The sequence below is a fragment of the Streptomyces rapamycinicus NRRL 5491 genome, assembly GCF_024298965.1.
Taxonomy (GTDB): Bacteria; Actinomycetota; Actinomycetes; order Streptomycetales; family Streptomycetaceae; genus Streptomyces; species Streptomyces rapamycinicus.
Window position 1 is genome coordinate 7,143,925 of sequence record NZ_CP085193.1, and the last position, 57,671, is coordinate 7,201,595.

41 protein-coding genes (2 of these 41 only partly in view) are annotated in these 57,671 nt (G+C 72.1%); 19 read left to right on the forward strand and 22 right to left on the reverse strand.

What is annotated here, in order from left to right; genetic code table 11:
- The 4 genes from LIV37_RS30030 to LIV37_RS30045 form a co-directional block, all read left to right on the forward strand.
- Nucleotides 1-517, forward strand: partial view of an LpqB family beta-propeller domain-containing protein gene (locus LIV37_RS30030; protein ID WP_185058003.1) — the 3' portion only. Its footprint begins 1,361 nt before the window's first position; 517 of the gene's 1,878 nt are visible here — the last part of the coding sequence; its start codon lies off the left edge, out of view; the stop codon is at nucleotides 515-517.
- A gap of 148 nt (nucleotides 518-665) precedes the next feature.
- Nucleotides 666-1,601, forward strand: coding sequence for a ComF family protein (locus LIV37_RS52665; RefSeq protein ID WP_185058087.1), 936 nt, complete (start codon nucleotides 666-668; stop codon nucleotides 1,599-1,601).
- 315 nt (nucleotides 1,602-1,916) lie between these two features.
- Nucleotides 1,917-2,606 (forward strand): ribosome hibernation-promoting factor, HPF/YfiA family, encoded by a 690-nt coding sequence (hpf, locus tag LIV37_RS30040; RefSeq protein WP_020870848.1) that lies wholly within the window; start codon nucleotides 1,917-1,919, stop codon nucleotides 2,604-2,606.
- Between the two features lie 222 nt (nucleotides 2,607-2,828).
- Entirely contained in the window at nucleotides 2,829-3,578 is a 750-nt protein-coding gene (locus LIV37_RS30045) for a response regulator (protein WP_014061176.1), read from the forward strand.
- Nucleotides 3,579-3,672: 94 nt separating this feature from the next.
- Here the strand turns inward: LIV37_RS30045 and LIV37_RS30050 are convergent, their stop codons facing one another.
- Nucleotides 3,673-4,866: a winged helix-turn-helix domain-containing protein gene (locus tag LIV37_RS30050; protein ID WP_020870849.1), complete on the reverse strand. Its 1,194-nt coding sequence runs from the start codon at nucleotides 4,864-4,866 to the stop codon at nucleotides 3,673-3,675.
- 89 nt (nucleotides 4,867-4,955) lie between these two features.
- Nucleotides 4,956-5,627 carry a GNAT family N-acetyltransferase gene (locus tag LIV37_RS30055; protein WP_243146141.1) on the reverse strand — a complete coding sequence of 224 codons (672 nt, stop codon included), beginning with the start codon at nucleotides 5,625-5,627 and terminating at the stop codon, nucleotides 4,956-4,958.
- 242 nt (nucleotides 5,628-5,869) lie between these two features.
- Between LIV37_RS30055 and secA the strand changes: the two genes are divergently transcribed.
- Nucleotides 5,870-8,713, forward strand: a complete 2,844-nt coding sequence (gene secA, locus LIV37_RS30060) for a preprotein translocase subunit SecA (RefSeq protein ID WP_020870851.1) — start codon at nucleotides 5,870-5,872, stop codon at nucleotides 8,711-8,713.
- Between the two features lie 434 nt (nucleotides 8,714-9,147).
- Here the strand turns inward: secA and LIV37_RS30065 are convergent, their stop codons facing one another.
- Nucleotides 9,148-9,972, reverse strand: coding sequence for an Rv3235 family protein (locus tag LIV37_RS30065; RefSeq protein WP_243146140.1), 825 nt, complete (start codon nucleotides 9,970-9,972; stop codon nucleotides 9,148-9,150).
- A 319-nt stretch (nucleotides 9,973-10,291) separates the two neighbouring features.
- Here LIV37_RS30065 and LIV37_RS30070 point away from each other — a divergent pair, with 319 nt between their 5' ends.
- On the forward strand, nucleotides 10,292-10,798 hold the full coding sequence (locus LIV37_RS30070; protein ID WP_020870853.1) for a DUF6912 family protein: 507 nt from the start codon (nucleotides 10,292-10,294) through the stop codon (nucleotides 10,796-10,798).
- 35 nt (nucleotides 10,799-10,833) lie between these two features.
- Complete coding sequence (locus LIV37_RS30075) at nucleotides 10,834-11,502, forward strand: HAD family hydrolase (RefSeq protein ID WP_020870854.1); 669 nt, start codon at nucleotides 10,834-10,836, stop codon at nucleotides 11,500-11,502.
- 163 nt (nucleotides 11,503-11,665) lie between these two features.
- Here the strand turns inward: LIV37_RS30075 and LIV37_RS30080 are convergent, their stop codons facing one another.
- Entirely contained in the window at nucleotides 11,666-12,232 is a 567-nt protein-coding gene (locus tag LIV37_RS30080) for a DJ-1/PfpI family protein (protein ID WP_044581853.1), read from the reverse strand.
- A gap of 454 nt (nucleotides 12,233-12,686) precedes the next feature.
- Between LIV37_RS30080 and LIV37_RS30085 the strand changes: the two genes are divergently transcribed.
- From LIV37_RS30085 to LIV37_RS30095, 3 genes are all read left to right on the forward strand, one after another.
- A complete protein-coding gene (locus LIV37_RS30085) occupies nucleotides 12,687-17,663 on the forward strand; it encodes an NAD-glutamate dehydrogenase (protein ID WP_020870856.1) in 4,977 nt (1,658 codons plus the stop codon).
- Between the two features lie 177 nt (nucleotides 17,664-17,840).
- On the forward strand, nucleotides 17,841-20,090 hold the full coding sequence (locus LIV37_RS30090; RefSeq protein WP_020870857.1) for a bifunctional glycosyltransferase/CDP-glycerol:glycerophosphate glycerophosphotransferase: 2,250 nt from the start codon (nucleotides 17,841-17,843) through the stop codon (nucleotides 20,088-20,090).
- A gap of 198 nt (nucleotides 20,091-20,288) precedes the next feature.
- Nucleotides 20,289-22,298 carry a glycosyltransferase family 2 protein gene (locus LIV37_RS30095; RefSeq protein WP_020870858.1) on the forward strand — a complete coding sequence of 670 codons (2,010 nt, stop codon included), beginning with the start codon at nucleotides 20,289-20,291 and terminating at the stop codon, nucleotides 22,296-22,298.
- Nucleotides 22,299-22,487: 189 nt separating this feature from the next.
- Here LIV37_RS30095 and LIV37_RS30100 read toward each other — a convergent pair whose 3' ends face one another.
- Nucleotides 22,488-24,497, reverse strand: a complete 2,010-nt coding sequence (locus tag LIV37_RS30100) for a glycosyltransferase (RefSeq protein WP_121824338.1) — start codon at nucleotides 24,495-24,497, stop codon at nucleotides 22,488-22,490.
- Nucleotides 24,498-24,757: 260 nt separating this feature from the next.
- Entirely contained in the window at nucleotides 24,758-26,953 is a 2,196-nt protein-coding gene (locus tag LIV37_RS30105) for a hypothetical protein (RefSeq protein ID WP_020870860.1), read from the reverse strand.
- Nucleotides 26,954-27,108: 155 nt separating this feature from the next.
- Between LIV37_RS30105 and LIV37_RS30110 the strand changes: the two genes are divergently transcribed.
- Together LIV37_RS30110 and LIV37_RS30115 are read left to right on the forward strand one after the other, a co-directional pair.
- Nucleotides 27,109-28,794, forward strand: coding sequence for a glycosyltransferase family 39 protein (locus LIV37_RS30110; protein ID WP_243146278.1), 1,686 nt, complete (start codon nucleotides 27,109-27,111; stop codon nucleotides 28,792-28,794).
- Nucleotides 28,795-28,810: 16 nt separating this feature from the next.
- A complete protein-coding gene (locus LIV37_RS30115) occupies nucleotides 28,811-29,164 on the forward strand; it encodes a VOC family protein (RefSeq protein WP_020870861.1) in 354 nt (117 codons plus the stop codon).
- A 137-nt stretch (nucleotides 29,165-29,301) separates the two neighbouring features.
- Here LIV37_RS30115 and LIV37_RS30120 read toward each other — a convergent pair whose 3' ends face one another.
- From LIV37_RS30120 to LIV37_RS30130, 3 genes are all read right to left on the reverse strand, one after another.
- Nucleotides 29,302-30,402: an FkbM family methyltransferase gene (locus LIV37_RS30120; protein ID WP_020870862.1), complete on the reverse strand. Its 1,101-nt coding sequence runs from the start codon at nucleotides 30,400-30,402 to the stop codon at nucleotides 29,302-29,304.
- A complete protein-coding gene (locus LIV37_RS30125) occupies nucleotides 30,375-32,219 on the reverse strand; it encodes a stealth family protein (RefSeq protein WP_167525785.1) in 1,845 nt (614 codons plus the stop codon). The genes LIV37_RS30120 and LIV37_RS30125 overlap by 28 nt, the downstream gene beginning before the upstream one ends.
- Before the next feature lie 65 nt (nucleotides 32,220-32,284).
- Nucleotides 32,285-34,669, reverse strand: a complete 2,385-nt coding sequence (locus LIV37_RS30130; RefSeq protein WP_121825178.1) for a bifunctional glycosyltransferase/CDP-glycerol:glycerophosphate glycerophosphotransferase — start codon at nucleotides 34,667-34,669, stop codon at nucleotides 32,285-32,287.
- Between the two features lie 243 nt (nucleotides 34,670-34,912).
- Between LIV37_RS30130 and LIV37_RS30135 the strand changes: the two genes are divergently transcribed.
- A complete protein-coding gene (locus LIV37_RS30135; protein WP_020870865.1) occupies nucleotides 34,913-35,437 on the forward strand; it encodes a hypothetical protein in 525 nt (174 codons plus the stop codon).
- Complete coding sequence (locus LIV37_RS30140; protein WP_020870866.1) at nucleotides 35,424-35,741, forward strand: winged helix-turn-helix domain-containing protein; 318 nt, start codon at nucleotides 35,424-35,426, stop codon at nucleotides 35,739-35,741. Before LIV37_RS30135 ends, LIV37_RS30140 begins: the two co-directional genes overlap by 14 nt.
- Nucleotides 35,742-35,760: 19 nt before the next feature.
- Here the strand turns inward: LIV37_RS30140 and LIV37_RS30145 are convergent, their stop codons facing one another.
- From LIV37_RS30145 to LIV37_RS30160, 4 genes are all read right to left on the reverse strand, one after another.
- Nucleotides 35,761-36,090, reverse strand: coding sequence for a hypothetical protein (locus LIV37_RS30145; protein ID WP_020870867.1), 330 nt, complete (start codon nucleotides 36,088-36,090; stop codon nucleotides 35,761-35,763).
- A gap of 911 nt (nucleotides 36,091-37,001) precedes the next feature.
- The gene (locus tag LIV37_RS30150) at nucleotides 37,002-37,544 is read right to left on the reverse strand and encodes a DUF4232 domain-containing protein (RefSeq protein ID WP_020870868.1); all 543 of its coding nucleotides are present in this window, start codon (nucleotides 37,542-37,544) and stop codon (nucleotides 37,002-37,004) included.
- Between the two features lie 117 nt (nucleotides 37,545-37,661).
- Entirely contained in the window at nucleotides 37,662-37,784 is a 123-nt protein-coding gene (locus LIV37_RS30155; RefSeq protein WP_243146139.1) for a DUF397 domain-containing protein, read from the reverse strand.
- Nucleotides 37,747-38,661 (reverse strand): helix-turn-helix domain-containing protein, encoded by a 915-nt coding sequence (locus tag LIV37_RS30160; protein WP_020870869.1) that lies wholly within the window; start codon nucleotides 38,659-38,661, stop codon nucleotides 37,747-37,749. The genes LIV37_RS30155 and LIV37_RS30160 overlap by 38 nt, the downstream gene beginning before the upstream one ends.
- A 168-nt stretch (nucleotides 38,662-38,829) precedes the next feature.
- Here LIV37_RS30160 and LIV37_RS30165 point away from each other — a divergent pair, with 168 nt between their 5' ends.
- Nucleotides 38,830-39,285, forward strand: coding sequence for an ATP-binding protein (locus LIV37_RS30165; RefSeq protein ID WP_020870870.1), 456 nt, complete (start codon nucleotides 38,830-38,832; stop codon nucleotides 39,283-39,285).
- 31 nt (nucleotides 39,286-39,316) lie between these two features.
- Here the strand turns inward: LIV37_RS30165 and LIV37_RS30170 are convergent, their stop codons facing one another.
- The 8 genes from LIV37_RS30170 to LIV37_RS30205 form a co-directional block, all read right to left on the reverse strand.
- On the reverse strand, nucleotides 39,317-39,730 hold the full coding sequence (locus LIV37_RS30170; protein WP_020870871.1) for a Dabb family protein: 414 nt from the start codon (nucleotides 39,728-39,730) through the stop codon (nucleotides 39,317-39,319).
- 36 nt (nucleotides 39,731-39,766) lie between these two features.
- Nucleotides 39,767-40,378, reverse strand: a complete 612-nt coding sequence (locus tag LIV37_RS30175) for a hypothetical protein (RefSeq protein ID WP_020870872.1) — start codon at nucleotides 40,376-40,378, stop codon at nucleotides 39,767-39,769.
- Nucleotides 40,379-40,518: 140 nt separating this feature from the next.
- Nucleotides 40,519-41,562, reverse strand: a complete 1,044-nt coding sequence (locus LIV37_RS30180) for a medium chain dehydrogenase/reductase family protein (RefSeq protein ID WP_020870873.1) — start codon at nucleotides 41,560-41,562, stop codon at nucleotides 40,519-40,521.
- Nucleotides 41,563-41,772: 210 nt separating this feature from the next.
- Nucleotides 41,773-42,432 carry a TetR/AcrR family transcriptional regulator gene (locus LIV37_RS30185; RefSeq protein ID WP_020870874.1) on the reverse strand — a complete coding sequence of 220 codons (660 nt, stop codon included), beginning with the start codon at nucleotides 42,430-42,432 and terminating at the stop codon, nucleotides 41,773-41,775.
- Between the two features lie 98 nt (nucleotides 42,433-42,530).
- Nucleotides 42,531-43,412, reverse strand: a complete 882-nt coding sequence (locus tag LIV37_RS30190) for a carbohydrate ABC transporter permease (protein WP_020870875.1) — start codon at nucleotides 43,410-43,412, stop codon at nucleotides 42,531-42,533.
- On the reverse strand, nucleotides 43,409-44,782 hold the full coding sequence (locus LIV37_RS30195) for a carbohydrate ABC transporter permease (RefSeq protein ID WP_121824336.1): 1,374 nt from the start codon (nucleotides 44,780-44,782) through the stop codon (nucleotides 43,409-43,411). Before LIV37_RS30195 ends, LIV37_RS30190 begins: the two co-directional genes overlap by 4 nt.
- Before the next feature lie 24 nt (nucleotides 44,783-44,806).
- Complete coding sequence (locus tag LIV37_RS30200) at nucleotides 44,807-46,165, reverse strand: ABC transporter substrate-binding protein (protein WP_121824335.1); 1,359 nt, start codon at nucleotides 46,163-46,165, stop codon at nucleotides 44,807-44,809.
- A 281-nt stretch (nucleotides 46,166-46,446) separates the two neighbouring features.
- Entirely contained in the window at nucleotides 46,447-51,372 is a 4,926-nt protein-coding gene (locus LIV37_RS30205; protein WP_243146138.1) for an FHA domain-containing protein, read from the reverse strand.
- A 624-nt stretch (nucleotides 51,373-51,996) separates the two neighbouring features.
- Between LIV37_RS30205 and LIV37_RS30210 the strand changes: the two genes are divergently transcribed.
- From LIV37_RS30210 to LIV37_RS30225, 4 genes are all read left to right on the forward strand, one after another.
- Nucleotides 51,997-53,727 (forward strand): serine/threonine-protein kinase, encoded by a 1,731-nt coding sequence (locus LIV37_RS30210; RefSeq protein ID WP_020870879.1) that lies wholly within the window; start codon nucleotides 51,997-51,999, stop codon nucleotides 53,725-53,727.
- A gap of 197 nt (nucleotides 53,728-53,924) precedes the next feature.
- Nucleotides 53,925-55,265: a serine/threonine-protein kinase gene (locus LIV37_RS30215; RefSeq protein ID WP_020870880.1), complete on the forward strand. Its 1,341-nt coding sequence runs from the start codon at nucleotides 53,925-53,927 to the stop codon at nucleotides 55,263-55,265.
- A 40-nt stretch (nucleotides 55,266-55,305) separates the two neighbouring features.
- Nucleotides 55,306-56,418, forward strand: a complete 1,113-nt coding sequence (prfB, locus tag LIV37_RS30220) for a peptide chain release factor 2 (protein WP_020870881.1) — start codon at nucleotides 55,306-55,308, stop codon at nucleotides 56,416-56,418.
- Between the two features lie 293 nt (nucleotides 56,419-56,711).
- Entirely contained in the window at nucleotides 56,712-57,377 is a 666-nt protein-coding gene (locus tag LIV37_RS30225; RefSeq protein WP_020870882.1) for a PT domain-containing protein, read from the forward strand.
- A gap of 123 nt (nucleotides 57,378-57,500) precedes the next feature.
- Here LIV37_RS30225 and LIV37_RS30230 read toward each other — a convergent pair whose 3' ends face one another.
- A protein-coding gene (locus LIV37_RS30230; protein WP_020870883.1) for a hypothetical protein crosses the window boundary here: on the reverse strand, nucleotides 57,501-57,671 show its 3' portion. The gene runs 24 nt beyond the window's last position; the window shows 171 of its 195 coding nt (coding positions 25-195); its start codon lies off the right edge, out of view — the gene reads right to left on this strand; the stop codon is at nucleotides 57,501-57,503.

Below are 57,671 nucleotides of genomic sequence, written 5' to 3' on the forward strand. Positions count from 1 at the left end.
GCCGAGGCTGCTGCGGCTGCGGGGCGGCACCGGACCGGCGGACGAGGTGCGGCTGCCCGAGCTGGACGGTGGCCGGATCACGGCGCTGCGGGTGTCCGCGGACGGCTCCAGGATCGCGATGCTGGTCAAGCGGTCCGGCCACACCACGCTGCGGCTCGGCCGGATCGAGCGGCGGGGCACCGCGGACGCCCCGAAGCTGTCGGTGGGGGCGCTGCGGGCGGTCGCGCCGAAGCTGGAGGACGTGGACACCTTCTCCTGGGCGGGAGACAGCCGGCTGGTGGTCGCCGGCCGGGAGTCGGACGGGGTGCAGCAGCTGCAATACGTGGAGACGGACGGCTCCCCGTCGAACGTCCCGGAGGTGCCGGGGCCGAACGGGGTGCAGTCGATCGGGGCCTCGGAGGACCAGACCCGGCCGCTGATCGCCGAGACCAGGGAGAACGGCATCGTGCGGCTGCTGCCGAACACCGACTGGAAGACCGTGGACCAGGACGGCTCGGCTCCGGTCTACCCCGGCTAGGTCCGCTCGGTCAGCTCCAGGTCCGCCCTCGTCGGGTCCGCCCCGGCTCTTGGGCCAGGACACCGAACGGGGGTGGCCGGTTGTCCACATGTGCGCGGTTGTCCACAAGGGGTGGCGCGGTGGCCTGACCACCGGGACAGTGGTGTTCATGCGGGGCTGGTGGCAGGAGATCTCTGATCTGGTGCTCCCGGCCGACTGCGCCGGATGCGGTCGGCCGGGAGGCACGCTGTGTGGCCGTTGTCGTGGAGCGCTGCGCGGGTCCGGGGCGCGCCGGGTGGAGCCGAGCCCGGCGCCGCCGGGGCTGCCGGTGGTCCATGCGGCGGTGGATTACGTGGACGAGGCGCGGGCGGTGCTGCTCGCGCACAAGGAGCGGGGAGCGCTCCGGCTGGCGCGGCCGCTGGGCGAGGCGCTGGCGAGAGCCGTGCGGGCGGCCTGTCCTGGCGGCGGGCCCGGTGCGGGGGCCGCCCCAGCCGTGCCTCCGCCCGCGAGCACGCCCCGAGGGTGGGCGGCCGTGGGATCGGGCGCGGTATGCGGGGCGAGACCGGGGACTGGATCCGGGATGAGACCAGGGACCGGATCGGGTACGAGGTCTGGTGCCGGATCGGGCATGAGACCCGGTGCCGGACCGAGCATGGGACAGGAGGCCGGACCGGGTGCGAGACCCGGTGCCGGACCGGTGAGACCTCGCGGAGCGCCGCTGCTGCTGGTGCCGGTGCCGTCGGCCCGGCGTTCGGTGGGCGCCCGGGGGCATGACCCGGCCCGGCGGATCGCGCTCGCCGCGGCGAGCGTGCTGCGCGCCGACGGGCGCCCGGCGAGGGTCCCGGCCGTGCTGTGCCAGCGGCGCCGGGTGACCGACCAGTCGGGGCTGGACGCGCGGCAGCGGCGGGCGAATGTGACCGGTGCGCTGGGGGCGGTCCCCGGCGGCGGACGGCTGCTGGTGGCGGGCCCGGTAGTGGTGGTGGACGATCTGATGACCACAGGAACCTCGCTCGCGGAGGCGGCGCGGGCGGTGACGGCGGCCGGTGGGCTGGTCATCGGCGCTGCCGTGGTCGCGGCATCTCTGACGGCCGCCAACCGGAACTGATTACGAAGCCGCGTCGTTGCAGGTGGTAAGCACGGCAAAGCACCTGATCGGAGGTACGGGCCGGTAGGGGGTGCCGACTTCCGACCGGTCGAGCTATGTTCGGTTGTGAGGAATGGCGGGTGCTATGACTCACTCATCCGCTTGGCGTGTTTTGCCTGCATTCTGGTGAGGCTTGGAACAAACGGGATTGAGATCCTCCCGGTGGGAAGGAGGAGCTGAAAGCGCCAAGCCGGTGGCTCCGGAAGACGCCGGAGCCAAGTGCACAAGGGATGACGCTCCGATACTGACCGGAGCTACCCGGGAACGGAGTTCTGCGTGGACATCGTCGTCAAGGGCCGTAAAACTGAGGTGCCCGAGCGGTTCCGGAAGCACGTGGCCGAGAAGCTGAAGCTGGATAAGATCCAGAAGCTCGACGGCAAGGTGATCAGCCTCGACGTCGAGGTGTCCAAGGAGCACAACCCGCGGCAGTCCGACCGCGCCGACCGAGTGGAGATCACGCTTCGCTCGCGCGGCCCGGTGATCCGGGCGGAGGCCGCCGCGGCCGATCCGTACGCAGCGCTGGACCTGGCGGCCAGCAAGCTGGAGGCACGGATGCGCAAGCAGCACGACAAGCGCCATACGCGCCGTGGCAACGGTCGCATTCCGGCCAGCGACGTGGCCATCACCGTGCCCAACGCGGCGCGCATCAACGGGCATGGCGATATCGCCCCCCAGCGCACGACGGAGACCGTCCCCACCACCCGGATGGGCCCCCTGGAAGTCCAGGGCGAGGGCCCCCTGGTGGTCCGGGAGAAGACTCACGCCGCGGCTCCCATGTCGCTCGACCAGGCTCTCTACGAGATGGAGCTGGTCGGGCACGACTTCTATCTGTTCGTCGACTCCGACACCAATCGACCCAGCGTCGTCTACCGGCGGCATGGCTATGACTACGGGGTGATTCATCTTCAGCCGGAAGCGTTCGTCGGAGAGGCAGCCGGCGGCGCCGGCGGCGCACTCGGTGGCTGACCGAGAAATTCAGCCGAATCCAGCCTGACACGTAAGTGGTGCCCCGGAGCGCGTTCGCGCCCCCCGGGGCACCTCCGTGCGACCACGGCGGGACCATTCCGCCGTCCGGGCATGAAATCATGGCCCGGCGGCCAACCGGTGTACCTAGAGCACCGGTTGACGCCAGACCGAGTGCACCCAGGGCGCGGACCGCAAGGGCCATGGCCTTCAGGGGGAGGAACGATGGCGGACAGCTTCGGGCCCGTGTCCGACGCCGGCGAAGACCATGGCGTCGGTCCGGACGGGGGCGAGCCGCGCGGCGAACCGCGCAAGGAGCCGATTCGGGTCCTCGTCGTGGACGACCACGCGCTCTTCCGGCGTGGATTGGAGATCGTCCTGGCCCAGGAGGAGGACATCCAGGTCGTCGGCGAGGCGGGGGACGGGGCCGAGGCCGTGGACAAGGCGGCGGATCTGCTGCCGGACATCGTCCTGATGGATGTGCGGATGCCCAAGCGCGGGGGGATCGAGGCCTGCACCGCCATCAAGGAGGTGGCACCCAGCGCCAAGATCATCATGCTGACGATCAGCGATGAGGAAGCCGATCTCTACGACGCGATCAAGGCAGGGGCCACGGGCTATCTGCTGAAGGAGATCTCGACCGACGAGGTCTCGACCGCGATCCGGGCGGTGGCGGACGGCCAGTCGCAGATCAGCCCGTCGATGGCGGCCAAGCTGCTGACCGAGTTCAAGTCGATGATCCAGCGCACCGACGAGCGGCGGCTGGTGCCCGCGCCCCGGCTCACCGACCGGGAGCTGGAGGTGCTCAAGCTGGTGGCGACCGGAATGAACAACCGGGATATCGCCAAGGAGCTGTTCATCAGCGAGAACACCGTGAAGAACCACGTGCGCAACATCCTGGAGAAATTGCAGCTGCACTCCAGGATGGAGGCCGTGGTGTACGCGATGCGGGAGAAGATCCTCGAGATCAGGTGAGGGTTTCGCCCCGCCCGGAGCCCGCCCGGAGCCCGGAGCCCGAAGACCGGGCCTCGGGCCCCGGGGCCGAAGCCCCGGGGGAGCCGAGATCGGTTCAGGCCGCCGCCGAGACCGCCGCCGTGAGCGGTGCGGCCAGCTCCGGGCGGTCCACGCGCTCGACCCGTACGGCGTCACAGCCCACCCATTCGGCCGCCTCCCGCAGCGCCCGCGCCATGGGGGCCACGGCCTTCGGCGACTCCAGGGACACCTGCCGCGCCACCAGGGTCGTCCCCTCCCGGGCCGGATCGACCCGGCCCAGCAGCCGCCCACCCGCCAGCAGTGGCATGGCGAAGTAGCCGTAGACCCGCTTGGGCCTGGGCACATAGGCCTCCAGCCGATGGCTGAAGCCGAAGATCCGCTCGGTGCGCGCCCGGTCCCATATCAGCGAGTCGAAGGGCGACAGCAGGGTGGTGCGATGCCGCCCGCGCGGCGGGGTGGCCAGCGCCTCGGGGTCCGCCCAGGCCGGTTTGTCCCAGCCCTCGACCGCCACCGGCACCAGCCCCGAGTCCGCGATCACCGCCGCCACCTGCTCGCCCTTGAGCCGGTGGTAGTCGGCGATGTCCGCCCGCGTGCCCACGCCCAGGGACTGCCCGGCCAGCCGGACCAGTCGGCGCAGACACTCCCGGTCGTCCAGGTCGTCATGGAGCAGGGCGTCCGGCACGGCGCGCTCCGCCAGGTCGTACACCCGCTTCCAGCCGCGCCGCTCGACGCACACCACCTCGCCGAACATCAGCGCCCGCTCGACCGCGATCTTCGCGGCCGACCAGTCCCACCACGGTCCGCCGTTCTTCGCCCCGCCCAGCTCCGTCGCGGTCAGCGGGCCCTCCGCGCGCAGCTGCTTCACCACCGTCTCGTACACCCCGTCCGGCAGCTCGTGGTGCCAGTGCGGACGGACGCGGTAGGCGCGGCGCCGGAAGGCGAAGTGCGGCCACTCCTCGATGGGCAGTACGCAGGCGGCATGCGACCAGTACTCAAAGGCGTGGGTGCCGGTCCAGTACGCCGCCTCGACCTTCTTACGGCCGACCGCGCCCAGCCGTGCGTACGGAATCAGCTCATGGGAGCGGGCCAGCACCGAGATCGTGTCCAGCTGCACCGCGCCCAGGTGGCGCAGTACGCCGCGCACCCCGCCACGCCGGTCCGGGGCGCCCAGCAGCCCCTGGGCGCGCAGCGCGATCCGGCGCGCCTCGTCGGCGGAGAGGGTGGCCTCGGGCGTGCGGTCCACGGCGGATCCGGTGGCGGCGTTCGTCATGCGCGCCACCGTAGTAGCACCCACTGACAACGCCGCCGACGCCGCCCTCGGACCGCCGACGCCTCCCTATGCGCCCGCCGACGCCGCCCTCAGACGACCGACGGCGCCGTGGATGCCCGGCCGGATGCCCGGCCGGGCGCCTCCCGCTCCTCCTGGGGCGCGTTGGCCGCCACGGACGCCTTGGCGGGCAGATACGGCGTCGTCGACGGCAGCCCCCAGTCGGAGGGCAGCAGCGCGCCCCGCCAGGCGTCCCGCCGGGTCCCCTGGTGGACGATCCGGGCGCGGTCCGTCCCCTCCATCCGGAAGCCCACCCCGAGGGCGACCGCCCGCGAGCCCTCGTTCCCGGCCTCGCTGCGCCACTCCAGTCGCTCCACCCCGAGCCGGGTGAACGCCCACTCGATCACGGCCCGCGCCGCCTCGCCCGTGTAGCCGTGCCGCCGCCGCTCGCGCGCCGTCCAGTAGCCCAGCTCGGCCTGGTGCTCGGGGGAGCGCAGATGGGCCAGCCGGACCAGGCCCATGGCACCGACGAGGGCGCCGTCACTCTTGGTGACCACCGCGAAGTCGTAGGTCACGTCGTCCCGCCAGTTCTCGGGGCAGATCCGGCCGGTGAAGTCCTCCGCGTGCGCGCGTTCGTAAGGGGACGGCACGCTGGTCCATCGCTGGATGTCCGGGTCCTGGCAAGCGGTGAAGACCGCGTCCGTGTCGGAGGGGCGGAAGGGGCGCAGGACCAGGCGCTCGGTGGTGAGGGTGACAGGCTCCATGCGACCCGAGTCTGCGCCGTCGTCGTCACGCAGCGCGAGCGGTTTCGGCGAATTGGAGGGCACCTGCGGGGCCTCTCGGGCGTTGACACGGTGAGGTGACATCCGGTCCTCGTGGTGACGGACCTCCCGGCGTGCCGGGGTCTGTCTTACGATGGCCGTTGCGGCGGGGCCTGCGCCCCTTGACAATGCCGCGCCAGCGCACCCCGACCGTGCCAGGCCCGACCGGCAAGGAGCCAGCCTACGTGTCCGTCCTCAACAAGCTCATGCGTGCAGGCGAAGGAAAGATCCTGCGCAAGCTGCACCGCATCGCGGACCAGGTCAATTCCATCGAAGAGGACTTCCTGTCCCTCTCCGACGCCGAGCTGCGCGCCCTCACCGACGAGTACAAGCAGCGGTACGACGACGGTGAGACCCTCGACGACCTGATGCCCGAAGCGTTCGCCACGGTGCGCGAGGCGGCCAAGCGGGTGCTCGGACAGCGTCACTACGACGTCCAGCTGATGGGCGGCGCGGCGCTGCATCTCGGGTATGTCGCCGAGATGAAGACCGGTGAGGGCAAGACCCTGGTCGGCACCCTCCCGGCGTATCTGAACGCGCTGTCGGGCAAGGGCGTCCACCTCATCACGGTCAACGACTACCTGGCGGAGCGCGACTCCGAGTGGATGGGCCGGGTGCACCGGTTCCTCGGCCTGGAGGTCGGCTGCATCCTCGCCAACATGACCCCGGCGCAGCGCCGGGAGCAGTACGCGTGCGACATCACCTACGGCACCAACAACGAATTCGGCTTCGACTACCTGCGCGACAACATGGCGTGGGCGAAGGACGAGCTGGTCCAGCGCGGCCACAACTACGCGATCGTCGACGAGGTCGACTCGATCCTGGTGGACGAGGCCCGTACGCCGCTGATCATCTCCGGCCCGGCCGACCAGGCCACCAAGTGGTACGGCGACTTCGCCAAGCTGGTCACCCGGCTCAGCCGGGGCCAGGCCGCCGAGCCGCAGAAGGGCCAGGAGGAGACCGGGGACTACGAGGTCGACGAGAAGAAGCGCACCGTCGGCATCCATGAGTCCGGGGTCACCAAGGTCGAGGACTGGCTGGGGATCGACAACCTCTACGAGTCGGTCAACACCCCGCTGGTCGGCTACCTCAACAACGCGATCAAGGCCAAGGAGCTCTTCAAGAACGACAAGGACTACGTCGTCATGGACGGCGAAGTCATGATCGTCGACGAGCACACCGGCCGTATCCTCGCGGGCCGCCGCTACAACGAGGGCATGCACCAGGCCATCGAGGCGAAGGAAGGGGTGGAGATCAAGGACGAGAACCAGACGCTCGCCACGATCACCCTCCAGAACTTCTTCCGCCTCTACGACAAGCTCTCCGGCATGACCGGTACGGCGATGACCGAGGCCGCCGAGTTCCACCAGATCTACAAGCTCGGCGTGGTCCCGATCCCGACCCACCGTCCCCTCGCCCGGCTCGACCAGTCCGACCTGATCTACCGCACCGAGGTCGCGAAGTTCGACGCGGTGGTCGAGGACATCGTCGAGAAGCACACCAAGGGCCAGCCGGTCCTGGTCGGCACCACCTCCGTGGAGAAGTCCGAGTACCTCTCCCAGCAGCTCGCCAAGCGCGGGGTGCCGCATGAGGTGCTCAACGCCAAGCAGCACGACCGGGAGGCGACGATCGTCGCCCAGGCCGGCCGTAAGGGCGCCGTGACCGTCGCGACCAACATGGCGGGCCGCGGCACCGACATCAAGCTCGGCGGCAACCCCGACGACCTCGCCGAGGCCGAGCTGCGCCAGCGCGGTCTGGACCCGGTGGAGCACTCCGAGGAGTGGGCCGCCGCGCTGCCCACCGCCCTGGAGAAGGCGGAGGCCGCGGTCAAGGCCGAGTTCGAGGAGGTCAAGGAGCTCGGCGGGCTGTATGTGCTGGGCACCGAGCGCCATGAGTCGCGCCGGATCGACAACCAGCTGCGCGGCCGCTCCGGCCGTCAGGGCGACCCCGGCGAGTCCCGCTTCTACCTCTCCCTCGGCGACGACCTGATGCGGCTGTTCAAGGCGCAGATGGTCGAGCGCGTGATGGCGATGGCGAACGTCCCGGACGACGTCCCGATCGAGAACAAGATGGTCACGCGGGCCATCGCCTCCGCCCAGTCGCAGGTCGAGCAGCAGAACTTCGAGACCCGTAAGAACGTCCTGAAGTACGACGAGGTCCTCAACCGCCAGCGCGAGGTCATCTACGGCGAGCGCCGCCGCGTCCTGGAGGGCGAGAACCTCCAGGACCAGGTCGGCCACTTCATGAACGACACCATCGAGGCCTATGTGCGGGCGGAGACGGTCGAGGGCTTCGCCGAGGAGTGGGACCTGGACCGGCTGTGGAACGCCTTCAAGCAGCTCTACCCGGTCAGCGTGGCCATCGAGGAGCTGGAGGAGGAGGCCGGCGACCGCGCCGGGATCACCGCCGAGTTCATCGAGGAGTCCATCAAGGACGACATCCACCAGCAGTACGAGGCGCGCGAGGAGCAGCTGGGCTCCGAGATCATGCGTGAGCTGGAGCGCCGGGTCGTGCTCTCCGTCCTGGACCGCAAGTGGCGCGAGCACCTCTACGAGATGGACTACCTCCAGGAGGGCATCGGGCTGCGCGCGATGGCCCAGAAGGACCCGCTGGTCGAGTACCAGCGCGAGGGCTTCGACATGTTCCAGGCCATGATGGAGGGCATCAAGGAGGAGTCCGTCGGCTATCTGTTCAACCTGGAGGTCCAGGTCGAGCAGCAGGTCGAGGAGGTCCCGGTCGAGGCGGCGGAGGAGCAGGTCGCCCTCGAGAAGGACGTGCAGGACGCGGTGCCGGCGGGCGCGCCGTCCGCGGGCTCCTCGGCCCGCCCCGAGATCCGCGCCAAGGGCCTGGAGGCCCCGCAGCGGCCGGACCGGCTGCACTTCTCCGCCCCGACGGTGGACGGAGAGGGCGGCGTCGTCGAGGGTGACTTCCCCAACGGTGAGACGCCCCCGGCGCCGCGGTCGGAGGCCGACGGGCTGACCCGGGCGGAGCGGCGCAAGGCGCAGAAGGGCCGCCGCCGCAAGAAGTAGTGACCGGGCTGGGGTGAACGGGCCGGGGCGCCGCGCGAGAGCGTGGCACCCCGGCCCGGCGCGTTGTGGTTGTGGTTGTGGTTGTGGTTGTGGTTGTGGGCGTGGGCGTGGGCGTGGGCGTGGGCGTGGGCGTGGGCGTGGGCGTGGGCGTGGGCGTGGGCGTGGGCGTGGGCGTGGGCGTGGGCGTGGGCGTGGGCGTGGGCGTGGGCGTGGGCGTCCGGCGGAGCTGTCCCCTACCCGCCCCTTCCCGAAACCGGGGCCCGGCCCCGGGCCCCGGCGGGGCGCCGCCGCTGGACCCCGCTCCTCAAACTCCCCCAGCTACCGCTGGGAGTTGCCCCCTGGACGGGCTGGATTGGCTCCCCGCCGCCCCTTCCCGCAGCATCGGTATGCGGCTCCGCCGAGGGGCGGGGCGGGGGAGCAGCCCGACGCAGGCATCACGCCCCGTCGGACACCGCCTGGGCGAGTGGGCCGAGGTCGATCGCGGCGCAGCGCCAGCGGGCGTCGGCGCCGAGTTCGAGCCGGAACGCGAGCGCTGTGAGCCGGTCTCCGGAGGCAATCCGGGCGAACGCCTCGATCACCCCATGCCGGGGCTGGTACTCGCCACAGCGCCGCACCAGGGGCGCTGTGGCCCGTTCTCCGGCGGGGCGCAGCGGCGCGCGCGGGGCGAGCTCGATCAGCTGGTCGTAGGCGGCCGGGAGGGCGTGCCCGAGGAGGGTGTGGACGGGGCGCTGGCCGCTGAGGGTGAGCACCAGCCGGTTGGCGAACCAGTAGCGCGGCAGCCGATCCCGCTCCCGCCACGCCGCGGCGGCCGCCGCTGACCGCGATACGGCCGCGGCGCGGAACGCGGGGGCGGTGCGGTGCGCGGCCGGGGCGGGCGGTGTGGTGATGCCCGGGGCGGGGATGCCCGGGGCGGCCGTCGTGGGCGGTGCGGCCGGGGCAGGCGGTGTGGTCGGCGGCGGCGGTGTGGTGCTGCGTGGTGCCGTCGTCGTGGGCGGTGCGGCTGTTGTGCGGGGTGTCCGGGGTGGTGCGTCCGTGGGCGTCGCGGCTGTCGTGCGGGCCGCCTGGGGTGCCGTCGTCGTGGGCGGTGCCGTCGTTGTGCGGGGTGCCGTTGTTGTGGGGGTGGTGCGGGGGCGGCGGGGGTCTCTGCGGCCGGGCGGGCCGCTTCGCCCCGGCCCGCTGCCACCGCGCCGTCGTACGGCCTCCCCGGCCGTGGTGGCCCGGTTCGTGGACCGGTCCGTCGCCCGGACGCCCTCACTCATGTCGCTCGCCCCGTTCTCTCCGGCCCGGTCGAATACCGGGCGGTAGCTTTCGTCGGAGAGTCTTCTATCGGCGCGTTTTCGGGGTCCGCAATGCGCCTGAGCCGCGGCCGCGGTCGGCGTCGCGGTTCACCTATTCGGGGCATACGGCGGATCGTCGGTCCCGGTCATCGGCTCGAGCGCGGCGCGATCCCGTCTTCGTACGGCCCCGTCGGCACCTGTCCCCCGAAAGGGGACCACCGGCCCTTCGCGGAAGGCTCGGGCGCGGGGACGGGCGAATCGTATGCTGGGGGCCTATTGGTCTCTGATGAAAGCGGCAGCCATGCGCGTCTACGTCCCCCTGACCCTCTCCGGTCTCGCCGAGGCGCACAAGGAGGGCCAACTGGGGCCGACGCCGCTGACCGCCTACGCGGTCACCCCAGCGCTCCGCGAGTGGTATGTGTCCGACGACATCGAGGAGCTGGAGTACGCGGCGCTGAGCCGGGCCGCGCAGGCGTCACTGCGGCTGCTCGCCGTCGACCCCCGGGCGCCCCGCCGCCGGGTCGTGGTGGCCGTGGATGTGCCCGACGGGCAGGCGGTCGCCGATCCGGACCGGGGGCTGGACCAGTCCGCGCTGGGTGAGGTGCGGATCAAGGCCGCCATACCGCTCGCGAAGGCCGCCGCCGTGCACCTGGACGCCGACGATGCCGAGCGGGACATCGCCGCGGCCGCCGACGCGCTCGGCGCGGCGGACCTCGGTGACGACGACGCGCAGTTCACCGTGGACGGCGCCGAGGACCACGAACTGCTCTGGTACGCCACCCAGGAGATCCCCAATCTGATCGAGTGATGCCCGCTGTCCGACCCTCCGGGTACGGTCGTGGAATGGGGAAGAACCACGTGACGCACCTCGTCTGGGACTGGAACGGCACGCTGCTCCACGACATCGACGCCGTGATCTCGGCGACGAACGCCTCGTTCCAGGAGATCGGGCTGCCGCCGATCACCATCGAGCGCTATCGCGACCTGTACTGCGTCCCGGTGCCCCTTTTCTACGAGCGGCTGATGGGGCGGCTGCCCTCCGACGAGGAGTGGGCGGTCATGGACGAGGCGTTCCACCGGCACTACTGGGCGCTGGCCGAGTCCGCCGGGCTGGCGATCGGCGCCCGGCAGCTGCTCACCGAGTGGCAGGAGGCGGGTCTCACCCAGTCGCTGTGTTCACTGGCCCCGCATGAGTATCTGCTCCCCCTGGTGCGGACGCATGGTATCGAGCGCCATTTCGTCCGGGTGGACGGCCGCACGGGTCAGAGCAACACCGGCAAGGCCGAGCAGATGATGCGCCATATCGCCGTGCTCGAAGGGGTGGCGCCGCAGCGGATGGTGGTGATCGGGGACGCCCTGGACGACGCGGTGGCGGCGCGGCACGTGGGGGCGCGGGCCGTGCTCTACACGGGCGGTTCGCACAGCCGGGCCAGCCTGGAGGCGGCGGGGGTGCCGGTCGTGGACACGCTCGAGGAGGCCGTACGGGAGGCCGAGCGCATGGCCGACGAGTGAGCCGGGTGCCCCGTGCTCCTCGGGGCCACCGCCCTCACGGACGAGTGCTCCTCGGGGCCACCGCCCTCACGGACGAGTGCTCCTCGGGGCCACCGCCCTCACGGACGGGTGCCCCCGGGGCCGCATCGCCCTCACAGGCGGGTGCCCCCAGCCCGCACCGCCCTCACACCACCGGTGCCTTCGACCGCAGCGCCGCCAGGAACTCCCGCATCCACGCCGGATGGTCCGGCCACGCGCGCGACGAGATCAGTGTGCCGTCGACCACGACTTCCGCGTCCTGGTAGTCCGCCCCCGCCGCCTGCATGTCCGGCTCCAGCGCCGGATACGCGGTGACCCGCCGCCCGCTCAGGCCGCCCACGGCCGCCGTCAGCAGCGGGCCGTGGCAGATCTGCGCCACCGGTTTGTCCGCGTCGAAGAACGCCTTGCAGATCTTGCGCAGTTCGGGGTCGTTCCGCAGATACTCCGGGGCCCGGCCGCCCGGGATCACCAGGGCGGTGTACTGCCCGGGGTCCACCTCGGAAAAGGCCAGGTCGGCGGGGATCGTATAGCCCGGCTTCTCGGTGTAGGTGTCGAAGCCCTCCTCGAAGTCATGGACCACCAGGCGCAGCGTCTTGCGGCTCGGGGCCGCGATATGGACCTCGTACCCCTCCTCGCGCAGCCGCTGGTACGGGTAGAGCACCTCCAGCGATTCGGCCGCGTCGCCGGTCACCAGCAGGATCTTCGCAGCCATGCCACGCACCTCCAGGTCCACGCCTACCACCGTGCTTACCACCGTCCAGATCACGGTGCATCCGCGTCCACGCTTTGCCAAGGGGGCATGAGCGGCGCATCATCGGCCCGTGCGCCCCTCCCGGTCGCTGTCCATTTCGTCAAACTTCAGGGCCCGGTTTTGTACACGAACGGCTCATGACGGCCCCCTGGGGAGGAGCGATAGCCTTACTGCGTGATCAGCGCGATAGTCCGTGAGGGCAACGAGGCCCTCGCTCCGCGCCCGGCGCCCCACCAGGGCCGGGCCCGAGCCGCCGCTGACCCGTGGCGCGTGGGGTCTTGGTCACTTACGGCCGAGTACACCCCGGCCATTTCCCGATCCGGCATACCGTCGTTCACGACCGGATTTTTCGCGTCGCGGCGTCATGCCACCGCCATCGATGTCACGCAACGGCGCGCGACAGGAGCCAGAGGACATGCAGACCAAGCTGGACGAAGCCAAGGCCGAGTTGCTCGAACGGGCCGCCCGGGTCGCTGAGAACAGCCCTGCCGGGGGGCAACCGGTGCAGGGCCCAGGACCGGAGACCCTGACCGCATACCTCCAGCACTACTACCTGCACACGCCGCCAGAGGACCTTGCCGACCGGGACCCGGTCGATGTCTTCGGGGCGGCGCTCTCCCACTACCGGCTCGCCGAGGTGCGCCCACAGGGCACGGCGAACGTCCGGGTGCACACCCCGACCGTCGAGGAGCACGGCTGGACCTGCAGCCACTCCGTGGTCGAGGTGGTCACCGACGACATGCCGTTCCTGGTCGACTCGGTCACCAATGAGCTCACCCGCCAGGGGCGCGGCATCCATGTCGTGATCCACCCGCAGGTGATCGTGCGCCGTGACATCACCGGCAAGCTGATCGAGCTGCTCGATGTCTCCCCGGACGGCCCGTCCCGGAAGAACCGGAAGAAGCTTCCGCATGACGCGGTCGTGGAGTCCTGGATCCATGTCGAGACCGACCGCGAGACCGACCGCGGCGATCTGAAGCAGATCACCGCCGATCTGATGCGCGTCCTGTCCGATGTCCGCGAGGCCGTCGAGGACTGGGAGAAGATGCGCGACTCCGCGCTGCGCATCGCCGAGGGCCTGCCGGACGAGCCGAAGGCCGCCGAGGTCCGCGAGGAGGAGGTGGAGGAGGCCCGTGAGCTGCTGCGCTGGCTCGCGGACGACCACTTCACCTTCATCGGCTTCCGTGAGTACGAGCTGACGCAGGTCCCCACCGAGGCCGGTGGCGAGGAGGACGCGCTGACCGCGGTGCCCGGCACGGGCCTCGGCATCCTGCGTTCCGACCCGCAGCACAAGGACACCGACGAGAGCGCCCACGCGGGCCCCGGCACTCCGGTGTCCCAGGCCTTCAACCGGCTGCCGGCCGACGCCCGCGCCAAGGCGCGCGAGCGCAAGCTGCTGGTGCTGACCAAGGCGAACAGCCGCGCCACCGTCCACCGCCCCTCGTACCTCGACTACATCGGCGTGAAGAAGTTCGACGCCGAGGGCAATGTCACCGGTGAGCGCCGCTTCCTGGGGCTGTTCTCGTCCGCCGCGTACACCGAGTCGGTGCGCCGGGTGCCGGTGATCCGCCGCAAGGTCGACGAGGTGCTCGCGGGCGCGGGCTTCCGGGCCAACAGCCACGACGGCCGTGACCTGCTGCAGATCCTGGAGACCTACCCGCGCGACGAGCTGTTCCAGACCCCGGTCGACCAGCTCCGCTCGATCGCCACCAGCGTGCTCTACCTCCAGGAGCGCCGCCGGCTGCGGATGTTCCTGCGCCAGGACGAGTACGGGCGCTACTACTCCGCGCTGGTCTACCTTCCGCGCGATCGTTTCACCACCGATGTGCGGCTGCGGCTGACCGACATCCTGCTGGAGGAGCTGAGCGGCCGTCCACCGGTCGACTTCACCGCCCTGCACACGGAATCGGTGCTCTCCCGGCTGCACTTCGTGGTCCGCGTCCAGCCGGGCACCGAGCTGCCCGACCTCACCGACTCCGATGTGGAGCGGATCGAGAGCCGGCTGATCGAGGCCGCCCGCTCCTGGGCCGACGGCTTCACCGACGCGCTGGTCTCCGAGGTCGGCGAGGAGCGCGCCGCCGAGCTGCTCCGCCGCTACCAGAACGCCTTCCCCGAGGGCTACAAGGCGGACCACACCCCGCGCGGCGCCGTCGCCGACCTCCAGCACCTGGAGCGGCTGAAGGACGGGGAGAAGGACTTCGCGCTCAGCCTCTACGAGCCGGTGGGCGCGGCCCACGCGGAACGCCGCTTCAAGATCTACCGGGCCGGGGCCCAGATCTCGCTGTCCGCGGTGCTCCCGGTGCTCAACACCCTCGGCGTCGAGGTGGTGGACGAGCGCCCGTACGAGCTGCGCTGCTCGGACAAGACCACTGCCTGGATCTACGACTTCGGGCTGCGGCTGCCGCTGCGCGAGGGCGAGGCGCTCGCCGACGACGCCCGTGAGCGCTTCCAGAACGCGTTCGCCGCGGTGTGGACCGGCCAGGCCGAGAGCGACGACTTCAACCAGCTGGTGCTGGGCGCGGGTCTTGACTGGCGGCAGGCGATGGTGCTGCGGGCCTACGCCAAGTACCTGCGGCAGGCCGGTTCCACCTTCAGCCAGTCGTACATGGAGGACACCCTCCGTAACAATGTGCACACCACCCGGCTGCTGGTCTCGCTCTTCGAGGCGCGGATGTCGCCGGAGCGGCAGCGGGCGGGGCTGGAGCTGACCGACGCCCTGCTGGAGGAGCTGGACGCGGCGCTGGACCAGGTGGCCTCGCTGGACGAGGACCGCATCCTGCGCTCCTTCCTGACCCTGATCAAGGCCACGCTCCGGACCAATCACTTCCAGATGAACGGGGACGGCAGGCCGCACGACTACCTGTCGATCAAGCTGGACCCGCAGGCCGTGCCGGATCTGCCCGCGCCCCGCCCGGCGTACGAGATCTGGGTCTACTCGCCGCGGGTCGAGGGTGTGCACCTGCGGTTCGGCAAGGTCGCGCGCGGGGGTCTGCGCTGGTCCGACCGGCGTGAGGACTTCCGCACCGAGATCCTGGGCCTGGTCAAGGCGCAGATGGTGAAGAACACGGTCATCGTGCCGGTGGGCGCCAAGGGCGGCTTCGTCGGCAAGCGGCTGCCGGACCCGTCCGTGGACCGCGACGCCTGGATGGCCGAGGGCATCGCCTGCTACAAGACCTTCATCTCCGGTCTGCTCGACATCACCGACAACCTGGTCGCCGGGCAGGTCGAGCCGCCGAAGGACGTGGTCCGCCACGACGGGGACGACACCTATCTCGTCGTCGCCGCCGACAAGGGCACCGCGACCTTCTCCGACATCGCCAACGACGTGGCGCAGGCGTACGGCTTCTGGCTCGGGGACGCCTTCGCCTCCGGCGGCTCCGCCGGATACGACCACAAGGGCATGGGCATCACCGCCCGCGGCGCCTGGGAGTCGGTCAAGCGCCACTTCCGCGAGCTGGGCCATGACACCCAGAACCAGGACTTCACGGTCGTGGGCGTCGGCGACATGTCCGGTGACGTGTTCGGCAACGGGATGCTGCTGAGCGAGAACATCCGGCTGATCGCGGCCTTCGACCACCGGCACATCTTCCTGGACCCCAACCCGGACGCGGCCACCTCCTACGCCGAGCGCCGCCGCCTGTTCGAGCTGCCGCGCTCCTCGTGGGAGGACTACGACGCCGAACTGCTGTCGGCGGGCGGCGGCATCCACCCCCGTACGGCCAAGGCCATCCCGATCACCCCGCAGGTGCGGGCCGCGCTCGGGATCGAGAAGCGGGTCGCCAAGATGACCCCGGCCGATCTGATGAAGACGATCCTCAAGGCCCCGGTGGACCTGCTGTGGAACGGCGGCATCGGCACCTACGTCAAGGCGTCCACCGAGTCGCACGGCGATGTGGGCGACAAGGCCAATGACGCGATCCGGGTGGACGGCCAGGATCTGCGGGTCAAGGTCGTCGGCGAGGGCGGCAACCTGGGTCTGACCCAGCTCGGCCGGATCGAGTTCGCCTCCAACGGCGGCCGGATCAACACCGACGCGATCGACAACAGCGCCGGTGTGGACACCTCCGACCACGAGGTGAACATCAAGATCCTGCTCAACGCGCTGGTCACCGAGGGCGACCTCACCCTCAAGCAGCGCAACAAGCTGCTCGCCGAGATGACCGACGAGGTCGGCGCGCTGGTGCTGCGCAACAACTACGCGCAGAACGTGGCGCTGGCCAACTCCGTCGTCCAGTCCTCCAGCCTGCTCCACGCCCATCAGCGGCTGATGCGCCGCCTGGGCCGCGAGGGGCGGCTGGACCGGGCGCTGGAGTTCCTGCCCACCGACCGCCAGATCCGCGAGCGGCTCTCCGCCGGGCGCGGTCTGACCCAGCCCGAGCTGGCCGTGCTGCTGGCCTACGTCAAGATCACGGTGGCCGATGAGCTGATCACCACCGGGCTGCCCGACGATCCGTACCTCCAGCGGCTGCTGCACGCGTACTTCCCGCAGGCGCTGCGGCAGCGGTTCCCCGAGTACATCGACGGCCACGCCCTGCGGCGCGAGATCATCACCACGGTGCTGGTCAACGACACCGTCAACACCGCCGGGTCGACCTTCCTGCACCGGATGCGGGAGGAGACCGGGGCCTCGACCGAGGAGGTCGTGCGCGCCCAGACCGCGGCCCGTGCGATCTTCGAGCTGAACCAGGTGTGGGACGAGGTCGAGGCGCTGGACACGGTCGTCGACGCCGACATCCAGACCAGGATGCGGCTGCACTCGCGGCGGCTGGTCGAGCGCGGCACCCGCTGGCTGCTGAACAACCGGCCGCAGCCGCTGGAGCTCGCCGAGACCATCGACTTCTTCGGTGAGCGGGTCGCCGCGGTCCGGGCCCAGATGCCGAAGCTGCTGCGCGGCTCCGACATCGAGTGGTACCAGCGGATCTACGACGAGATCACCGCGGCGGGCGTCCCGGAGGACCTGGCCACCCGGGTGGCGGGCTTCTCCTCGGCCTTCCCGACCCTGGACATCGTCGCCATCGCGGACCGCACCGGCAAGGAGCCGCTGGCGGTCGCCGAGGTCTACTACGACCTGGCCGACCGGCTGCGGATCAGCCAGCTGATGGACCGGATCATCGAGCTGCCGCGCGCGGACCGGTGGCAGTCCATGGCCCGGGTCTCCATCCGCGAGGACCTGTACGCGGCCCAGGCCGCCCTGACCGCCGATGTGCTGTCGGTGGGCAACGGCGGTTCCACGCCCGAGCAGCGCTTCAAGGCGTGGGAGGAGAAGAACGCCGCGCTCCTGCAGCGGGCCCGCACCACGCTCGATGAGATCCAGTCGTCGGAGACCTTCGACCTGGCCAATCTGTCGGTCGCGATGCGGACGATGCGGACGCTGCTGCGCACCCACAGCTGACGACATCCCGCTTCGGCTCGACGCGCCCCCGGTGGACTTCATGTCCGCCGGGGGCGTTTGTCACCCGCTTGGGCGCCCCTCCAACGACCGAGCGGGCATACCGGGACGAACCCACCTAGCGTGGGTGGTCAGTGAGTGCTTCGCGCCTCGAACCGCCACCGCGTCCCGAGGAGCCTTATGCCCCGCTTCACCATCGTCATCGCCGCCTATCGCGTCCAGGGCTATCTGAGCGCCTGCCTGGACTCCGTGCTCACGCAGTCGTATCCCGACCTCGAAGTGGTCGCCGTGGACGACCGCTCACCGGACCACTGCGGCGCGGTCATCGACGCGTACGCGGCGCGCGACAGCCGGGTCGTGCCCGTGCACCAGCGGGTCAACTCCGGGCCCGGCCGGGCCCGTAACGCCGGGGTGGAGCGGGCGAGCGGGGACTATCTGCTCTTCCTGGACGGGGATGACACCCTCGCCCCGGGCACCCTCCAGGGCCTCGCCGACCGGCTCGCCCTCACCAACGACCCGGAGATCCTCTACTTCAACCACGTACGCACCTACTGGTCGGAGCGCCGGGCCCCCAGCCTCTTCGGGGAACTGCTGGCCTCGGCGGGCACCGATGTCTTCTCCGCCGTCGAACGCCCGGAATTCCTACGGCTGTTCGCGATGTCGTCCAATCGCGTCTACCACCGGGATTTCTACACCCGCCACGGCTTCGCGTTCAGCGAGGGCATCTACGAGGACGCCCTGCTCTCGTACAAGACGATGCTCACCGCGCGCCGAATAGCCTGTGTGGACCTGGTGGGCCTGGAATACCGGCAGCGGCGGGTCGGGGCCAGTACGGGAAGCCCCGGCGAGAAGCACTTCATCATCTTCCAGCAGTACGCCCGGCTCTTCGACTTCCTCGACGACCGGCCGCATCTGGATCCGCTGCGCCCGCTGCTCTTCGAGCGGGCCGTATCGCATTTCCTGTTCTGTCTGGACCGGACGTCCCGGGTGGCTGCGGTGGACCGGCCGCGCTTCTTCGCCCGGGCCGCCGAGTGGTACCGCGCCCATCTCCCGGCCGGGTTCACCCCGCCCGTCGAGGGCCGTTGGCGCTTCGAGGCGCTGGCGTCCGGCTCCTTCCTCCGCTACCGCGAGCACGAACTGGCCGTACGGGCGGCCGCCGGGGCCCGCAAGCTGCGCCGGACCGTCCGGCCGCCGCTGGCGGCGCGCGCCAAGCGGGGCCTGTACCGGCTGCACCGGCAGCGGTCCGTCGACCCCCAGCTGGCCGTCTACTCCGCGTACTGGGGCCGGGGGGTGCTGTGCAATCCGGGGGCGATCTACGAGAAGGCGCGGGAGCTGGCGCCGGAGATCCACGGGGTGTGGGCGGTCAAGAAGTCGGAGATCGAGACCCTTCCGGAAGGCGTCGACTACGTCGTCACCGGCACCCGCGACTTCTACCGCACGGTGGCCCGCGCGAAATACCTCATCAACAACGTCAACTTCCCCAATGAGGTGGTGAAGCGGCCGGGCACGGTGCATCTGCAGACCTTCCACGGCACCCCGCTCAAATGCATGGGCCTGGACCAGCAGCGCTATCCCGCCGCCGCGGGCGGGATGAGCTTCGGCAATCTGCTCAAGCGCATCGACCGCTGGGACTTCGCCCTCTCCTCCAATCCGCACTCCAGCCAGATCTGGGAGCGGGTCTACCCCGCGGAGTACCGGCTGCTGGAGTACGGATATCCGCGCAATGACGTCTTCTTCACCGCGACCGAGGACGACATCCGGCGGATCCGTGAGGAGTTGGGAATCCCGGCCGGGAACACCGCGCTCCTCTACGCGCCCACCCTCCGCGACTACCAGAAGGGGTTCACGCCCCGGCTGGACCTGGAGCGGCTCAGCCGCGAACTCGGCCCGGAGACCACGCTGCTGGTGCGGGCCCACTACTCCTACCGGCCGGACGACGAGCTGGCCCGGCTCCAGCAGGCCGGGCCGGTGATCGACGTCTCGCGCCACCGGTCGGTGGAGGAGCTGTGCCTGGCGGCCGACGCGCTGATCACCGACTACTCGTCGATGATGTTCGACTACGCCGTGCTGGACCGGCCCGTCGTGATCTACGCCGACGACTGGGACATCTACCGCTCCTCCCGCGGCGTCTACTTCGACCTGCTGTCGGGATCCCCCGGCGAGACCCCGGGGGCCGTCGCCCGCAGCGAGCGGGAACTGGTCGAGGTCTTCCGCGAGGGCCGCTGGTGCGACGCGGCCGCGACCGCGCTGCGGACCGCCTTCCGGGCCCGCTTCTGCCGGTTCGACGACGGCCACGCGGCCGAGCGGGTGGTACGGGCCCTGATGCTGGGCCAGGACATCACGCTCCCGCTCGTCTCCACGCCACGGACGCGGCCACTGGCGGACAGCGCCCCGGCCGGGCCGCGCGGCGGCGTCCTCACCGCCGAGTGACCGATCCGCCGAGTGACCGATCCGCCGCGCGGTCCGGCGGGCCGCCGTGCGTCCCCGGCCCGCCGTGCGTCCCCGTTCCGCGGTGTGTCCCCGATCCCCGCCGTGTGACCCCGACCCTCCGTGTGACCCCGACCCGCCGTGTGACCCCGACCCCGACCCGTCGAGAGCCCGTCGAGAGCCCGGCGTCAGGAGGCCGTCATGCCCGCTCTGTCCCGACCTCGTGTCAGTGTGATCATCCCCGCCTACAACGCCCTGCCGGAGCTGACCCGGGCGGTCACCTCCGCGATGGACCAGACCCTGGGCCAGGACCGGGTCGAGATCATCGCGGTGGACGACGGCTCGACCGACGGCACCGGCGAGGAGCTGGAGCGGCTCGCCCGCACCTGCCCCGCGCTCCACGTCGTCCACCAGGAGAACTCCGGCTGTGCGGGCGTCCCCCGCAACACCGGCCTTGACCAGGCCCGGGGCGACTTCGTCTTCTTCCTCGACTCCGACGACTACCTGGGCCCGGACGCGCTGCGCCGCATGGTCGCCATGGCCGACGCCCACGGCACCGACATCGTCCTCGGCAAGATCGCCTCGGTGGGCGGACGGGCCGTGCCCCGGGCCGTCTTCCAGCGCAATCAGCCCCGTACGGACATCTTCTCCTCCCACGCCTATCTGACCCTGGGCCCGTGGAAGCTGTTCCGCCGCTCCCTCATCGAGCGGCTGCGGCTGCGCTTCCCGCCCTACCGCAACTGCGAGGACAAGCCGTTCACCGCGGCCGCCTACCTCAACGCCTCCGGTATCTCGGTGGTCGCCGACTACGACTGCTACTACGTCCGCTACCGCGAGAACCGCAGCAACCTCACCCTCACCGCCGCCGACCTCGCCCACCGCATGGACGGCACCCGGCTGTGCTTCGAGACCGTGGCCCGCTATCTGGAGCCGGGCCCGCGCCGGGACCAGATCATGCGCCGCCATGTGGAGTGGGAGCTGTGCGGTCCGCTGCGCGCCCTGCTGCCCCGCGAGAGCGAACGGGACGCACGGGAGCGGTTCTTCCCCGAGTTCCGGCACTGGGCGAGCACCTGGGTGACCGACGCCCTCTTCCAACAGCTCGGCGCCCCCGACCGGCTGCTGGTCCATCTGCTGCGCGCCGACCGCTTCGACGATGTGCTGACCGTGGCCCGGAACGCCGGAGCGGACGAGCGGCGCGGCCATCTCGTCGACAAGGGCCGGGTCTACTGGCTGCACCCCTTCTTCCGCGACCACGCCGCCGCCGTCCCCGACATCTGCTTCGACGTCACCGACCGGCTGCCGGTCCAGCACCACCTGGAGGCGGCGAGCTGGCACGGCGGAGTGCTGCGGCTGGCCGGGCACGCGTATGTCGAGGACGTGGACTCCCTCGACCCGGCCACCGAGATCGTGCTGCGCAAGTACCGGGCCGACCGCCCCGAGGTCCGGCTGCCCACCACACCGTGCCTGTCCGCCCATCCGCTGCCGGGGGAGGGGCGGCAGTACGAGATGGCGGGCTTCACCGCCGAGATCGACCCGGCCACCGCGGACGGCGGCGCCCCGCTGGAACGGGGGCTGTGGAACATCTACCTGGACGTCCGCGCCCAGGGCGTCAGCCGTACGGTGCGGTTCGGCAACCGCCGCGAGGGCGGTGAGGTCACCCGTCCCACCCGGCGCCGCGTCACCACCTCCCGGGGTCCGGTGACGGTGGTGCCGTACTTCACCCCGTACGGCAATCTCTCGCTCGACGTCGGCGAGGTCGCCCATCCCCTCGACCCGCCCTGCCAGGTGCTCCGGACCATCTGGCGCACCCGCAGCACGCTGCTGGTCGGCGGGCGGCTGACCGAGGAGGCGGTGCGGGACGGCGGGGTGCTGCGGCTGCGCGCCGAGACGGGGACGGGCGCGGTGCACGAGGTGCCGGTGCGCGGTGAGCAGGGCGGCTCCGTGAACGTCTTCACCGCCCGGCTGCCGATCGGCCGTCTGGGCACGGGCTGCTGGACGCTGACGCTGATCATGGAAGGGCCCGGGGAGGACGCGCCGCGCCGCACCGCGATCGTGCCGTACTTCGACCGGCTGGCCGCCACCCGCTGGCTCCGCTTCGGCTGCCGTCCGTACTACGCCAAGCCGGTGGCCCTGGGCCCGGCGCGCGCCCTGGGGCTGGAGGTGGCTCCGATCAAGGTCGTCACGGGGGTGCGGCGGCGGCTGGGAGGGTGAGCGTGGCCACGTCCGGCGGACCACGCGGCGGAGCCGGATGTTGAGCTTTCCCCTACCCGCCCCTTCCCTCAACTGGGGCTCCGCCCCAGACCCCAGGGTCCGGGGGTCGAAGCCGCTACGCGGCGGAGCCGCATATCGATGCCGCGGGAAGGGGCGGGTAGGGGAGGAACAACCTGCCGCGGGCGTCGGTCAGTTCAGGCCCAGCCGGTTGCGTACGGCGGCGAGCAGCCGGACCGGGGCCACCCGCAGCTCCAGGGTCACCTCGCCGCGCCCCATGAGCGGCTTGGCGTAGTACGGCCGGCCGCGCCGCACCCAGCGGGCGCCGGGCAGCCGGGCGGGCGGCGGCACGGCCGCGGCGGGCGCGGCGCGCCCCGGTCCCTGGCCGTCGTCGCCGGGGGCGACGACGGCCAGCGTCACCGTCCACCGGCCGCGGCCCAGGTCCCGCACCGGCAGCCGGGCGGTGAAGGCGCCCGCCGGATGCCCCGCGGCGAACCGCACCGGATGGTCGTGGACCCGTCCGTCGGTGTGCTCGGCGCGCAGCCGCAGCACCCGCCCGCGCGCCGGGGTGCCGGGCGGCAGCAGCCGTCCGGCGACGACGAGGGTGCCCTTGTCCGCCGGGTGCCACACGGCCTCCGTCACCTCGCAGGGCGCCCCGCGCGGGGCCGGGCCGATATCGAGGGAGAGATTGCGGTACGGGCTGGTGAAGTACGGCGTGACCCGGGCGCGCAGCCCGGGCCCGGCGGCCACCACCCGGCGCGCGGTGCCGATGTCGAGCAGGTCGTCATGGCGGCCGCCGAACCGCACGGTGCGGCTGATGCCCTGCGCGCGGACGTCGAGGAAGACGTCCCAGACGCCGGGGCGCAGCGGTGTGCCGCCGTCGGCGGTGGCGATGTCCACGTCCGCCTCGAACCGCGCGGGGTCCTCCGCCGTGGCGTCCACCGGGATCCGCACCTCGTCCCGCGCCTCGCGGCGGCGCAGCACCAGCTCGGCGCGGTCCTCCTCGGGGTCGGCCGCCAGCCCGTCGATGGCCGCCCGGCCGCGCACCCGCAGGGTGCTGCGGCCGTGCCAGCCGGCGCCCGCGAGGTGGTGCCGGACCGGCAGCCGGTCGGTGACGTCGAAGCAGGCGTCGGGGACCTCGGCGTCGGGGTCGCGGAAGAAGGGGTGCAGCCAGTAGACGCTGCCCTTCTCGACCAGATGGCCGCACCGGGCGTCCCGTTTGGCGTTGCGCACGACGGACAGCAGATCCTCGAAGCGGCCGGTGCGCAGCAGATGGACCATCAGCCGCTCGGGCGCGGTGAGGGTTTGGAAGAGCGCGTCGGAGCAGTGGGCCAGCGCCCAGCGGCGCAGCTCGGGCAGGAACCGCTCGCGGACCTCGGTCTCGTCCTCGCGCGGCAGCGCGCGCAGGGCCGGGCACAGTTCGCGGCGGATGTGGTGGCGCATCACCGCGTCGCGGCGGGTGCCGGTCCGGGTGTGCCGGGCGGCGGTCTCGAACAGCGGCCGCATGGCCTCGACGCGTTCGGCGAGACCGGGGGCGGTGCGGCCCGGGTTCGGGCCCAGGTGGTAGCAGTCGTAGTCGGCGACGACGGAGATCCCGGAGGCGTTGAGATAGGCGGCCGCGGTGAAGGGCTTGCCCTCGCCGTGGCGGAGGTGGGCGGGGAAGCGCAGCCGCAGCCGCTCGATCAGGGAGCGGCGGAACAGCTTGCAGGGCTCCAGGCTGGCGTAGGCGTGGGAGCTGTGGACGTCGGTGCGCAGCTGGTTGTGGCGGAAGACCGCCTTGGGGACGCCGCGCCCGTCCGGGGAGACCATCTTGCCCAGGACCACGTCGGTCCCGTTCTGGTCGGCCATCGCGACCATCCGGCGCAGCGCGTCGGGCGCGAGCCGGGCGTCGGCGTCCAGGAAGAAGACGAAGTCGCCGGTGGCGCGGGCCAGTCCGGTGTTGCGGGGGCCGCCGGCGCCGCCGCGGCAGGGGTGGGGGTCGCGGACCACATGCAGCGAGGGGCAGTCGGCGGCGAGCCGGTCCAGCTCCTCCGCGGTGCCGTCGGCGGATCCGTCGTCGACGGCGATGATGTCGAGGCGGCTGAGCCCGAGGGTCTGCTCCATGGCGGAGGTGACGGCCCGGGTGATTCCGGGCATGGCGTCACGGGCGGGGACGATCACGCTGACACGGGGAGGCGGGCCGGGGCGGTGATTGCGCGGCATGCTGGCTCCGGAAGGTGTGCGGGGGGCTCAGGAGGCGTGGGAGTGGGGGGCTCCTGGGACGGGGCCGGGGGACGGGGCCGGGGGTGGAAGCTCATGGTGAGGGCCTGGGGTGAGGTCCGGGTGTGGGAAGTGCTGCTACCGGGTGACGTAGATGTGGGGTGTCGTGTTACGGGGGTGACGTAGATGTGGGGTATCGCGTTCCCGGGTGCCGTACGTGGGGGATGTCGTGTTACCGCGTGACGAACATGGGGGATGTCTTGCTACCGGGTGATGGACCAGCGTCCGGCGCCGGGCGGCGAGGCCGTGTGGAGGTCGCGCAGCCGGACGACCGCCTCTCCCTTCTCGGCGAGCGCGTCGACGGCGTCGGTGAAGCGCTGGATGGACAGTGGTGTGGCGGGGCCGAGGAGAAACTCCTTCACCTCGCGGCGGGCGGTGCGCAGCTCGTCGAGGGAGGGGTCGAAGAGCGGGCGCAGGAGGTTCTGCATTCCTGATGCCCCGGGACCGAGCGGATAGGCCGCCCTGGCCGTGACGTGTCGCCGCCGGAACTCCTCCTCGCCGAGCCCTTCCGGGACGGTGAGGGCGTACGGCTTGAGGGTGGCGAGGAAGTCGCCGACCACGTCGGAGGGGTCACCGATCAGCAGATCCGCCTGGTCGAAGCAGGAGTGGAGGGTGGGGGCGTCGCCCTCGATCACCTGGTGGAGCCAGGGCGGTGAGGCCGCCCAGTGCGCCTGGTGCCACTCCCGGCGCAGCCCCTCGGCCTCGGTGAGCAGAGCCGGATCGGGTGCGGCGCGGTCTCTGGTGAGCATGGCCTCGTCGGCGTCCGCCCGGCGCAGCCGGGCGTCGAGCGCGGCCATGCGCTTGGTCAACTCGGCGCGGAGGCGGGCGGCTTCGCCGCGGCGGGCCTCGGTGCGCGGGGTGTCGGAGTGCGGGTCGTCGGCATCCGGGGCCCGGGCGTCGTCGGGCTCTTCGCCGAAGGCGTCCGGGGCTACGGCGTCCCCGCCGAGGGCTTCGGCGGCGAGGGCGTCCGCGCTGAGGGCGTCGGCGGCGAAGGTGGCCCTGCCGAGGGCGTTCGCGGCGAGGGCCTCCGCTGCGCGCCGCTCGTTCGCGGCCTGGATCAGGGCGGCGATACGGCGGTGGGCGGCGTGGTCCTCGGGGGAGCGGTGGCCGGTGGGCGGATGCGGCCGGTAGAGCACCCGGACCGGGCGTTCGCTCTCCAGCAGGGCCCGTACGATCGGCTCACCCGCCGTGAGGTCACGGGTGGGCGCGTACAGCACGGTGGGCAGGGGCGTGACCGTGGGCGTCGGCGCGGGGGCATGACCGGTTCCCGTGACGCGCAGGCCGTCGAGCTGGGGGCGGCCGATCTCCACGATGTCGGCCTCCTCGACACCGACCGCGGCCCGCGCATAGCGGCGGCGCCCCGCCTCGCCCGCGACCCACACCTGGTCGTAGACCTTGCTGTACGGATCGACGGCGGCGGTCTCGTCGCCGTCGCCGGGGGCCAGGAAGACGTGCTGCATGGTGGGGATCCGCAGGAGGTGGATGTTCCGGCCGGTGTTGGCGGGGTAGAGCGCCACCCGCACCCCGCTCAGGTCCAGCTGCGCCAGATGGGCGGCGCTCGGCACGCACAGCACCGGCAGCGGGGTCGGCCCCAGGGCCTCCAGCAGTTCCCGTTCGCGCAGGATGACCAGGGACGGGGTGGGCAGCGCGGCCACCGGCCCCAGCCATCGGGTGACCTGGTCATCCCGGTCGCGCGGGCCGGAGAAGTACAGCACCGTGCGGGGGCGGTGACGGATCAGCCAGGCGTCCACCTCGGCCAGCACCTCGGCGGCGCCGGGCAGCCGGCGGGCGGCCCGGACCAGGTACGGAACGAGCGCCACCACCGTGACCAGGGAGGAACCGGCGGAGAGCGTGAGCGCCGCCACCACCCAGCGGGCGTCACCGGTCGTCAGCGACGCGGTGAGCCCGAGCAGGGCGGACAGCTCGTAGACCAGGATCCGCTGACCGGGCCATTCGGTGAGTCTGCGGGGCGGCCGGTCGCTGATGTCCAGTCGGCGCAGATCGATGTTGCGGGCCGCGACCGCGAGGGCGCGGCGCCGCCGGATGAGGGTGGTGAGCGCGGCGTGCAGGGCCTGCCCGGCGAGCAGACACAGCACCAGCGTCATGGCCGCGGCCAGTCCGATGGGCCCGGTGACATGGAGTCGGCCGAGCAGCAGGAGCAGCAGCACACAGCGGAACTCGAAGCGTGACGTGGCGCCCATGTGGAGCCGCCCCAGACGGGTCATCAGCCCCGGTGCGGTGCGGTGCAGCAGCAGCTCGCAGCCGCATCCGGCCAGCCCGGCGGCCGCGAAGACCCCTCCGGCCCCGGTGAGCGCCGCCACCGCCATGGTCACCAGACACCCGGTCAGCGCGGCGAAGGCCACGAGACCGCGGGGGCTTTCGATACCGAGGCGGTTCATGACGCGTGCCCTTCGCGGCGGATGAGTCGTCCTGATTGCACACTGTAGGGGAATAGTCGTATTTATGCCTTTTGTTGTCGTGAATGAGAGTGAGGCCGAGCGTGGGGAAGCGCGGGATCTCCAAGCCGACGGCGATCGTGCTCCCGGCGGCCGTCATGCTCGGGCTGGGGCTGTGGGGCCTGGACCGGGGCACGATGTGGCGCGACGAGTCCGCGACGTACCAGATGGCCCGGCGGACCCTCCCTCAGATCCGCGACGCGCTCGGCACGGTGGACGCCGTCCACGGGCTCTACTACCTGCTGATGCACCCGGTCCTGGCCCTGCGGCCCTCCGAGGTGACCCTGCGTCTGCCCTCGGTGCTCGCCGCCATGGCCGCCACCGCCCTCGTCGCCGCCCTGGGCTGCCGCCTGGCCCGCCCCCGGGTGGGCCTGTGGGCGGGCCTGCTCTACGCGACCACACCCGTGGTCACCCACTACGCCCAGGAGGGCCGCTCCTACGCCCTGGTCGCGGCGAGCGCGGCGGCGGCGACGTACCTGCTGGTGGACGCGGCGGGGCTGGTGCCGGGGACGAGCGGAGGGGGCGGCCGGGCGGGCGGTCGGGCCAGCCGAGGGGGCAGTAGGGCGGGCGGTCGGGCGGCCAGCCGGTCGGGCGGCCAGGCGGACCGGCCCGCGCGGGATCCGGCCCTCGCGCCCGGTCCCGCGCCAGGGGCGGCGTCCACACCAACCCCGGCCCCTGCGCCCGGCCCCGGCCCCGGGGCGGCGTCGGCCACACGGGTCCGATCGGCCGTACCGGTCCGCGGCGACGCGTCCCGCCCGGCGCCGGGGCCGGGTCCGGGCGGGCCCGAGGCAACGGGCCATACGGCAGGGTGGCGCTGGGCCGCGTACGGGGGAGTGGTGGCCGCGACCGCGCTGCTGCACTTGTTCGCGGTGCTCATGCTCGCCGCGCACGCGTTGACCCTGCTCGTCTCGCGCGCCCCGCGCCGCGCGTGGTGGGGCTGGGGGAGCGCGGCGGCCGGGGCGGTGGCGGCGGTGGTGCCGCTGGCGCTGGTGGCCAGGCGGCAGAGTGCGCAGATCGCCTGGATACGCCATCCGACGCCGGGTCGGCTGTGGGCGGTGGCCGAGGAGTTCGCGGGCCCCAGCGCGCTCGTCCTCGCCGTCAACCTCCTGCTGATCGCGATCGCCGTGGTCCGCCCCCGCCGGCGGGCGCTGACCGCGGTGGCCCTGCCCCTGATCTGCGTCCCGCCCGTTCTCCTCTTCGCCCTGGCCCTCCACCGCCCCTGCTTCCACGAGCGCTACCTCCTCTTCGCTCTGGCGGGCATCCCCCTACTGGCCGCGGCGGGCGTGGACCGGCTGGCGGAGGCGGTGTCCGGCCGCCGCCGCGCCGTGGCCGGAGCGGCCGGGGTCCTCGTGGTCGGCTGCGCGTTCGTCTGGCAGTTCCCGCTGCACCAGCGGGAGCGGGAGCCATTGAGCCGTCAGGACGACCTGGCGGCGCTGTCCGCCACGGTGGGGCGGCTGACCCGGCCGGGTGAGCCCGTGCTGTACGACCCACCCAAGGAACGGCGGATCGCCATCGCCTATCCGCGCCCCCTCGCCGGGCTGCGCGACATCGCTCTGAACACCCCCGGCCCGGCCTCCGGCACGCTCTACGGGATCGACGTCGGCCCCGCCGAGCTGCTGCGACGGCTGGACGGGGCGCGCTCGGCATGGCTGATCGCGGCCGATGAACCGGAGACACACGGCCCGAAGGCGGCCGTACTGACGGGACACTTCCGGCTGGCGTACTCGCTGTGCCTGCCCGGCATCCGCCTGGAGCGCTATGTGCGGGCGGGGCCCGCGCACTGAACGCTAAGCTCTGCGGATGACCTTGGAATGGGAACAGGTAATCGTTCACTCGGAAGATCCGGTGGCCTTGGGGCAGTGGTGGGCCGAGGCTCTCGGCTGGGTCGTGGTCCACTCCTCCGACGACGAGTTCGAGATCCGCCCGGAGCCGGATCGCGTACCAGGGTTGGACTTCGTCCGGATCAACGAGAGCAAGAAGGCCAAGAGCCGACTGCATCTCGACTTCAGGCCCGATGACCAGGACGCCGAGGTGGCCCGTCTGGTGGCCCACGGCGCACAGCGAGTTGACATCGGCCAGGGCGATCAGTCGTGGATCGTATTGGCGGATCCCGAAGGCAACGAGTTCTGCGTCCTGGGCCAGCGCCGCCAGTAACTCGTTATCCAGCCCCTCCGGCGATTGAGGAGCGGGGTCCGGGTCAGCGCCCCGGCGGGGGTGAGGGGGCGGCCCCCCCTCTTTCGGGAAGGGGCGGGGTGGGGGAAAGCCACCCCTCGCGACCCCACCCCCGCCACTCACCCACGCAACGACCCGCTCCCCGTAGCCTGCGCCCCGGGCGCCCGCCGAGCCGGGACGACGGCGCGGCGCGCCAGAGCCGCGGCCCCCGCCAGCCGCAGCAGACCAGTGAGCGGGAGCGGGACGCGCGCCGCCCCGCGCGGGCCCGTGCGGGGCACCCGCACCGCACCCCGCGGCGAGCGGTACGGCGCGTTCCACCCGTAGGGGAAGGACGCCTTGTCCGTCGTGATGATGTTCGTCGTCTCGTCGCACGCCAGAATCGCGATCAGCCACCGCCGCACCACCCGGTGGAAGACCGGGGTCAGCGGCCGCGGCGCCAGCAGCCAGTCGCGGCACTGGCCGCTCACCGCGGACCGGTACGTGGTCTCGTCGTAGCGGTGCCAGGGCGCCTCGGGGGTGATCGGGTGGAGGCCGTAGTCCATGGCGGTCAGCGGCGCCAGGGCGGTGCGCAGCGCCGTGTGGTCCGCGCCGGGGAGCAGTTCGCATACGATCCACGGCCGGTGGCGCCGGATCGTGTCGTACGATCCGCGCAACACCGCCGCCTCCAGCGTCTCCACGTCGATTTTGATCAGGTGCGGGGCGAGGCCGCGCTCCCCGGTGAACGCGTCGACCGTCGTGACCGGCACCGTGACCGACTCGGTGTGCCGGCGGTGGGCCGGGTTCAGCGAGTTGGAGGACTCCGACTTGAGGGAGAAGTACAGCTCGGCGGTGCCCGGTTCATCGGCCAGCGCGGTCTGCTGCACCTCGAAGCCGAGCCGGTTGCACTCCCGGATCCGGCGGCACAGCGCGGCCGTCTCCGGGGTCGGTTCGAAGGCGATGGCCCGCGGCCCGCGCCCGCCGTCCCCGTACACCGCGCTGATCAGCGCCGAGTACAGCCCGATGTGCGCGCCGATGTCGTACACCGCGCTGCCCTCGGGCGCCTGCTGGGCCAGGGCCAGCAGGGTGGCCTGGGTGGTCGGTTCGTAGCCCGCGAGCCCGGAGCGCCGCAACTGCCGCTGTACGGCGGTCTGTTTGCGGCTGAGCACATTGAGCGCCCGCGGATACGGCCCGCCCGCCTCGAGGACGTCCGGGTTCAGGGGAAGGGTGATGGCGAGGGGCATGGCTGCCGCGTCTCCTGTCGGGTGACGGCCCGCTCCAGCGGGCTGGGGAGGGGGAAGTAGGCGTCGAGGAAGGGGCGGACCAGCGCCAGCTGGTCCTCGAGGTCGTGCTCGGAGGAGACCGTGTCGTTGAGGCAGAACGCCTGGCAGTGGCGGGCCCGCAGCAGTCTGGCCAGCCGGGTGCGGATGGTGGGCTGGGCCAGGTCGAAGTAGTCGTAGCGCAGATGGGCGGGGACCGCGCGCCCGGTCAGGAACGCGTAGTAGTGGTGGAGCGAGGACGGTACGGAGATGTCCGACGTGGAGCGCACCCGGCTGGCCATGGTCGCGCGGACCGCGTCCGGGAACTCCTTCTCGATCTCGGCGAGCACGCTGGTGCGCAGGGCGTGCGGGGTGTGCTTCATCTTCTGGGTGACGGCCGGGCCGAACCGCTCCTCCAGCAGCGCCCGGTTGTTCTTGCCCGCCGCCGATACGGGCACGTCGCCGGGGCCCACGGGGGTCAGCGGGATCAGCGCGCGGGACGGGAAGAACTTGGAGACGCCGTTGGCCAGGAAGAAGTCCTGCGGGGTGACCGGCGAGCCGAGGAAGACATCGTCGTTGAAGTAGAGGAAGTGCTCGGCGAGTCCGTCGATGTGGTGCAGCCGGGTCTCGATGGCGTGGGAGTTGAAGGTGGGCAGCACATCGGGGTCGTCGAAGATGTCGTGGTGGTCCACGACGGTGATCCCCGGGTGCGAGACGGCCAGCCAGTCGGGCACCTGACGGTCGGTCACCAGGTAGATGTGGCGCACCCAGGGGGCGTACAGGTACAGCGAGCGCAGCGAATAGCGCAGCTCGTCGCGGTTGGCGTAGCGGGCGGCGTTGGCGGCCTGGGCGTGGTAGCCGGTGCCCGCGAGGGCCGCCCGCCGCCGCTGCCACTGCGGGTCCGAGCCGTCCACCCAGGTGTAGACGACGTCGATGGGGAAACGGACCTCGTCCGGCAGCCGGGTCAGGAACTCCGGGCGGGTGCGCACCAGCGGCCCCGGCTGCCAGCCGCTGGGCGGGGCGAGCCGGGTGAACAGCTGGTCGGGGGCGCGTACCGGCTCGCCCACGAGCGGTACGGACGCGGTGGTGCGGTTGAAGCGCGGCGCGATCAGCACCCGCTCCTGGCCCTGCCCGCCGGGCTCCCAGAACTCGATGTCGCAGCCGTGCGCCGGGCCGAGGACCAGCCGTCCGCCCGGCCCGGTGTGGAAGCGGGTGAAGCGGACCACGGGGGCGGCGGCCAGTCGCCGCCAGGCCCGTCGCGTACCGCCGAGCCGGGGCGGGGTCGCCGGGTGGCCGCGCCGCGGGGGCAGCGAGACATACCCCGCCTCCTCGGCGCACAGCGCGGCCAGCGCCTTGACCACCTCGGCCCGCTGATCGGCCCGGACGCCCACGGCCGAGCCGACGTTGCTGTAGCAGCGGACCACGAAGTGGTCGATCCGGGCCCGGTCCAGGGCCTCGCACACCAGCCGCAGATTCTCGGCGCGCGCGAACAGCGGGGTGGGGGAGGGGGCCAGGGCCGCCACGAGGGCGCCGCCCCGCCGGTCGGCGATCACCGTCCGGCCGGACCCGGCCAGCAGCCCGGCCCGGCGCATCCGCCGCCGCGCCCGGCGCAGCCGCAGCGTGCCGGAGGCGGCCGACAGCCCGCCGAGGCCCCGCATGGCCGCCCGGCGCAGCCCGGGGCCGGTCATGGCGACGACCGCGCGGCGCAGCGGCAGCGGGACCGTACGCCGGTATCCGCGCACCAGCGGCGGCGGGTCGGCGAGCCAGGGGCGGGGGGCGGCGGGCGGTGCGGTGAGGGGCATCGTGCGTCCTGGGTCGGGGCGTCGGGACGGGGCGCTTCGAGGCTGGGCGGGTCGGGGCGCGGGGACTAGTGGGGGCCAGTGGGGCGGCTCCGGTGGGGGAGTGAGGCGGCGGGTGCGGGGGCAGCGGCCGGCGGCGCGGCGGGCGGGGTGCACACGACCCCGGCCCGTGGCGCCGGCCGGGCCTCGACGGGCCGGTCGGGACCGTGCGCGATGGTGCTTACGGCGGCGGGGGCGGGACGGCGCTCGGCGAGCGGGACGACGGGCGGCAGCAGTTCGGGGTGCTCGCCGAGGAACACCCGGCGCACCACGCGTTCGGCCGCCCGCCCGTCGTCGTACGGACAGAAGCGGGCCCGGAACGCGGCGCGCAGCGCGGCCGAGCGCGGACCGCACCAGGCGCCCGTGGCGAAGAGGGCGATCAGCTCGTCCTCGGTGCGGGAGACCGGGCCGGGCGGGGCGGCGGTGATGTCGAAGTAGGTGCCTCGGGCGGCGCGATAGGCGTCCCAGTCGTCGGCGTGGATGACGATGGGGCGGTCGAGGTTGGCGTAGTCGAACATGATGGACGAGTAGTCCGTCAGCAGCGCGTCCGCCGCCAGGCACAGCTCCTCCACCCGGCCGTGCCCCGAGACGTCGAGCACCCGGCCGCCGGCGCTCCCCATGGCCCCGTCCGGAGCGTGGAAGTAGTGCGGGGCGTGGAAGTAGTGCGGCCTGACCAGCAGCGTGAACCCGGGCCCCAGCGCGCGGGCCACCCGCTCCGGGTCCAGCCGCGGCACGGGGCGGCGCTGGTAGTCGCGGTGGGTCGGCGCGTACAGCACGGCCACGGTGCCCGCGGGGATGCCGAGCCGGGCGCGCAGCCGGGCCACGTCGTCCCCGGTGGCGTGCTGGAAGACGTCGTCGCGCGGCGAGCCGTAGGGGAGCGTGGTGTAGCCGGAGGGGTAGACCCGCTCCCAGACCAGGGTGGTGTGGCGGTTGGCGGAGAGGCTGTAGTCCCAGCGGTCCACCCGCTCCAGCAGCTTGCCGAAGTCCATGCCGCGGGCGGCGGCCGGACGGTCGCGCAGATCCAGGCCCATGTGCTTGAGCGGGGTGCCGTGGTGGGTCTGGAGATGGATCTGCCCGGGCCGTTTCCGCATCCCCGGCGTGAAGTTGACGTTGTTGACGAGGAAGCGGGCGCGGGCCAGCGCGGTCCAGTACGCGGCCGAGCCCGGGTGCAGCCGACGCACCCCGGGCGGCAGGGTGTGGGCGTACTCGGGGGTGGTGATCCAGGCGGTGCGCACCCCCGGCACCAGCTCGCGCGCCTTCGCCTCGATGGCCGCCGGGTGGCAGGCATAGCCCTTGTGCCAGTACGCGGCGAAGACGGCGAGCCGGGGATCGGGAGGGAGGCACAGCTGCACCCGGTAATGCAGCCACAACGCGGCGGCGCGCGCCTGCCCGTACGCCGCGCGGGCGCGTTCGTGGACACTCCGCCACACCCGATCGCCACCCCGCAGCAGCTGATACGCATGGCCGGCCCCCAGCCGGAGCAGCAGACACCGCCACCGGGCGCGCCCGGGTGGGGCGGCCGCGCCGTACGGCCGGTAGCGCCGGTGGTGCGCGCCCGCCCGGCGGAAGAACTCGGCCCGGGCCCGCACCGGCAGCCGGTCCGGCGCGGCGGCGATCACGCAGAGGTGGTCGACCATCCGCCGGAACAGCGCCGGGCGCCAGTGGGCCAGTTCGGGCCGGGTGTCGAGAAACCGGAACACCCGGTCGTACTGGTCGAACACATCGAGGTGGCGCCGGCTGGTGGTGCGCAGGATCCCGCCGCGCCGCCGCTGCCGGTAGTGGACGCACACCCGGTCCAGGACGGCGATGGACCGAGCGCTGAGCAGCACCGGAAAGGTCCAGGGCGTGTCCTCGTAGAACCCGGGCGGAAAGGCGAAGCCCTCCGCGCGGACGAAGTCCCGGCGGTACGCCTTGTTCCAGGCGACCATCAGCAGCCGCAGCAGCTCCGGCCGCTGATCGAGCCGGAAGACCTGCCGGACGCGTCCGGGATCCCCCTCCCGGAGCAACTCGGCCCGGACGTTCCGCACGACGTCATCCGTCCAGTCCACCCGCGCGTAGTCGAAGACCAGCACCTGCGGCTCGCCGGTCCGGGCCAGCCGGTCGGCGATGGCGCGCAGCGAGCCGGGGGCGAGGGTGTCATCCCCGTCGAGAAAGAGCAGATAGTCCCCGGTGGCCCGCCGGATCCCGGCGTTCCGTGCCCGCCCGAGCCCCGCGTTCTCCGCCAGATGCACGGCCCGCACCCGCGGGTCCCGCTCGGCGGCCTCATCGATGATCGAGCCACAGGCGTCCGGAGAGTGGTCATCGACCGCGACCAGCTCCAGGTCCGTGAAGTCCTGCTCCAGCACGGACCGCAGACAGTCACTCAGATACGGCTGGACCTCGTATGCGGGCACGATGACGCTGAACCGGGGCACGGCGCATCCCATCGGTCGAAGCGGCACGGATGGTTCCTCACACCATCATCTGAACGCCCACCGAATGGGACGACGCCATGGCGAGGCCCCCGCAAAAGCCCCCCGATCAGCCCAACACCCGACCGCTCATGACGTTCAGGACATGACTGTCCCACCGGTTGACTACCCCTCTGGGAGAAACTAGTTTCCTCTCAGGAAACTAGTTCTGCTGAAGCATAGCCAAGCACCACCTGGAGGTACCCCATGTCCGAGCGTGTGACCCCGTCCGCCGAGGCCGCCCGTGCGCTGCGCGACATCGAGCGGCGCCGCGGCCAAGCCCGCGCCGCGGATCAGGAATCCCGCTGGGTCGGCGTCGTGTTCGGCGTCGCGATCTTCGCCGAACTCGCGGCACCCGACTTCTTCGGCGACGGCGTGCGCTCCTGGATCGGCTTGGCGGTCGCCGTACTCGGCTGTGTGTACGTGGTGATGCTGCGGACCCCCCGCGGCGGCGCCCTCCTGGGCCGGCCCACCCGCCTGCGCAAGGACGAACTCTCCCCGCGTTTCGTATGGCTGGCCCGGCTGGCGATCCTCGCCGTGATGCTGATCGGCCCCTTCGGTCTGCGCTTCCTGCCGCAGGCGCCGTTCCCGTACACGAGGACGGTGGTGGGCGCGGTGCTCGGCGCCACCCTCATCATCTTCGGCCGCACCCTGCAACGGGCCCTGACCTCCCTGGCTCTCCGCCGCGACGACAAGGACGGCCTGGGCGGTGCCACCTATGGATCCCGCTGACTTTGACACCGCCCTGCTCGACCCGACGCGGCTGTCGATCGTGTCGCTGCTGGTGGGCGTGGAATGGGCCGAGTTCGGATGGGTGCGCGAGTCGGTGGGAATGTCGCCCTCCGCGCTCTCCAAGCAGGTCAGCACGCTCGAGACTCGGGGCTACGTCGAGGTGAAGAAGGGCTACGTGGGCAAACGCCCCCGGACGTGGCTCGCACTCACCCCGACCGGGCGCGCCGCCCTCGAGAGACACGTGGCGGCGCTGCGGCGCGTCGTCGAGGAGTCCCAGCGGGCCGCGGAGCGGCGCGACACCTGAACGGAGCTCTGTCCAGCTTCTACGCGCCCGCCCCTCGGCGAACCGCCCAGGCCCGAGCGGCCCCGGCCATATCGTCGAGCCCAATCCAGCCCTCGTCCTCCGCGCGCCACAGCAAAGCCGGGGCGACCGGCTTCACCTCCGGGTTGACCAGTGCTTCGCGAACCAGGAAGTCCCGCCGCCCGCCCGGCCGGTTAGGCATTGCCTTGACGAAGAACGGACCTTTCTCGCAGCGGACCAGGGCGGTGAGGTCCACACTGAAACCGCAGGAGGCGAGCTCCACGTCGGTCACTAGCCCCGTGTAGGGCTGGAGAAAGCTCCAGAACTCCTCCGGGGGACGGCCGTTGCTCATTGATCCTCCGCTCAGCAGGCCGTCCGCAGATCCTCCCCGGAGGCGATGGCCGGGGGCTCTTCGTGTGTGGCTCGGCAGTCGCGGCAGTGTCCGCCGTTCGCGGAGCGGAAGGCGCGGTCGCAGCCTTTGCAGGTCCGCCAGGGGAGGGCGGGCGGTGGGCTGGGTGGGGTGGTGGCCGGGGCGGGGACGGGCAGCGGCGGCTCGCTGAGGCGGCAGCTTCCGGCTCGGGCGTCTGCGGTGGTGTACGCGCGGCGGGTGTCTCCCCAGGCGCCTTCGGTCGGGGCCTTCGGGGGCGCGGTGGGGCTGGTGTGCCACCGCCTGGTACGTCGTAGAAGTAGGTACGGGTGCGGATGGTGCCTGCGGGGCCGCGTTCGCGTCGCCGCTCCAGGTAGCCGGCGGACTCCAACTCCCTCAAGGCCCGCGAGATCGGGATCTCGCCCTCGGTGAAGTGCTCGCACAGTGCGGCGATGCTGACGGGTGTGCCGTCGGGGAGCGAGGAGATGTACGCCGCGACGCCGATCGTGACCGCGCTTCCGCGACGCTGTGCGAGAGCATTGGCGATCACGGTGAAGTCGGCGGTGAGGCGGGTACGGACGTGGATCACGCCGGAGGTCGGAGCTCCGGCGTCGGCGTGCATGGGCGCGTTAGACTGCGGGCCAGCCATCGGGAAGCTCATTTCTTCCTGATCGGTCAGGCCCTCGATCGGGATTGCCGTCCCGGCCGGGGGTCGTCGTCTGTTTGCGGTTGTGTTGCCGTGAACGTAACGACTGGCGTGCTTCGCCCGCAAGCCGGTCACTCGTACGGGTGAGCAGCAGGAAGGGTGGGTGGGCGGGAGTTCTTTACCCCAGTTATTTGGGGGAGTTCGCGGCCCGCCGGACCCCCGCGTACGAGGATCCGGCGGGCCAGCTTGGTTACAGCCCGACCGGGTTGAGGTAGGTGCCGGGGTGGGTGGCACCGTCCTGCTTGAGGATCTGGCCGCCGAACGGCCACTTCAGGGTGAAGTGCGCCGTCTCGTTCGGCGGGGTGACCAGGAACTTCGCCGGAACGAACTTCTCCTTCTGCGGCGTGGAATCGGCCACCGGGAGCAGGTTGATGCTGAAGTCCGTCGTGTCTCCCGGCTCCAGGGTCATCTTTTCGGGCTTCTCGGAGGAGCGCGCCAGCGACCAGGTGCCGTCGGTCTCCTGAGCGCCGATCATGTCCACACCGGCGAAGCCGGACAGGGTGCAGGTGCGCGTGCTCTTGTTGCTGAACCAGATGTGCGCCTGGGTTTGCTTCTCGGTCTGATCCATCTCCGGTCTCGCGTCTTCGCCCATGGCGAAGCCGGCCTTCAGGTCGGCGGTGTGGCAGCGGGTCGGCGCGGCCTTGGCGGTGGCGGCCGAGGCCGGGATGGCCGTGGCGGCAGTCCCCGCGACGACGAGGGCCGCAAGGGCCACGGCGGTCAGCTTGCTCTTCATGAAGTTTTGGGTCCCCTCGAATACGAATCGGCGCGCGAAGTCAGTGCGCGCCTACGCACCAGAAGATGTGCGACGTCCTGGGGAGGTTCCGTGCGCCCGAGAGCCTATTTCCGCCAGTCATGCTCCCAACTTCAGTTCATCGATGAAGGTGGCCCAGGAACCTGCCGGGAAGACCAGCGTGGGACCGTCGGGCCTCTTGCTGTCACGGACGGGGACGACGCCGGGTATGCCGTCGGCCACCTCTACGCAGTCGCCACCCTCCTGGTTGCTGTAGCTGCTCTTGCGCCAGGTGGCGCCGTTCAGATCGGGACGGGACACTCGCTCCACGGTGGTTGCCCTCCATCACGGATCGGATCATGTCAAGCGACATGAGCGGGGGCAGGGATGCTGCCCGCAGCCGATCGTAGGACAGTGCCAAGCGCCTGACGTCCATTGGTTCTTCGATGAGTTGGCCGTAGTGGGCGCCTTCGGTGTAGGCCACTTCCGTTTCGTCAGGGGACGTCAGCACGGTCAGGGACCCGCCCATCACGTCGTGTTCCGCTTGGTCGAAGGGCAGTACCTGCACGGTGATGTGGGGGTCCATGGCAGCGTCCAGCAGCCTGGCCAACTGTTCCCGCATGACGGCCCTGCCCCCGATCGGACGCCGCAATACCGCCTCGTCCAGGACGACCCACAGCTCAGGGCGGTCGGGTGAAGTGAGGCGTTGTTGTCGTCTGAGCCTGGCGTCCACCCGGTCTTCCAACTGCTCGTCGCTGGTGAGAGACAGACCAACGCGCAGGACAGCCCGTGCGTAGCCCTCGGTCTGCAATAGACCAGGCACCACATGCGCCGCGTACTGCCTGATGGACACCGCCCGCTCCGAGTGGGCCATGAACGCCCGCGACCAGTCCGGGAACGCCTCCCGGTAGACATACGGCCACATGTCCACCAGCAGGCTGTCCGCCTCGAGGACGGTGTCGAGGGTCCGCGCCAGCTCGAACGTCGGTTTCGCCCCGGATGCCCGCTCGATCTGGGTGATCCGGGTGCTGACCACATGCGTGCGCGCGCCTAACTCGGCCTGGGTCAGACCGGCGGCCGTACGCAGTCTGCGGACCCGGGATCCGAACAGCGCCGCCATTGATGCGCGGGGATCAACTTCTTTGGCCAAAACATCACTTCCGTTCCTTACGACCTGAAAGGTAAGGCGTCATGACCTTTCGAGCGTAGACCCGAGCCACGATCCTTGGCCACGGAACGTCACGATGTGCACACAGTGCGAATCGTACGGAAGATCGATCGGACGGAAATGGACAACACCGTGCTGAAGACGACCACGGCGCCGGACCCCGAGCCCGAACTCCGGGAGCTCACCCAGCAGTTCCCCGCCACGCCGCGCGGAGCGCGCCTTGCCAGGCGGCTCGCCGTGCGGCGTATGGAGGAGTGGGGTTATCCGCCCGCGTCGGATGTGTCCTGCACGGTGGCCCTGCTGGTGGCGGAGCTGGCCTCGAACGCCGTACGGCACGGCCGGGTGCCCGGGCGGGACTTCCGTCTCCGCCTTGCCTGCACGCCCTCGTCGCGGACGATCCGTGTCGAGGTCTCGGACGCCCGTGAGGACCGCCTCCCGGCCATTCCGCCGACGCTGACGGCCGATGACGAGTCGGGTCGTGGCCTGCTCCTGGTGGATCTGCTGGCCACCCGCTGGGGGACGACGCCTCGTATCCCCGTCGGTAAGACCGTGTGGGCGGAGTGTGGTGCGCCGTGATCCGGCAACAGGCAGGGTGCTCGGCCGTGGGTCAACTCTTGTGCGCAAGGGCGCTGCTGCCGGTATGGGAGTCGAGGCCGGACAACAGCTCGGCGAGCCCGGGGTCGGCTTCGTAGTGCCGCTTCTGCAACCCCGCGATCCTGGCGCCCAGTTCCGGGTGGGGGGTGTCGGAGATGTCGAAGCTCTCGAACCTTGCGATCAGAGGGAAGGCGACCCGTTCCGATGTCACGTGCACCGGGTGGCTGAGGTACTCCCAGTACGCATCCAGGTCTTCCAGGGCGAACACCGCGCTCCAGTCGAAGTCGCTGTTGTATTCGCGGCCGAAGATGAACGACTTCACCGCGGGGATGGCCCGGCCCTGGTCCTTGAGGCAGTCAAGCGCCTCGTCGATCTGCTGGGAGGTGATGCCTTGCCTGAGCTTCATGCGGATGCCGTGGTAGATCACTGGGTTCTCCTTGCGGTGGTGGGTGAAAGTGGGGGGTCAGCGGACGGCGAGGCGGCGGCGTTCGAGGACGGTGGCGACGGCGTAGGCGCCGCCGCCCGCGATGGCGAGGACCCAGTAGAGGCCGGGGGTGCCGAGGAAGAGCGCGGCGGTGGAGGTCAGCGCGAGCCAGACGCCGAGGCCGTAGTGCAGGACGTTGCGGCGTGCGGCGCCTTCGCTGACGTAGAGCAAGCCGACAATGAGGCCGGATCCGGTGGGCCAGAGCATGTCCTGTAGGTCGGGCATCTCGACGGCGGATGCCAGACCGGTGATGGTGAGGAACAGGGCGGCGAAGGCGATGAGCCAGGAGGCGCCGAGCAGTTTGCCGGACAGGAGGTCCGGCCCCGTGGCGCCGCGCTGGGCGCGCAGGGCGGCGCGGGTGGCTACAACGGTGCCGGCCGCGAGTCCGGCGCCGAGGAGTGTCATGGGCAGCCAGGAGGGCAGATCGAGCAGCGGGCCGGTGCCCTTGGAGAGTGCGGCGGAGCCGTGCCCGAACACGTAGGCGAGTCCGAAGCTGATGTAGGTCGCGCGGTTGTCGACGTCGCCCGGTGAGCGCATCGCGGAGGCGGCGTTGGGGGCGGTGACCTGGGGGACGGCGGTGGCGAGGGGCATGACGGAACCTCCGGGGTGGTGGGGTGAGTGGTGGGGGTGAACTGACGGGACGGGCGGACCGGCAGAGGTGGCCGAGAGTCGGCATGTGTATGTGCGTGGTCCGGGAAGCTGCCCGGGTGCCGGGCTGAGAACGTGCCGGGTCAGGCCCCGGGGACGAGGACGACCTTGCCGATGACGGTGCGGGACTCGGCGAGCGCCAGCGCCGAGGCGGCGTCGGACAGCGGGATCTCGGCGGCGATCCGCGGGGTGAGGACGCCGTCGGCCACCAGGCGCAGCACCTCGGTGAGGTCCTCGGTCAGCCGGCGCCGCCATTCCGTCCGGCAGCGCCGGCCCGCCCAGAAGTTGTAGAAGTGCGCGCTCCTGCCGTTGGGCAGCGAGTTCCACGCCGCGAGCTGTCCGAACAGCTTCAGCACCGGCAGTTGGGAGCTGCCCTCTTCGTCCTTCGTCGCCGCGGTGCCGTACGAGACCAGGGTTCCGCCCCGGCGCAGCAGCCGCCACGATTCCACCACTCCGGGGCCGCCGACGTGGTCGAAGACCGCGTCGACGCCGTCCGGCGCGATCTTCCGGATCTGGTCGTACATGTCCGGGGCGCGGTAGTCGACCGGGATCGCGCCCAGTTCGCGCACGCTCGCGTGGTGCCGCGCCGAGGCCGTGCCGATCACCGTGATCCCGGCGTGCCGGGCCAGCTGCACGAGGATGGAGCCGACGCCGCCGTTGGCGCCCAGCACCACGACGGTCCCGCCGGCGCGCACCTTGGCCGTCCGGTGCAGCATCTGCCAGGCGGTGATCCCGTTGACGAGCACGGTCTCCGCGGTGGCCGCGTCGATGCCGTCCGGCACCGGCATCAGCTCCGCGGCGTCGATCAGCAGATGACTGGCCCATGCGCCGACCTTGGTGACCGCGGCGAACCGTCGTCCGGTCAGCCCGGCGTCCACGCCGGGCCCCGTCGCGGTGACGGTGCCCACCACGTCGTACCCGGGCACGAAGGGGAACGGTGGCTGGTTGTAGTACTTGCCGCGGCGCATCTGCTGCTCGGCGAAGCAGACTCCGGTCGCGTCCATCCGCAGGAGGACCTGGCCCGTGTCCGGAGCGGGAAGGTCGCGGGTCCGGACCTCCAGGCCGCTGGGCTCGACCGCGCCGGGCAGGACGATCTCGGTGGCGCGGGTGGCGACCGGCGTGCTCATGGGGGCTCCTTGAGGCTTCGACTGTGCGTTTACGACCGTAAGGCTACGGATGTAAGTCGAGTGCGGCAAGGGGCTACGACCGTAAACTTCGCGCTGTAAGGTTACGGAAGGAAGGGGTTGCGGCACGCCGTGCGGGACGGGGGCGCTTCACGCTTCGTGGCGGCGCGTCCGTCGTTTCTGGTGGGTGTGTGGGGTGCTTGGAGGCGGTGATCAGGCGTCTTTGAGGCAGGTGATCCTGGTGACGATGGAGTCGGCGATGCTCTCCTCGGACCAGGGGAAGGCGCGGATGACGGCGCGCTGGTGCGCGAGCCCGTGCAGGCTGAGCCACAGTGTGATCGCGTCGAGCGGCGGGTCGCTGATGGCGCACTGGCCCGCGGCGGCGCAGTCCGTGAGGACGTCGACGAGTACCTGTATGGCCGTCGAGCCGAGGGCGACGAGGTCCTCCTCCGTCAGGGAGTTGTCGCCCAGGGTTGGCATCCAGAGGCCGCCGAACATCGTGCGGTAGCGCTCGGGGTGACTCTTCGCGAAGGCGAGGTAGGACCGGCAGATGGCATACAGCCGGTCTCGTGGGTTGTCGCCCGCCTCCTGTGCGACGGAGCGCAGGAGGGTTTCCAGTTCGGCGAATTCCCGCTGTACGACGGCCAGCATGATGGCCGGCTGGTCGGGGAAGTGCGGGTAGATCGACGGGGCGGCGATGCCCACTTTGCGGGCGACCGACCGCAGGGTGATGGCGTGTTCGTCGCCGGTCTCGTCGAGCAGTGCCGCGGCGGCGGAGATGATGTCCTCGCGCAGGCGGCTGCCCTCGCCGCGACGGTTGCGCGTGCGTGCCCGTTTCGGTGCGGCCGGGCCTGCCGCGCTGCTCTTCTCCACTCCGTAAGCTTACACCCCGAAGTTTATTGGCGTGAGCCTCTGTCGAGACGGGCGGCCCGGCACCCACTGGGTGCCGGGCCGCCCGTCGTTCGGGGGCGCTACTTCACCGCGCCCGCCATCACGCCCGCCACGAACTGGCGCTGGAAGGCGAAGAAGACCGCCAGTGGGATCAGCATCGAGACGAAGGCGCCGGGGCCGAGGATGTCGATGTTGTTGCCGAACTGGCGGACCTGCTGCTGGAGGGCGACCGTGATCGGTGGGTTGCCGCTGTCGGCGAAGATCAGGGCGACCAGCATGTCGTTCCAGACCCAGAGGAACTGGAAGATGCCCAGCGAGGCGATGGCCGGGCCGCCCAGGGGCATGACGACGCGCAGGAAGAGCCGCAGTTCGCCCGCGCCGTCCAGGCGGGCGGCCTCCAGGAGTTCGCGGGGGATCTCCGCGAAGAAGTTGCGGAGAAGGAAGATCGCGAAGGGGAGGCCGAAGGCGGTGTGGAAGAGGACCACACCGGTGGTGGTCTGGAAGATGCCGATCTCGCCGAAGAGCTTGGCCACCGGGATCAGCGCCACCTGGATCGGGACCACCAGCAGGCCGACCACGATGAGGAACCACACGTCGCGGCCGGGAAAGTCCATCCAGGCGAAGGCGTAACCGGCCAGGGCGCCGATCACCACGACGAGCAGGGTCGCCGGGACGGTGATGGCGAGCGTGGTCCACAGCGAATCGGTGATCTGCTGATTGCCCAGCAGATGGTCATAGCCGCTGAAGGTGAGCTGTCCGGGGTCGGTGAAGACCTTCCACCAGCCGGAGAGGTCCACCTCCGACGGGTCTCGCAGGGAGGACAGCAGCAGTCCGGCGGTCGGCATCAGCCACAGCAGGCCGACGAGGATGAGGACGACCCGCAGGGCCCCGCCGCCGGCGCGGGCGGCGATCCGCGCGACCGGGGACTGCTTCGCCTGTACGACCGTGTCCGCGCTGGTCATCGGCGGCTCTCCCTTCGGATCCGGCGGATGTTGATGAACATGACGGGCAGCACGAGCAACAGCAGCAGTACCGCGATCGCGCTGCCGAGGCCCTGGTTGACGTCGGTGCCGAAGGACGACTGGAAGAGCTGGAGAGCGAGGACGTTGGCGTCGTCCTGGGAGGGGCCGGGCGCGATGATGTAGACGAGGTCGAAGATCTTCATCACGTTGATCATCAGCGTGACGACGACGACCGAGAGCACCGGCGCCAGCATCGGCACCGTGATCCGCCGGAAGACCTGCCACTCATTGGCGCCGTCCATCCGCGCGGCCTCCATCAGCTCGCGCGGCACCCCGGCGAGCCCCGCCGCGATCAGCACCATGGCGAAACCGGCCCAGATCCAGACGTACGCGCCGATGATGGCCGGGGTGACGAGGGACGGGCCGAGCCAGTCCACACCGTTGTACGGCTCGGAGAAGTTCCAGGAGGGCAGCCGCAGCTGGGCGCCCTCGGCCTTGGCGGGGAGGGTGTACGTGCCGTCCGCCGCCGTCGTGGTCTTGGCGACCACCTTGCCGTTCTTGACCGCCTCCACCTTGAGGTCGGCCATCGCCTTCTCGCCCTTGTCGATGGTGCCCCGCTCGCCACCGCCGCCCCGGGTGAAGTCGAACCAGACGGTGCCGGTGACCTTCCCGGGCTCGGCCTTGGCGGCCTTGGCGTCCTGCGCCCCGCTGATGTCCCCGCGCTTGGCCGCGACCAGCGGCAGCGCGGCGGGGGTGCCCGCGCGCACGGCGTCCTTGGTGGTGAACGAGCCGTTCGGCGCCTCGGTCAGTCCGGCGGTGGGACGCGGATGGGCGCCGGGGAACGGCGGCGACTCGCTGACGGAGTCATGCACGCTCACCCACATGGCGTTGGCCACGCCCTTGTCCGGGTCCTGCTCGTAGACCAGCCGGAAGATGATGCCCGCCGCCAGCATCGAGATCGCCATCGGCATGAAGACGACCAGCTTGAAGGCGGTGGCCCAGCGGATCCGCTCAGTGAGCACGGCGAAGATCAGGCCCAGTGCGGTGGAGACGGTCGGGGCCAGGATCAGCCAGATGACGTTGTTCTTGATGGCCGTCTTGGTGGCGTCGTCGGAGAACATCTCCTGGTAGTTGTCCAGGCCGACGAAGCCATTGCCCGAGGCGTCGAAGAAGCTCCGGTAGACGGAGTAGGCGATCGGATAGACGACGAGCGCCCCGAGCAGCACCAGGGCGGGCAGCAGGAATACCGCCGCCAGCCAGGGCCGGGTGCCCATGAGGCTCTTCCGCTTGCTTGCGCTCGGCCGGTTGGCCGGTGGGGAGGACGATGCCCGGCCAGGTGTGGCCGCGCCGTCCGCTGTCGCGGTCGACATGATGTGGTTCTCCCGGTCGAGTCGTCAGTTCTTGTACGCCTTGGCGGCATCCCGCTCCAGCTGGCGCTGGATGCCTTCGACATTCCTCGGGTTCTTGAGAAAGTCCTGGAGCGCTTTCCACTCGCCCTGCGCCGGCTTGCCGCCGAAGGAGGCGGGAGCCTGGTCGGACATGTCGAACCGGAAGTCATTGCCCGCCGCGATCAGCGCCTGTGCGATCTTGCGCATGGAGGCATTGGGATAGGCGCTGAACTTGACGTTCTTGTTCGCCGAGATGAAACCGCCGGACTGGGCCCAGATGGTCCCGGCGTCCGGTGAGGCGAGGAAGGTGAGCAGCGCCTGCGCCGCCTTGCTGTTCTTCAGCGCCACGCCGACGTCGCCGCCGGTCACCACCGGCGCGTCGTCGCCCACCGCCGGGAACGGGAACACCTTCGCGTCCTGGTCCAGCTCCGCGCCCGCGTCGGCGACGTTGGCGGCGACGAAGTCGGCCTCGAAGACCATGCCCGCGTCCGGCTCGGCCTTGTTGCCGAACGCCTTGGTGACGGAGTCCGGGAACGCGGTCTGGAGCGCGCCGCCCCGGCCGCCCGCGACCAGGCCCTTGGTGCCCCAGAGCTCGGCGAGCGTCTCGAGCGCCTTCCGCACCGACGGATCGGTCCACTTGATCTTGTGCTGGGCGAGCTGGTCGTACTTCTCCGGGCCCGCCTGGGAGAGGTAGACGTTCTCGAACCAGTCGGTGAGCGTCCAGCCGTCCTGGCCGCCGATCGCGACCGCGTCGGTGCCGGAGTCGGAGATCAGCTGGGCCTGCTCCAGGAATTCCCGCCAGGTCTTGGGCACCTTGGCGCCCGCGTAGTCGAACGCGGAGGTGTTGTACCAGAGCAGGGATTTGTTGCTGGCCTTGAAATACACCCCGTAGGGCTTGCCCTGGTACGAGCCGAGGTCCTGCCAGCCCTTGGCGAAGTTCTTGGTCAACTCGGCCTTGGCGGCGGCGTCGAGCGGTTTGGCCCAGCCCTTCTGGGCGAATTCCCGCATGACGCCGACCTGTCCGACCATCGCGACATCCGGTGGCGCGCCACCCGCGATCTTCGAGCCGACGAAGCCCGCCATGTCGTCACCGCTCGGTACGAAGGAGACCTTGGCGCCGGTGCGCTTCTCGAACTCCTTGAGCACCTTGGTGAAGTTCTCCTGCTCGGTGCCCGTCCAGACCGCCGTGACCTGGAGTTTCTGCCCCTTCAGATTCGGCAGTTTCACGGTGTTGGGCGGCGGGCCGCCGCTGACCGTGTCTCCGTCGTCGCCGCCGCAGCCCGCGGCGGTGAGCATGAGTGCTCCCGCCGCCAGCAGGGCCACTGCGGCTCGTGTCGAACGCTTCGCAGGAAGCGATACGTGCATCCCCGTGTTCCCTCCGATGCCGGCCGCCCCCGCGCGGCCGTTTCCCGTGCTGAGTAGTCCTACGCCCGGTCACCGAACGTGGCAATACTGCGTCCGGCGTTCACTCACGGATCGTGACCGGGCCGTGATGAAGGGTCGGCCGTGAAACGGGGCACGTGGGACAGACGGGCGGATGGCCGGAACGGATCGGAAACTCGGCCAGGGGTGATGGGAACGGTCGGGAACGGGCGCGAAACGGGCCTGAAACGGGCGGGAATCAGACAGGTGTCGGGCGGGGCCGGTCAGATCAGTGCGGGTGCGGTGGGGGCGTCCGCCGACTGCGCGGCGCGCTGCAGCGCACTGGCCAGAAGTGCCAGGTCGGTGGGGCCGTTCCCGAGCTCGCGCAGCGGCCGGCGGGCGGGCGGATCGCCCATCCGCCGCCACTCCAGCGGTACGACGGTGGGCCGCTGGGTCGCGGTGCGCGGTATCCGTCCGGTCACCCGGCCCGCCTGGAACGGCGTTCCGACGGCGTCGTCCGGGCGGAACAGTCGCCCACGGCCCGGCGCCGGGTCGCCGCCCGGGGCGGCTGCGGCGGCGGGGGTGGATGTGACCGAGCGTGTCGGTGCGGCGAGGGATGTATCGGGCCTTTCGGGCTCGCCGGGGTGGGTGGGGTGTGCGGCGTGGGCGGGGCCGGCTGGGTGCGCGGACGCCGCGGTGTTCAACGGGCGCGCGTCCAGGGCGATCCGCAGCGCGGCCCGCTCGACGGCCGCCGTGTCCGCCGTACGGTCCGGACGGCCGGACGCCACGACCAGATGCACCCCGAGACGGGCGCCGTCACGGGCGATCGCCTCCAGGGCGCGGACGACCGAACCGGACGCCGGGCGGCCGGGGCTGCCGAGGGCCGGGGCCACCAGCGCGTCGAAGTCGTCGACGATCACGACGAGACGGGGGAGGAGCGAGTGCGGACGGGCGGGCGCCGCGCTCGCGGCGCGCTGGGCGCGCAGATTGAGCGTGTGGAGGGTGTCGCTCGGGGGAGGGTCGATATCGCCGGGCGGGCGAGGCGCGACGACGCGGGGCGCACCGGCCGTGCGGGCGGCACGGGCGGCACCGGGCGTGTCGGCTGGTCCGGGTGTACCGGGTGTACCGGGTGAACTCGCGCCGGGTGTGCCAAGTGCACCGGCTGCACGGGGCACACCGGCCCCGCCCGGCGTCCCGGGCGAACTGGCGCCGGGTGTACCGGATGTACGGCGTGTGCCGGGCCCACCGGCCGTACTCGGCGCGCCAGGGCCGGACGTCCCCGTGTTGCCGCCCATGGCGCTGCCCTGGCCGGTGGCGCGGTCGCCGTCGCCGCCGCTCTCGCCCTCGCCGGGGTGGTGGGGCCGGGCGTGCCAATCCGTGAAGTCCTGCCGGCCCAGCAGTTCGGCGCGGCGCTTGAGCTCCGAGCTGAGGGCCTGCGCGAACTCCCGCATGCGTACCGGGTCGGTGGCCGACAGATGCGTCGAGACATGCGGCAGATCCGTGCACACCCGCAGGCCCTCGCCCGCTCCCGCTCCCGCTCCGGCCGCGGACCCCGCTCCGGCCCCAGCTCCATCGACCAGGATGAGCTCGAGCCGGTCCGGACGTTCGGCGGCCGCGAGCGAGGCGGCGAACGAGCGCAGCAGCTCCGTCTTTCCGGTGCCCGCCGCGCCGTCGATCAGCGCGTGCGGACCCTCCTCGGCGGCCAGATCGACCGCGAGCGGGCCGCGTGGACCGGCGCCGAGGACGGCCAGCGCCCGGCCGCCCGCCGGAACCTCGTCCGCCGCGGCCGCCCAACGGGCCAGCAGGGACGCGGGCGTGGCCCGCGCGAGCCCCAACTCGTCCAGCAGCCGCGCCGAGTCCGGCAGCGGGACGGTCGGCGGGCCGTCGGAGCCGCCGAACGCGCCGTCCTGCGCGGAGGAGGCGGGACGCAGGGGCGCGAGCGCCCGCGCGAACCGCTCGGCCCACGCCGCCGACACCGCGTCCACGGTGACGGTCGTGGTCGCGCCGGTCGCGCCGGTCGCGCCCGTGATCCCGCTGACCCCACTCGTGCCGGGCGCGGTCCCGTCCCCGTGGACGATCTGGAGCCCCGTGGCCACATCGCCGCTCAGCACGGCCGCCACCCCGCACGCCGCGAAAGCGGCGGACGTGGAGCGCGCGGCCTCATAGCTCATGGGCAGCGGGGAGGTGGGCGACGCGGCGGGCGCCTCGGCCAGACAGAGCAGATGGATTCCGGCCGCGGGACCGCTCACCGCCAGCCGGGCGAGCGTGTCGTGCAGCACGCCCGGACCGGGGGCGCCGTCCACGACCACCACGGCGTACGGCCCGAAGTGGCGTGCGGCCACAGCCTGCGCGGTGGCCGGGGAGGCGCTCGCCCAGCCCGGGCCCAGCGGCCCGTCCTCCAGCCGCCGGGTCAGCTCCTCCGTACGGGCCGCGGCCTGCTCCACGTCGTACGCGAGCAGCAGCCGGCAGTCCTGCCCGCGCAACGGCTGGACCTGCGGCAGCCAGCCGAGCCACGACCACTCCGCGAGCCGCTCCTCGCCGCTGATCAGCACGATCTCCAGCGCGGCCGGTGAATGCAGGGCCGCCAGCTGAGCCACGACGGACCGGGCGAGCCCCGCAACCCGCGCCCGCGGGCCCGCGAGCCCCAGCGAACCGCACTGCCGCAGATCGACGGTCACGGGCGCGGCGGGCAGCAACCCGCCGTCGGCCGTGAGCTGGTCGGCCGAGCCGAGCCGTACGGTGAGCGCGTCCGGATGCCCAGGGGCGCGCTCCCAGAGGCGCGAGCCCGGCCCCAGCGCCGTCATCAGCATGGTGGCCGGATCCGGCCACCGCCGCTGCAACGCCTCCGCTTCCGCGGCCGCCCGCGCCGCCGCGCCCTGGTCCTCCCGCACCCCACCCCGCTCGGCCGCCTTCCCCCCGGCCAACTGCCGTACCCAGGCCCCTATCCCCCGCCGCCGGGCCTGCGCCCCAGGTGCGTCCAGCGCATAGCCCGAGCCGTGCGTACGCTCCCCGGCGCCCCGCCGTCCGGGGGCGCCGCCGGACCCCGCACCGGCGGCCTGCGGCCGCCCGCCGTGCGGGTCGAAGTCGGCGGGAGCTCCGCCATGGCCCGCGCGGCCGGGGTCGGCCGAGCCGCCCGGCTGACCGCCGGGGTAGGGGGCGCGCTGTTCGGGAGCGGCGGACCGGCCGCCGTACTGCGACCCGTCGTAGCCCGCGTCGGCGGAGGTCCCCTGCGGGCCCTCCTGGCCGCGTCCCCGGCCGTACGGCCGACCGCCGCGCTGGGCGTCGCCGTACCCCGCGCCCGGACCGGGCCGCCGCCCGGAGCCGTCGTCGCCTTCGCGATACCGGCCGCGGCCTGCGGCCGCGCCGCCGTACTGCGAGCCGCCGGGGCCCGCGTCGGCGGGCTGGTCGCCAGTGGACGACCGGGCCCGCTGCGGGCCCTGGCCGCGTCCGTCCGTGTCGCCGCGGCCTCGTCCGTACGGCCGACCGCCGTGCGGGGCGTCGCCGTACCCCGCCTCGGCCCCGTCCGGCCGACCACGGCCTGCGGCCGCGCCGTCGTAAGGGGCGCCACCGGGACCCGCCGGGTCGCCAGTGGTTCCACGGGGTGTGGACCGGTGGTCCTGGGCGGCGTCCGGGTGGCGGCTGCCGGTCGGCCGTGGGCCGTGGCCCGGCCGCGCGCCGCCGCCCGCGCCGGGTCGGCCCTGGTCGGCTCGCGAGAGCTGCCCCGCTGGGCCCTGACCGGCGGCTCCGGCCCCCGGGGTGCGCTCACTGCGCCGGGTGCGGGCGGTGGCCGGTTCGTCGTACGGCTGGTCGCCGGGGGCCGAGGGGGCCTGCGGGCCCCGGCCGCGCCCTGCAGCGTCGCCGCGCGCCCCGGGCGCCGCACCCGCACCGGGCCTCCACTCGTCGTCGTTCCGGTGGCCGTAGGAGCTTGCCCCGCCGGGGGTCGCGGTGCCCGTGTCGGCACGTGGCCCGGTGCCCGTACTGCCATACGCCCCGGGGGCCGCGCCCGCGTCGGGCCCCCAGCCGTCGTCGTTCCGGTAGCCGTAGGAGCCTGCCCTGCCCGGGGCCCCGGCGCCCGCGTCGCCGCGGGAGCCTGCCCCGCCGGGGGTCCCGTTGCCCGCGTCGGGCTCCCACTCGTCGTCGCTCCGGTAGCCGTAGGAGGCCGCTCCGCCGCGCGCCCCGGCGCCCGTGTCGCCACGTGGCCCGGCTCCCGCGTCGCCGCGCGGTCCGGGGGCCGCGCCCGCGCCGGGGTCCCAGCCGTCGTCGCTTCCGTGGGCGCCGGCCCGGTCGTGGGCTGGGTGAGACTCGTCACCAGGCTGGCCCACCCTCGTCCAGCCCGTGCCGGGGTGGCGGGTGGGAGGGGCCCAGGGGCCCTGGGCGGTGTGGGTGGGGGCGGTGGGCTGGGGCGCGCCGGTCCAGGGGGCCTTGGTGTGGGTGGGGTGGTCCCCGGCGGGGGTGACGCGGAGGTGGCCCTCGCCGTCCGCCCGGACGGCGAGGCGGGTGGGGGCCGAGGGCATCGCCGGTGCCGTGGAGGGGACGCGCAGCCGTAGGGCGGACTCGCCGATCCGCAGCAGCACCCCCGGTTCCAGGGGCACCGGCTGGGGGCCCACGGGGACGCCGTCGGCGGCGGTGCCGTTGGTCGAGCCGAGGTCGGCGATGGTCACGCGGCCGTCCTCGGCGACCGTGACCGCGCAGTGCAGCCGGGAGACGTCGGGGTCGTCCAGGGGGACGTCCGCGTCGGCGGAGCGGCCGATGCGGACCTGGCCGCCGTGCAGCAGATGGACGCCGCCCGCGTCGGGTCCCGCGACCACGTCCAGGTGGACCGTGGCGTCGGCGACGGCGGTCTCGGGCAGGCCGGGGTAGCCGGGGTAGTGGTCGGAGTCGGGGTCGGCGGGGCCGTGCAGGGAGAGCACCGCGCCGTCCACCAGCGGTGGTTCGCCGAGCGCGCAGCGCTGCGGGTCCAGCCGCTCGCCTCCCGCGTACAGCACCACCGCGCCGCCGCTCCCGCCGGCGCCCCCCGCCTCGTACCCGGCCGCGGCGACCGCGTCGGCCAGCCCGCCGGCCACCGCGGCGAGCGCGGTGCCGACGGGCGCGGTGACCAGGACGTCCACCGCGCCCACGAGGGCGTGCGGCCCGGACGCGGGCGCAGGATGGTGGCCGGAACGGCCCGGGTGGGCGCTGCGCGGCCCGAGGACGGTCAGCCGAATCTGCATCGCCGTCAACGGTCCCTTCTGTCCGGGGGGCCGGGCAGGGGTGCCGACCCCCACCACCGCCCCCAGGCCCTTCGGCACGTACAGGTCCGTACGGGGTCGTACGGCTCACGGAGCGTGAGCCTCCCGGCGCTCGGCGCTTCCGTGCTGCCTGCATCTTCGCACCTGCCACCGACACTTCGCCCGCCGCCCGGCGCTACATGATCTTGATTGGTCGGCTAGTCGGCCGAAACTGGCTGATTGCGACCGGAACGGCTGCCCTTGGGCCGCCCTTGAGGTGACGGAAGCCGCCCTTCCGCGCCCGACCGCGCCCGTTTGAGCGTCGATTGAGCGGTCAACGAGCGAGCCGGACCACTGTTGGCAACCACTGGCAACCATCCGTCCGGATCACACGTCTTCCCCCGCGCCGGACCCGTTCCGGAGCCCGTTGCGGGCCCCGTTCCGGAGCCCGTGCCGGACCCCGTGCCTGACCCTGGTGTGGTGATCGGATAGGGCGCACCGTGCGTCGCCATTACAGTGGGGCGGACGAGCACGACAAGACGAGCACCAGAGCAGACCCACCCAGCAGATCACCCAGCAGACCATCGCAGTCCACCGATGTAAGACCACGATCAGGGAGCGCATGACGTGCGGCCGGTAGGCAGCAAATACCTGCTCGAGGAGCCGCTCGGGCGCGGAGCCACGGGCACCGTCTGGCGAGCCAGCCAGCGGGAGACGGCGGGGGCCGAGGCGGCCGTTGCCGGGCAGCCCGGCGAGACCGTCGCGATCAAGGTCCTCAAGGAGGAGCTCGCGAACGACGCGGATATCGTCATGCGCTTTCTCCGCGAGCGCTCGGTGCTGCTCAGGCTCACCCACCCCAATATCGTCCGCACCCGCGACCTGGTGGTCGAGGGTGATCTGCTGGCCCTGGTCATGGATCTGATCGACGGCCCGGACCTGCACAACTACCTGCGCAGCAACGGCCCGTTCACCCCCGTGGCCGCCTCCCTCCTCACCGCCCAGATCGCCGACGCGCTCGCCGCCAGCCACGCCGACGGCGTGGTGCACCGGGACCTGAAGCCCGCCAACGTGCTGCTCGCGGGCACCGGCGAGGGCCAGGAGATGCACCCGATGCTGACCGACTTCGGCATCGCGCGCCTCGCCGACTCGCCCGGCCTCACCCGCACCCAGGAGTTCGTCGGCACCCCCGCCTATGTGGCGCCGGAGTCCGCCGAGGGACGTCCGCAGACCTCCGCGGTGGACATCTACGGCGCGGGCATCATGCTCTACGAGCTGGTCACCGGCCGTCCGCCGTTCGCCGGCAACACCGCCCTCGAGGTGCTCCACCGCCACCTCAGCGAGGAGCCGCGCCGCCCCTCGACCGTGCCCGAGCCGCTGTGGACCGTCATAGAGCGCTGTCTGCGCAAGCGGCCCGAGGAGCGCCCGAGCGCCGAGAGCCTGGGCCGGGCGCTGCGCGTGGTCGCCGCCGGTGTCGGCGTGCACGCCTCGGCCGCGCAGGCCGAGGCGGCGCTCGGCGTGGCCGCGCTGCTCGCCCCGGACCCGGCGCCCGCCCCGGTCCCGGACACCGCGCCCGCGGGCTCGGCCGACCCGACCCAGGCGCTCCCCACGAACGCCCCGGGCGGCACCCCCTCGTACGACCCCGCCGCGCCCACCAATGTGATGCCCACCACAGGGGCGAACGCCGGGGCCAACGCCGACCCCACCCAGGTGCTGCCGAGCGGCTCCGGACCGGCCGGGGGCGCCGATCCGACGCGCGCCATGCCGCCCGTACCGCCAGGTGGGCCCGGCCAGGACGATCCGCACCCCTGGCAGAACCAATTGCGCGCGGCCCGCGACCGCAATGAGCAGACCCAGGTCCAGTACCTCGACCCGAACGAGGACCCGCTGCGCCGCCGCCCCCATCGCCCCGCGCCGCCGCAGCAGCAGTACCAGCAGCAGCAATACCAGCAGCCGCAGCAGTACCAGCAGCCGCAGCAGCCGCCCCAACGCCGGCGGGGCCGCCAGCAGCCGCCGCCGTACGCCCAGCAGCCGCAGCAGTACGCCCCGGCGCCGCACCACCCCCAGCAGCCCCAGCCGCAGCGCTACGCCCCGCCGCCGCAGCAGCCGGAGCCGCGCCGCGAGCCCCGGCAGCGGAGCTCCAACCCCAACCGGATGAAGATCCCGGGCCTGGGGTGCCTCAAGGGCTGTCTGTTCGTGATCGTGGTCCTGATCATTGGCTCCTGGCTGGTCTGGGAACTGAGCCCGCTCAAGGACTGGATCGCCGACGGCAAGGGCTACTGGGACGCGGTCTCGGGCTGGGCCAAGGACATCGGCAATTGGATCGAGGATCTCGGCGGCCCCAGCGGCCCCGGCAGCTGATCCGCCCTCGGGGCCCAGTAGCTGATCCAGCCTCATATTTCCGCCTCCGTACCTCCCACTCCGGTGATTTGTCGACATCCGAAGGGTGTTTTCCGCCGCAGAAGTGACAGTTGGCGTTGTCTGGTGCACCCAACGCGCCAGTAGCCGCGTAGCTTTGTCGCCAACGTGCCCCCCTTGTCGGAGGATTCGGAGCAGTCTTGTCACGGAAGATCGGCAGTCGGTACACCGCGCATCAGCTCCTGGGGCGCGGCAGCGCCGGCGCGGTGTGGCTGGGCGACGGGCCCGAGGGACCCGTCGCCATCAAGCTCCTGCGTGAGGACCTCTCCTCCGACCAGGAGCTCGTGGAGCGCTTCGTCCAGGAGCGCACCGCACTGCTCGGCCTCGACCACCCCCGGGTGGTCGGGGTGCGCGACCTGGTGGTCGACGGCAATGACCTCGCGCTGGTCATGGACCTGATCCGCGGTACGGATCTGCGCACCCGCCTCGACCGCGAGCGCCGGCTCGCTCCCGAGGCCGCCGTCGCGATCGCGGCCGACGTCGCCGACGCGCTGGCCGCCGCGCACGCCGCTGGGGTCGTCCACCGCGACGTCAAGCCGGAGAACGTGCTGCTGGACATGCGGGGCCCGCTCGGCCCCGGCGGTGCGCACCCCGCCCTGCTCACCGACTTCGGCATCGCCCGGCTGGTCGACGAGCCGACCCCGATCCGCGCCCAGCCCGCCCGCGACCGGGCCTCCTCCCAGGGCCGCTCGCCGAACCCGCGCAGCGTGATCGGCACCCCGGACTATCTCGCCCCCGAGATCGTCGAGGGGCTGCCGCCCCGGGCCAGCGTGGACGTCTACGCCCTGGCGACGGTCCTGTACGAGATGCTGGCGGGCTTCACGCCCTTCGGCGGCGGTCATCCGGGCGCGATCCTGCGCCGCCATGTGACCGAGACCGTGGCGCCGCTGCCCGGGATCCCCGACGAGTTGTGGCAGCTGCTCCTCCAGTGCCTGGCCAAGGCGCCCGCCTCCCGGCTGCGCGCCTCCGAGCTGGCCGCCCGGCTGCGCGAGCTGCTGCCCGGTCTGGCCGGATATCCGCCGCTGGACATCGACGAGCCCGATGAGCAGCAGGAGGGCGGCGAGCGGGAGGGCGCGGAGGCCGAGACTCCGCACCGCGGCGTCTCCGTCCCCGCCGCCGGGCCCGCGCCGCATACGCCCCCGCGGCGGCGGGGCGCGGTGCCGCTGGTCCCGGGCGCGGTGCCGGACTCCAGCCGGGAGACCCACACCAGCATGCGGGTGCCCAGCGCGGACGAACTCGCGGGCGGCGCCCACGGCACCGCGCGCGCCCCCCGGGTGCACGGCCAGCGCCGTGCGGGCTCGGCCCGCAACCCCGCGGTCGCGGGCGCGCTGCGCCGCCGCCGGCTGAAGGTGGCCGCGGTCACCCTGGCCGCGCTGGTCGCGGTGGCGCTCGGCGGATGGCTGGCGGCGGGCGGCGACGACGGCGGCGATCCGCCCAAGGGCGGCGAGCACTCGTCCTCCCAGGACCCCGGTACGCCATGACCGGGGACGGCCAGTCTTCCGTAGCGGTTACGCTGGTCCCGTGGCAGTCGTCGATGTATCCGAAGAGCTGAAGTCCCTCTCCTCGACCATGGGGTCGATCGAGGCCGTCCTGGACCTCGACAAGATGAGGGCCGACATCGCCGTGCTCGAGGAGCAGGCGGCGGCCCCGTCCCTGTGGGACGACCCGGAGAACGCGCAGAAGGTCACCAGCAAGCTCTCCTATCTCCAGGGGCACCTGCGCCGGGCCGAGGAGCTGCGCGGCCGGATCGACGACCTCGAAGTGCTGTTCGAGCTGGCCGCCGACGAGGGCGACGAGGATGCCCGCGTCGAGGCCGAGGCCGAGCTGGAGGCCGTCCGCAAGGCGGTCGACGAGATGGAGGTGCGCACCCTCCTGTCCGGCGAGTACGACTCCCGTGAGGCGGTCGTGAACATCCGCGCCGAGGCGGGCGGGGTGGACGCCGCCGACTTCGCCGAGCAGCTCCAGCGGATGTATCTGCGCTGGGCCGAGCGCCACGGCTACAAGACCGAGATCTATGAGACGTCGTACGCGGAGGAGGCGGGCATCAAGTCGACCACCTTCGCCGTGCAGATCCCGTACGCCTACGGGACGCTCTCGGTCGAGCAGGGCACCCACCGCCTGGTGCGGATCTCGCCGTTCGACAACCAGGGCCGCCGCCAGACCTCCTTCGCGGGCGTCGAGGTGCTGCCGGTCGTCGAGCAGACCGACCACATCGAGATCGACGAGTCCGAGCTGCGCGTGGATGTCTACCGTTCCTCCGGCCCCGGCGGCCAGGGCGTCAACACCACCGACTCCGCGGTGCGGTTGACCCACATCCCCACCGGCATCGTCGTCTCGTGTCAGAACGAGCGCTCGCAGATCCAGAACAAGGCCACCGCGATGAACGTCCTCCAGGCCAAGCTGCTCGAGCGGCGCCGCCAGGAGGAGCAGGCCAAGATGGACGCGCTCAAGGGCGACGGCGGCAATTCCTGGGGCAACCAGATGCGTTCGTACGTCCTGCACCCGTACCAGATGGTCAAGGACCTGCGCACCGAATTCGAGGTCGGCAATCCGCAGGCCGTGCTCGACGGTGAGCTGGACGGCTTCCTCGAAGCGGGGATCCGCTGGCGCAAGCAGCAGGAGCAGGGGAAGTAACCTTCCCGCTCGTCGTCCCAACCGGCCGTATGTGCCGCGTTTTTGGTCACAGTCCTGTACCCATGCATCCGGCAAGCACTTCCATAGCGGACATCTCGCGTGCAATGGCCTTGACGGTGGTTTGAAAACTGGGAAGGCTGACGCGCGGCATGCGTATGACTGGGGCGCGTGTTGCACGGGGGCCGGCGGACCGCCTCAGAGGGATAGCGGCCCGCGGACACTGAGAACCCCGAGCCGTTGCCCCGTGCATAGCTGCTCCATTGACGAGTACAGCTACTGGGGGTAGCAGGCAGATGACGAAGAAGACGCGGCTGCGCGTGGCGCGAATAGCGGCCGGCGCGGTGATCGCCGCCGGCGCGTCGCTCACCGCCGCCGGCGCCGCATCGGCCGTTGGTGTTGATGTCGGTATCGGTGGCGTGAACGTCTCCGCGAACGCGGACGAGAAGGGTCTGGACGTCGGCGTCGGCATCGGCAACGGCAAGGACGACCCGACCGACGAGCCGACGCCGCCCGACGACCCGACCTCGATCCCGACTGAGCCGACTCAGCCGCCGACCGAGGACCCGACTCAGCCGCCGACGGACGAGCCCACTCAGCCGCCCACGGACGAGCCGACCCAGCCGCCGACGGATGAGCCCACTCAGCCGCCGACCGGCGAGCCGACCGACGAGCCCACCGACGGCCCGACCGCCCAGCCGAGCACGCCCGGCCAGGGTGGCGGCGGCGGTGGCGACGACAGCACCTGCACGGTGGACCTCGACAGCACCAACTGCGACGACAACACCGGAACCGACAATGTCGGCTCCAAGCCGGTGGAGCAGGGCAAGGCCAAGGAGCAGCTGGCCGAGACCGGTGCCTCCGAGACCACGTTCCTGCTGGTCGGCGCCGCGACGATGATCGCCGGCGGTATCGGCTTCCGCTTTGTGCCGCGTCTGGTGAACCGCAACAACGTGGCCTGATCGCGCGCTCTACGCACGGTGAGGGGCCCGGAGCGCTGCAGCGCTCCGGGCCCCTTGTGCGTTTATCGGGCCCCCGGTGCGTTCAGGGGCGCCATATCCGGCGTATCGCCTCGTAACGCTCCGTTACGCCGTCGCCATCTCATGCGCGAGCACGGCCACCGCGATGAGCGCCACCAGCAGCGCTATCAGTGCGGCCGGGGTCAGCCCGCCGAACATGCCCTCCTGCTGGAGGCGCTCCCTGCTGGCCCGGCAGACCGGGCAGCGGCCCTCGCTGACGGGGCTCGCGCAGTTGGC

Bases quoted from the DNA above. Each gene is read 5' to 3' on its own strand.
- LIV37_RS30080 (WP_044581853.1), bottom strand. From the start codon at position 12,232: ATGGCTGCGAAGATCCTGCTGGTGACCGGCGACGCGGCCGAATCGCTG.
- LIV37_RS30135 (WP_020870865.1), top strand. From the start codon at position 34,913: ATGTCCGAGCGTGTGACCCCGTCCGCCGAGGCCGCCCGTGCGCTGCGC.
- LIV37_RS30070 (WP_020870853.1), top strand. From the start codon at position 10,292: ATGCGCGTCTACGTCCCCCTGACCCTCTCCGGTCTCGCCGAGGCGCAC.
- LIV37_RS30120 (WP_020870862.1), bottom strand. From the start codon at position 30,402: ATGCCCCTCGCCATCACCCTTCCCCTGAACCCGGACGTCCTCGAGGCG.
- LIV37_RS30110 (WP_243146278.1), top strand. From the start codon at position 27,109: ATGCTCGGGCTGGGGCTGTGGGGCCTGGACCGGGGCACGATGTGGCGC.
- LIV37_RS30200 (WP_121824335.1), bottom strand. From the start codon at position 46,165: ATGCACGTATCGCTTCCTGCGAAGCGTTCGACACGAGCCGCAGTGGCC.
- LIV37_RS30085 (WP_020870856.1), top strand. From the start codon at position 12,687: ATGCAGACCAAGCTGGACGAAGCCAAGGCCGAGTTGCTCGAACGGGCC.
- LIV37_RS30075 (WP_020870854.1), top strand. From the start codon at position 10,834: ATGGGGAAGAACCACGTGACGCACCTCGTCTGGGACTGGAACGGCACG.
- LIV37_RS30050 (WP_020870849.1), bottom strand. From the start codon at position 4,866: ATGACGAACGCCGCCACCGGATCCGCCGTGGACCGCACGCCCGAGGCC.
- LIV37_RS30100 (WP_121824338.1), bottom strand. From the start codon at position 24,497: ATGCCGCGCAATCACCGCCCCGGCCCGCCTCCCCGTGTCAGCGTGATC.
- LIV37_RS30205 (WP_243146138.1), bottom strand. From the start codon at position 51,372: ATGCAGATTCGGCTGACCGTCCTCGGGCCGCGCAGCGCCCACCCGGGC.
- LIV37_RS30150 (WP_020870868.1), bottom strand. From the start codon at position 37,544: ATGAAGAGCAAGCTGACCGCCGTGGCCCTTGCGGCCCTCGTCGTCGCG.
- LIV37_RS30095 (WP_020870858.1), top strand. From the start codon at position 20,289: ATGCCCGCTCTGTCCCGACCTCGTGTCAGTGTGATCATCCCCGCCTAC.
- LIV37_RS30125 (WP_167525785.1), bottom strand. From the start codon at position 32,219: ATGCCCCTCACCGCACCGCCCGCCGCCCCCCGCCCCTGGCTCGCCGAC.
- LIV37_RS30105 (WP_020870860.1), bottom strand. From the start codon at position 26,953: ATGAACCGCCTCGGTATCGAAAGCCCCCGCGGTCTCGTGGCCTTCGCC.
- LIV37_RS30115 (WP_020870861.1), top strand. From the start codon at position 28,811: ATGACCTTGGAATGGGAACAGGTAATCGTTCACTCGGAAGATCCGGTG.
- LIV37_RS30180 (WP_020870873.1), bottom strand. From the start codon at position 41,562: ATGAGCACGCCGGTCGCCACCCGCGCCACCGAGATCGTCCTGCCCGGC.
- LIV37_RS30190 (WP_020870875.1), bottom strand. From the start codon at position 43,412: ATGACCAGCGCGGACACGGTCGTACAGGCGAAGCAGTCCCCGGTCGCG.
- LIV37_RS30175 (WP_020870872.1), bottom strand. From the start codon at position 40,378: ATGCCCCTCGCCACCGCCGTCCCCCAGGTCACCGCCCCCAACGCCGCC.
- LIV37_RS30160 (WP_020870869.1), bottom strand. From the start codon at position 38,661: ATGGCGGCGCTGTTCGGATCCCGGGTCCGCAGACTGCGTACGGCCGCC.
- LIV37_RS30090 (WP_020870857.1), top strand. From the start codon at position 17,841: ATGCCCCGCTTCACCATCGTCATCGCCGCCTATCGCGTCCAGGGCTAT.
- LIV37_RS30065 (WP_243146140.1), bottom strand. From the start codon at position 9,972: ATGAGTGAGGGCGTCCGGGCGACGGACCGGTCCACGAACCGGGCCACC.
- LIV37_RS30140 (WP_020870866.1), top strand. From the start codon at position 35,424: ATGGATCCCGCTGACTTTGACACCGCCCTGCTCGACCCGACGCGGCTG.
- LIV37_RS30045 (WP_014061176.1), top strand. From the start codon at position 2,829: ATGGCGGACAGCTTCGGGCCCGTGTCCGACGCCGGCGAAGACCATGGC.
- LIV37_RS30225 (WP_020870882.1), top strand. From the start codon at position 56,712: ATGACGAAGAAGACGCGGCTGCGCGTGGCGCGAATAGCGGCCGGCGCG.
- LIV37_RS52665 (WP_185058087.1), top strand. From the start codon at position 666: ATGCGGGGCTGGTGGCAGGAGATCTCTGATCTGGTGCTCCCGGCCGAC.
- LIV37_RS30055 (WP_243146141.1), bottom strand. From the start codon at position 5,627: ATGGAGCCTGTCACCCTCACCACCGAGCGCCTGGTCCTGCGCCCCTTC.
- LIV37_RS30195 (WP_121824336.1), bottom strand. From the start codon at position 44,782: ATGTCGACCGCGACAGCGGACGGCGCGGCCACACCTGGCCGGGCATCG.
- LIV37_RS30165 (WP_020870870.1), top strand. From the start codon at position 38,830: ATGGACAACACCGTGCTGAAGACGACCACGGCGCCGGACCCCGAGCCC.
- LIV37_RS30145 (WP_020870867.1), bottom strand. From the start codon at position 36,090: ATGAGCAACGGCCGTCCCCCGGAGGAGTTCTGGAGCTTTCTCCAGCCC.